Genomic DNA, 44,636 nt, shown 5'->3' with positions numbered 1-44,636 from the left:
GTCACATCATCATGATATAGCCGAATGGCACTGATGGGGTTCATCTCAAGACCGCGCTACATCCGTACCAACGTGGCATAGTACCCATTCGGTAGGGTAGGGTGGGCAAATAATGATAGTTTGGCAATTAGATCAGTTATCATGTCCGTTTGCCCACCCTACAAAAGCGATCGCATTCTACCAAAGTGGCATAGTACCCATTCAGTAGGGTAGGGTGGGCAAATTATGATATTTTGGCAATTAGATCAGTTATCATGTCCGTTTGCCCACCCTACAAAAGCTTCGCACCCTACAATAGCTCCTTCCTACTATTTGGGAGATGTCTACTGGCTTTTAAATCACCTGCTCTAAGCACAACTGTAGAGTTATAAATGATTAGTGCATGTCGTACATAACATGGCCTGTATATTAGCTAAATTGTTAGATTAAGTCCTACTTTCTAGGCTTATAGAATCGACCGTCATCTTCTTTTTTGATATAGTCAACTCCTTCCGCTCTTACTGCTATTATAGCATCCTCAGGAATACTACCGGCAACCACTACCTCCCTTGTTCGCATTGCATCTCTTGCTGCACTGTTTCTTTCTACCTCATCGCTGTTCTCTATAAACTTCATTTTCGGGTCTGGATCTGGGATGCTATGAATTGATTCCATTGCTTTAGATGTATGGGTATCAAAGATCCGCGATTTCGATATCTTGGCTAAATCAACTGTTGCTACACCTGTCTTCTTATCTTCAAAAAGCTTGGCACTAGAGCCAAAAATAGGATGATCTGTTGTAGTGAAGGATATAAACGGACTTCCACCCTGAGCTTCTTTGGCTCGTTGATGATTCCGAATCTCCTGATATTTATCCTCCTTAGACATAGATGGAATATCTTCCCCTATCTCTTTCCATAATTTTTTAGTGTCTTTTTTAGTACGAGGGTCGGCTTTTATGGCTATACCCTCTTCTTCAGAAGGGTTATCATATTTATTCAATGCTCTTTTTACATATCGTTTTACAGGCACATCGAAGGCATCTTTGACATATTCTCGCCCTGATTCTCTGTGAGAGTATACTTCACGGGTTTCCTGGCCTCCTGAATGATTTTTGATGACAACATCTTTCATCAGTGCTTTTTCAAATCTCTGATCGTTAAAGTATATGGTTGCTATGTGAGCCTCTTGATCAATATCATTCTCTGGATTTACTATAATTTTTCCAATGTTGTTAGATGTAACCACATAAAGATTATATTGATGCTTTAAGGCTATTTGATTCCATTCTGTTATGAGGTTCTTCCTCTTCATTGCAGAATCTTTATACTTAAGCTCATATCCTTGAACGATTGGATCTGAGACCAGGTGACGACCGTATTGAGTTGCATAATTGTTTACTACAGTAGGATATTCCTTGGGGTCTTTCGCTCTCGTATCTTTTTGTATAGCGGTTATGACTTGGTCTAAATTTTTTTCAGCTATGGGAAACATATTTTCCTTAAATCCATATTTTTTATCAAGCTTTTCTAGGTCTTTCTTATTCTTCTTAGCTTTCTTTTGATCTTCATCATATTTAGTATAATATAGATACTTTATGGCATAAATAATGTAATCTTGTTTTGCTTTGATATTCGTTTCCTCAAGGAAATCTTCATCCAATTTATTTCTAGTTTCTTTTTTTTGTAATTTGTGTTTTTGGTAAATATTTTCTATTTCAGTTCGGAGTTTTTTAATTTCTTCTCCCATCTTAGATACGTCTTCATATGTCACAGCCATCTTATCTCCAATACATTGAATTGCCTGTCTCCTTAAAATAGTAGGGCTTTTTAAATGGGATTTTCTTTGAAGAGGTTGGGTAGCTTTTTCTCCCATCACATCAGCTTCCCTCTCCAACCCCACATCATCATTAATCTCTAGTCCCTTCATCTGCATTGTCGGTTTTACCCTTCCCTGCATCTGTTGGACAACGTGCCATGCTTCATGGGGTAAATGTTTCTCCTGACCCGAAGCCACATGAATATCCGTCCCTTGGGTGTAAGCTAATGCCTGTAATTGGGCAGGTTTTGGCGAATTATAATGAACTCTGACATCATCCAGTGAATATCCTGACAGGTTTTCCACTCCTGCTTTGAGCTTATCTGGCAATCCGGTTTTATTCGGGATAGGTGCGTTAATCCGGTCTAAATCTTCCGATGCTACTCGGTCGGCTTCAAGCTCATACTTATCCCCAGCTTCACCAATAGTCAGCTTCGCCTGCACTAAATTCCCCTCGGACCAATTGCCTCTTAACTCATGGGAAAGTCCCCGAAACCTTGGCATTCGCTGGATTGGCTGCCCACGAATAGGGGAGACACTACTCAACAGAGGCTCTTGGGAACGATGAACTTCTCCATATTGGTGTGGCTGGGATTTAATTAGATGACCTAGTGCTCGGTTACCAATTATCCCTTGCAGTTCGTCCATGGGGTGGATAGTCGGCTTCTTACTTCCCGATACAAGAGACTGATCACGAGTTAGAGTCTTTCTGGTTTGGCTTTGTCGTAGATTACCCATGAGCTTGGTTAAATTAAGAGTCGGCAAACGTCACATCATCATGATATAGCCGAATGGCACTGATGGGGTTCATCTCAAGACCGCGCTACATCCGTACCAACGTGGCATAGTACCCATTCGGTAGGGTAGGGTGGGCAAATAATGATAGTTTGGCAATTAGATCAGTTATCATGTCCGTTTGCCCACCCTACAAAAGCGATCGCATTCTACCAAAGTGGCATAGTACCCATTCGGTAGGGTAGGGTGGGCAAATAATGATAGTTTGGCAATTAGATCAGTTATCATGTCCGTTTGCCCACCCTACAAAAGCGATCGCACTGTAGGCTTGGGTGGGCAAATTATGTATGATATTTTGGCAATTTAATTAGGAATCATGTCCATTTGCCCACCCTACAAGAGCTTCCAGGGTTATATTCCCCCTGCCCAAAGAAGATATCTTTACCTGTGGTAAAAGCACGAGCCTGAATTGATTGATTCAACCGGTCAGATTGGCATCACCGTGCCGAAACGGGAAAATTGTAATCTAAGGCTGAAACCCTTACCCAAACTCAGCTTAGATTGTATTAGATTACAAATCTGCTACTCTACTCTCACATCGCTCTTTGAGCGCCTGATTATAATTGAGATAACCTTGATAACTGATACAATAGACACCTCGCCAAGCTAGATAAGGAATGAGCAGCCCGGAGTTCTTATGTACTTGAGTAAATCGGGTTTGATGTTCGTTAATCGATTCAAACATAAATGAGTGACGAACACTGAACAGAAATGGTGTTCCAAAATGCCCTTGCCAAACGAAGGAATTGGGTAAGTCAATAGATAAAAATTGAGCTTTGAGCCAGTGTTGACCAAACTGTTTAAGGTCTTCCTTGAAGCAAATTGTACCTTCAGCCTCGAACTGTGCGTAGGCCTCAAGTACAAAGGGATTCCAATCTGAGTATGCTTCAAAGTCGGTGACCTGCTCCCATACAAACTTCTGTGGGGCACAGATTACAATTTCAGTTGTCCATCCTGGCATCAGAGACATCCTTTGTCGAATACCTGGCATCTTTGAAGCCTGAGTTATATTCATCGCTTCGATACTATGAAATTATTGATGTGAATTAAGCTCAATGTAATGCTGTTGTCTAACTATTTACCATACCGAATTTTCCGTTTAGCTAACCTATAGGGAACAAAAAACCAGTGCTACCGAAAAATGAGTGGCTAAGATGCTTATTGGGCAAGGATTTCGGCCAAACCGCGTCCAATCTTACCGTTTTGGCACGGTGATGCCAGATTGGGTATCACTGTGAACCCTCACTCCACTAAAATCTGCTCCAAACGACTGTTCCATTGGTTTCCGGATACTTTGTGTTAGAGGGAAGAGACACCATTAAAATAGTCTCTATCCGGGTTTTCAGGTTTTCCTATGTAGTTTATTCCTCAAGAGTGAAAACAGAGATTTACGCGCTCCTCCTTTGCCTGTCTTTTTGTCACTATACTTCTTCTGTCCAGGAACCTGGTTACACTTATACGCTGTTAGTTCATCGACGTGGGTGCATCTCAGTTTTGCCTAATTGCAAAACTGAGATGCACCTGTGTATATGCAGCTGCCTGCAACTTGGCAGGCTTAGCTGAACTATAGTGGACCCTCACATCATCCATCAAGTAGCCAGAAAGGTTTTCAATACCTGTTTTGAGGCGATCGGGTAAGCCTGTTTGGTTGGGGCGCTGCTCCAGTGATGGATGTTGGCGATTCCCTATCATGTCGCCCTTAGGTTGGATTGCGCGAGGCTGAGGCGATCGCTGCAGGTCATAAATACTCGGTTTCGGCTGAAGTTCCTCGTCTGGTTCTTCCTGACGCTGTACCAAATTCCCATCGGACCAATTGCCCCTTAACTCATGGGAAAGTCCCCTAAACATTGGCATTCGCTGGATTGGCTGCCCACTAACAGGGGAGACACCACTCAGGAGAGGATCTTGGGAACGATGAACTTGTCCAGATTTGTTTTGCTGGGATTTAATTAGATTACCCAGTGCTCGGTTGCCAATTATCCCTTGCAGTTCCTCGATCGGGTGGTATGTTGGCTTCCTACTTCCTGATACTATTGACTGATCAGGAGTTAGAGTATTTCTGGTTTGGCTTAGTCGTAGATTACCCATGAGCTTGACTAAATCTTTAACAGTCACATCATCATGATATAGCCGAATGGCACTGATGGGGTTCACCCCACTCGCTTTTGGCTACAAGATCTGTATCATCAAACCAAGGCAATTCCGCTATCAACCACAGGCCAAGGCTGACTGCTGACTGCTGACTGCTGAATTTAACCCATAAAACTATTTTGGCAAGGGGTCTACTATCAGCGATCGCCCTGGAATGTAAATTGTTCTATGATTGTAAATAAACTAGAAAAAAATAACAATGGCAGCCAAAGATAAATTTCATGCTGCGGTTAGAATCGCCCTAGAAAAGGAGCAGTGGAAAATTACTGATGATCCGTTGCGACTGGAAGTAGGCGGAACCAAGTTTGAAATTGATTTAGGTGCGGAGCAACTGTTAGCAGCAGAGCGAGGCGAAGAAAAAATTGCAGTAGAGATTAAAACCTTCTTGAGTGAGTCGCCACTGACAGCTTACCATGCTGCGTTAGGACAGTTTTTGAATTATCGCCTTGCCTTAGAAATCAATGATCCAACTCGGATTCTATATTTGGCAGTGCCTGTGATTGCTTATGAAGCTTTTTTAAAGCGAGAATTTGCACAAATTTCCTTAGAAAGATATCAGATTAAACAAATCATTTATGACCCGAGTCAAGAGGTAATTGTACAATGGAAATCCTAGAGTATTATCGCCAGAGCATTCAGTCGTTGTTGACCGATTATGCTGCCATTCCCATCGCTAATGGCGTGATTGATTGCTACACGGTTTTTGATACCAAACAAGACCACTACATGGTAATGACTGTGGGATGGGATGGCTATCGGCGGGTCTATGGTTGTGTTTTACATATGGATATTAAGAAGGGAAAGATTTGGATTGAACAAAATATGACGGAAATGAAAATAGCCCAAAAACTTGTGGAGAAAGGGGTAGCGAAGGACGATATTGTGCTGGGGTTTCAAGGTCCAGAATTTCGGCAATATACGGACTATGGAGTTGGTTAATTTGTAAGTATTCAGCCGTCAGCTGTCAGCTATCAGCTATCAGCTGTCAGTGGGGTAGGGTGGGCAAATATTGAAAGTTTGGCAATTTAATTAGGAATCATGTTTATTTGCCCACCCTACAAAAGCGTACTATGGAGTTGGATAATTTGTAAGCAGTCAGCCGTCAGCCGTCAGCTATCAGTAGGGTAGGGTGGGCAAATATTGAAAGTTTGGCAATTTAATTAGGAATCATCGACCTTTGCCCACCTGACAAGAGCCAATGCGCTACGCGCACGCTACGCGAACAGCTATCAGCAGGGTAGGGTGGGCAAATATTGAAAGTTTGGCAATTTAATTAGGAATCATGTCCATTTGCCCACCCTACAAAAGCGTACGCATTTTATGTCGAATTTTCAACAGTCCAATCTTCGTGCAATAATCCTGGTACCTTATCAAAATCTTGATGATTACGAGTTAACAAAACCAAGTCACGAAATAGTGCAATGGCAGCAATTCGCGCATCCATCTTTGCCAGTTGAATTCGTTGGGATTGTAATTGATTAAATCTCAAAGCTGCACCGGCATCAAACGAGACGAGGGGTAATACCTTGAAATCGCTGACGAGTCGTACCATCATTTCATAACCTTTTACTACATCATTGGTGTTACGAGCCCGATTAATATAAGCGTGACAGCCTAGCATCTGCTCATGAAATGTTACTGTTGATACTGCAAAATCCGACAGTGGATAGCGACTCATACGTCTCAAAAGGTTATCGTAATCCTTTCCTGTTCTCCGCTGAATAATGCTTAGATGATCCGTATCCAACAAATATTTCATGGTTCGTCTTGCGCTTCGAGGATAGATTCATCGCCTTGGCGTATGGCTCGTCCATAAGCCAGCACCTCCTCAAATGCCGGTTCATCTTTAAAAGTTCCTGTAATTTGTTGTAGCCAATTCATCGGCTGGGGGGTCGAAACTTGCTTCTGTAACTGCGCGATCGCAGCCTCTATGGCTGTTAGCCTTTCTTCTAGAGAAGTGTTGATTGTCATTTGAGTTTTTCGTTAATCAGTTTCTTATTATGTTATAATATAATTCAATATAACATAATAAGAAACTGATTTGTTGGGTTTTATTCCCTCAAGCCAATTTACAACATCGGCGTCAACACTTGTTTTTTTATGCCATTCATTGTATTCTTAAATCGTTGATTTTGAGTACTGAAAATAGATGGTGCATTACATTTCATGCTATAGATGTTGCGTTACATTTTTTGCTATAGACGGTGCGTTACATTTCATTAACGCACCCTACAAGAGCTACAAGAGCTGCTAAAATCCCTACGTGTGTGCCACTACCAACTCCTGAATTTATCAACATCTAAACTATGCTTTCACAAAACCTGAGAATTGTTACTCTGCTCCCCAGTGCCACGGAAATTGTGGCCGCTTTAGGATTAGCTGATGCCATTGTGGGGCGATCCCACGAATGCGACTATCCTGCAACCATCAAAAATCGACCTGTCTGCACCGAGGCACAAATCAACAGCAATAAACCTAGTGCCGAGATTGATGATGATATAAACAATCTGGTAAAACGTGCTTTGAGTATTTACCAAGTAAAAACTGATGTTTTAGAACAACTGCAACCAACCCACATTGTTACTCAAGATCAATGTGATGTTTGTGCTGTCAACTTCGATGTGGTCGAGAAAGCAGTTGCCAACCTTACTAATAGCCAGCCTCAGATAATTTCCTTGCAGCCAAACTTGCTAACAGAAGTTTGGGCAGATATTGAGCGAGTTGCTACCATCCTGGGAGTAGAGTCACAATCTGTACTGAAGCAATTACAGTCTCGCGTCGAAACCTGTAGGCAAAAGACACAGGAAATGTCGGAAAATGACCGCCCTACTGTTGCTTGCATCGAGTGGACTGATCCTCTGATGGCTGCTGGTAACTGGATTCCTGAATTAGTGACAATTGCAGGTGGTAATCCTCTGTTTGGGGCTTTAGGGAAACATTCCCCTTATCTGGAATGGGATGCTTTAGTAAAAGCTGATCCAGAGGTCATTATTGTAATGCCTTGCGGCTTTGATTTGGAACGCACAAAACAAGAAACCCAACAGATGGCTCACCATTCGCAGTGGTCAAGTTTGCAAGCGGTACGCCAGGGGAAGGTTTTTGTTACTGATGGTAATGCGTATTTCAATCGTCCAGGACCAAGACTAGTCGATTCAGTAGAAATGATAGCAGAAATTTTGCATCCAGACCTGTTCACCTTTGGTTATCAAGGCACTGGCTGGGAACGGTTTGAGGTAGGAAATGCTTAAGAAACTTATTTTGAAAAATTGGAAAAGCTTCCGTTATGCAGAACTCCCGATTGATCCCCTGACTGTGTTAATCGGAACGAATGCTAGTGGAAAATCTAATCTAATTGATGCTTTGGAATTTTTAAAACGAATAGTGTTTGGAAAGGAGATTCGATCCGCTTTGGCAGGGGATGCTGCGTTTCCTGGGATTCGAGGTGGAGTAGAGTGGGCGTCACTCAAGCCAGAATCTCACTTTACCTTGAAAGTTGTGGTTGAGGGAGAGGATGATGAAACCGATTACCTTTATAGTATTACAGTAGAAACCAAACCACTTGTTCATTTATCTGATGAATCTCTAATTCGCCAGGTCTATTCACCAGATAGTAATCAAATCCTTACTCAAACTAGTTTGTTCCAAGTATCTTATCCTAGAACTCAAGATAAAGGTATTCAGATTAAATTGCTAGAGCAAGAACAAATTTTTTTGATAAATTTCTGGAAAGGTTCTAATTCTATTTTGAGTATACTTAGGGGAATAAACTCTAATGCCGATATTAAAAATATAATTGGAAAGGTTTGTACAATTATAGAAAATATTTTTATTTTTAATCCTATTCCTGGCAGAATGCGGAACTATTCACCGCTTTCTGATCGGATTGAGAGTGATGCCTCTAATATTGCTGGAGTGCTAGCCGCATTACCTAAAGAGCAAAAAGAGGAGTTTGACTCAACGGTGTCTGCTTACTTGAAATATCTGCCAGAACGAGATATACAGGAAGTTTGGGCGGAACCAGTAGGAAAGTTTGGTACAGATGCTATGCTCTACTGTAAGGAAGAATGGAAACCTGGTCAAACTACAGAAATTGATGCGCGAGGAATGTCGGATGGAACCCTGCATTTCTTAGCAATTATTACCGCACTTATCACACGACCAGAAGGGAGTCAATTAGTAATTGAAGATGTAGACAATGGATTGCATCCATCTCGGTTACATCTGCTGATAACCATGCTCAAAGAAATTGGAGAAAAAAGAAAAATCGACATATTAGTCACTACTCACAATCCGGCTTTGCTAGATGCTTTAGGACCAGAAATGATTCCCTTCGTAGTTGTAGCACACCGGGATTCAGAAACTGGAGAAAGCACACTCACGCTTCTAGAAACTATGGATAATTTACCTAAATTGATGGCATCTGGTTCCTTGGGAAACCTAGTGACTAAAGGAGCTATTGAAAGGAATATTTCTGATCCTAAGCCACTATAGACATGAGGAAGGTTCTGATTATCGATACATCGATTCTCTGCGTTTACCTAGAAGTTCCTGGAAAAGAGACTTGTGGGTCTGGTAATAATAAATGGAATAAGCAGCGAGTTGTTGAGCTTTTGGAAAAAGAAGAAAAAGCATCGACAACGTTTGTATTACCCTTGGCTGCTATTATTGAAACTGGTAATCATATTGCTCAAGTCAATCGCATTTTGTAGGGTGGGCATTGCTTGTTTCCCACTCCTCTAACTGCCCGAATTTACCTGAGCAATGCCCACCAACCGCAGATACTGTTTTCCACTCCTACCTGTCCTGGTCACCCTAGGATTAATCTTATTAATTTCTAGTTTTTTATAGTTAATTGTCTGTCGGTGGGCAGTGCCTAGTTAACCTATCTAAAGGTTGACAATTGCTCATAGCCACTGCCCACCCTACGATTACTTATTTATGATTACTTTTTTATAGTTAATTTTCTGTCGGTGGGCAGTGCCTAGTTAACCTATCCAAAGGTTGACAATTGCTCATAGCCACTGCCCACCCTACGATTACTTATTTATGATTACTTTTTTATAGTTAATTTTCTGTCGGTGGGCAGTGCCTAGTATTTTGTAGGGTGGGCATTGCTTATTTCCCACTCCCCTACCTGTCCGAATTTACCTGAGCAATGCCCACCAAAAAGCCAAACTACCCACAGTTAATCTAAATCAGGCAGAACAAGGGAAAACCTGCAACTCATAGGTTAATTTAAACTGGTCTATTTCAGAAATAATACTAGGCTCCAGCATCTCTTCATTTAAGATTAATTTATCTCCCAAGCGCTGCAATACAACCGTTTCATAATTAAATAGCAAAACAGCTTCTCCGACAGTCTGCTGTAGCAAAGTTATGGTTGCTCGGATCAGAGTACGCAAGCCCCCTTCATAATCTTGATTGGGATTAATCCGAAAACCAACAACTAAAGTAGGTCGAAAACCAAAGTTTTCCTCAGTAACATCTTGTTCCCATCGATCTTCTACATCAGCATTAATAAGTATTCCTGATGCTTTTAAGTTGTCTTGTTGCCACTCTAAAGCTAACTTTGTAGCTAAGATGTTTAAGGCTTGTTGAGGCTTAAGCTCAGTTACCATCTCTAGGTCAAAATCTAAAGCCATGCTAATCTCTCCTGTCTGTACAATGGCTAGGGGAAAAATGGGATAACCTTACCATTTATTATCATAATAATCTCCTTAAGATTGTCGATTGGTTTTCTGGCCAGGATATCCTGTAATTCATCAGGATTTACATTGGTGTCATCAAGATTAAGTACAATTCTCTCTGCTTGTCTTCTCTTGACCTTTCTACTTATACCTTTACGAATTTGGTCTGGGTTGGAAGTGGGTGGGGTGTAATGGTCGAATATTTGCCCCTCAATTTTGTAGTCAGGGTTTTTGCCATTGGGAAGAGTGGGTGGATTCTGTTCTACATCATATCCCATTAAGGCAAGGATTGTGGCAGATTCATTTTCTCGTCTTAGCTGACGTTGCATCTCTCCGCTAGCACGAGAGCTAACCTCAGTTTTCTTACCCCTAGGAGTTGCTCCAGGCAATCCTGATGGGATGGTGCGATTTGGCGCTTCAGTCATTTATTTTTGTTTAAGAAGGTGAACAAAATTAATTACACATTTCCCAAAACTCACAGTACGATCGCGAAGCGTGACCTTCGGTCAATCGCATTTTGTAGGGTGGGCATTGCCTGTTTTTCACTCCCCTACCTGCCCTGGTCACCCTACAATTCATCTTATTAATTTCTAGTTGTTTATAGTTAAGTCCCTGTCGGTGGGCAGTGCCTAGTCAACCTATTTTAAGCTTTACAATTGGTCTTATGCACTGCCCACCCTACGATTAATTATGATTACTTTTTTATAGTTAAGTCTCTGTCGGTGGGCAGTGCCTAGTCAACCTATCCAAAGGTTGACAATTTGTCTTATGCACTGCCCACCCTAGGATTAATTATATCAAAAATGTATAAAAATAAAAACTATTTATTATTCCTTATTACCCTTCCCACCACACTTCCCACACTTCCCAAATTATCTGCATATTTCGTAATAAAAAAAATTCCTAAACCCCTTGACAAATGATTAATATATTAATATATTAATATTATACACAGTTTAAAGGTATAGTTTCCAATGAGCAAAAACATTAATCCGAACTCTGAAAACCCAAGTCGCAAATCTAAGAAAGTCAAGCACATATTGGTCGGTTCTCCTGAGGAGGTTAAGAAAACAATTTATGCCATTTATTCCCTTAAATACGCCTATCCCGACGAGTGGAGCACTCCGGAGCCTACCGGAAAGCCTGGTGAGGTTATGACCTTTTTGATTCGCTATTTTTACGTAGACTAGGATAGGATTTTGCCAGGGTTTTACGCCCTGGCGACAATGAATAGTGAAGGTTGTTTTGTGGTCAGCTGATAGCTGATAGCTGATAGCTGACTAACTCGACCAGAATGTACTAATTGATCAGGAGTTATCTAGATTTGAGTGCAGCTCAGCTGTACTTTTGGAAGCTAATACCATAGAATTCGGTCAAGCATTGGAGTTAACCAGAGCTTGACCGATTTTTTTTTCCTAAGGTATATCGCAAAGGGAATAGGGAACAGGGAACAGGCAATAGGCATGCTAGCAAAAGGTAAGAGTGATTAATCGTAGGGTGGGCAGTGCCTATCAAGGGGATGGCAAGCAAAGGAATCTGTCCAAAGCACTGCCCACCGTAGTTGCACGACATGAACTGAGTGCTACTCGTTTGATTAATCCTAGGGTGGGCAGTGGCTACTAAGAGGATATCTCCCAAGTTTTTTGATACTGAATTTTGCCCCCCTAGCCCCCCAAGCGAGCAATCCCTCGCTTGGGGGGAAGAGTCAATTGGCTTCTAAAAGTCCCCCAAGCGAGCAATCCCTCGCTTGGGGGACCAACGGGGGCTTGGATGTAGCAAATAATACTTCTCAGACAACCTCTAAGGCGATGGCAAGCTTCGTCAATCTCTCAAAAGTACTGCCCACCCTACATGAACCTAAATGAATTGAGATAATTTTGATGCGATATTCCCTACTCCCTACTCCCTACTCCCTACTCCCTACTCCCTACTCCCTGTTCCCTTTGCTATATATTTAGCGTCTTTAATAAAAATTCATCAAAAATTTTTAGCTCTGTCAGGATTTTATGAAAAACTCAGGAAAGTTTTAGTACTCATTCATCCGGGATTACACGGAACACTCATTGATCAACCTTACTGCTTATAAATGAGTCATAATTAAATGGTTAATTATCTAGTAACGATAGAAAATTATAAATGGGTAATTTGCATCCATTGTCTCTTTTTGGCACCGGTTAATTTCCTATACAAACCCTTAATCTGAGAGCTGGCACCATTGTGATTAATCTACGATTGATCCTAGGGTGGGCAGTGCCTAGGCTGTGTATTTTGGGCATTTTTCGGTTCTAATTGTTCATGCCGGGATCGTGAGCAACGCTCTGAGCCTACAATCGATATATCGCAAGCGACCCACGGTCTCGTTACCTTACAGAAAAAGTGCATAAACTTTTTCCTCGGGCCCTAGGACAAAGTGAACAGCCTAGGCAGTGCCTACCAAGGCTATGGCAAGCAAAGGAATCTTTATCAAGCACTGCCCACCCTACATGAACTACCAAACCTATGGCAAGCAAAGGAATCTATCGAAAGCACTGCCCACCCTACATGAACTTTTGCATGCATGCATGCATGGCTCTTGCCTTGGGCGTAGCGCTATACCTCCAAGCCATTCAATGACATAGGCATAAAAATACATTCAGTCATTCAAATCAAAGGTTGGGAGTAAACAAAGCTAATTTTAAACTATACTCTTCCAGACTTATGTTGCCATTTACTAACGTTTTAGGTCACAGGGACTCTAATTGGTTTTCCTACGTCGCTTATGGGTTAGGGATTCGCTCAGTGCTACCGATTCCGGAGTTTGTGCCCGCAGAGGATAAGAGCGATGTCACTATCACTATCGATCAGGTGGGTTCTGTGTTTGACTATGTACCCCAGGAGGTAATCGAGCAGCCCTTAGCACTTCAAGTAGAAAGGAAGGAAGCGGTCGTCTATGTCAAGGAGGCAGGTGTGTTTTTGGTGCAAGGGGGATGCAAGATTGTCGTCATTCCAGCACCGGATGTGGATGAGTTAAAGCTGCGACTGGCGTTGGTGGGTACCGTAATGGCGATTTTGCTGCAACAGCGGAGCCCGTTAGTACTTCATGCTAGTGCCGTAGAAATCGATGGGAAGGCTGTTTTATTCTTGGGCAACTCTGGTGAGGGAAAGTCAACCATTGCTGCAGCATTGCAGGCCCAGGGATATGCAGTGGTTGCCGATGATATAGCTCCAGTGAGCTGGGAGGAGGGAAAGCCTATGCTTGCCCCTGGATTTCCTCAAATTAAGATCAGTCGGGAGGTAGCAGAAGTACTGGGTTATGATTGGGAGTCCCTGTGGCAGTTGCATCCAAAGTTAGAAAAGCGGGGTTTGCGGTTAAGACGAAATTTTCCGCAAAGATCCTTACCGATTAGTCGGATTTATTTATTGGCTTCTGGCTCCGAGGTCAAGTGCGAGCCGATGAAAAAGCAAGCAAAACTAATAGCTTTGATGCAGCATTCGGAGTTGATGAAGTTATTTAGTTCTGGGGAGGTGATGCAGTTTGAAAGCTGTGCTAGTCTTGCTCAATCTTGCGAAGTTATTTGTTTACGGCGGCCTCGCAACTTGAGCTTGTTATCAAAGTTGATAAAGGTCGTGGAAGAAGATGTTCGCGGTTCTTTACTGCTGACAAATAAGGGTTATTTTGCTTGTTGAATTATTCAAAAAAAAGGAGTTAATGAGATGAAACAGGAATGGAATACACCAAAGTTAGAAACCTATGGTTCAGTTGAAGAGATGACGCAAGTGGGTGTTAAGGATATCGCGAATGGCGTAGTCGGAGCTGTAAAGATCGGTAAGTTTCTTTTGCCTAAGGGATTTGGTCTATTTGCGAGTCTTCATATTTGACACTGGATTTTGATTATAGCAATTATCTATGCCATGAAGTACAAAGGGATCCCCCGTTGGTCCCCCTTATCAAGGGGGACTTTGAGGTTAAAAACCATACCTCATAAATCCTATAAAAGCTATATTTATAATAAAAATTATCTCAATGGCTCATACTAAATGCGTCATTGAGATAAATAAATTAAATGTAAAATTGAGTACGTCATTTAGCAATATATAATTATAAAATAATTGATTTTAAGAATATATTTTTTTTGAATTTATGCCTAAAATACAATCTCGGTAAAACTACCCCAATGATATGAAAGCGGCTCGATTTTCCCTGGTTAAACAATTAAACATTCCTGCGTTATTGCTCTTAGCAATAGGAGCAGGCTTGATTGCCATTCACCTAACTCTCAATCTCAGAGCCGAAAAATCCTCTCACCTTGCTCTTAGCATTGTCTTTTGGCTGGCAGCCTGTTCCACTCTTTGGGACAAACGCTACCAAATTAAACTCGGCAGCGGCATTGTCCCTTTTTTATTTGGTGCATTGCTGATTGCAGGGATTCTTATCAAGAGTGCTGGTCACCCTAGCGAAAAATTCCTTGGCTTTTCACCCTTTATTTCCGTCTTCGGTCTCGTCCTGCTTGCCTCTGGCTTTCGGGGCTTAAAACAATATTGGCAAGAACTCCTCATCCTCTTCACCCTAGGTGTTCCCAAACTTCTGCTGCCCTATCTGCCTAATATCACTCCGATTACCGCCAAATTCTCGGCTTTCCTGCTGTGGTACTCTGGAGCAAATGTCGTGTTGCAAGATTCTTACATTATCCTTCCCAAGGGTAGCGTTGAAGTCGTCCCGTCATGTTCTGGTCTCAACTTAATCATCTACATGCTCGGATTAGCTGTGATTGTGCTGGTAATGTTCCCCACCTCTGGCAGCCAAAAAATTATTGTGCCCATCGTTGCCGCTACCCTGGGTTTTATCGTCAATGGGATTAGGATAGCGATACTGGCACACCTCGCAGCCCCCTCCAGTCAAGCAGCCTTTGACTATTGGCACAGTCAGGAAGGTGCTCTGATCTTTGTGATGATTTCAGTGATCCTGTTTGGGACTTACTGCTTGTTTATGCTGCAACAGTCTGAATCGTAAAGCCAAGCTGACTTTTTTTGACATTTCCCCTCTTTGAAAAAAGGGGATTCTAAGATTAATCTTCCGATGGGCAGTGCTTAAAGGCGATTGACCGTAGGTCACGCTACGCGATCGCAAGCAACGGAATCGCCTTAGTAAGCACTGCCCACCCTACATAAACTATGGCAAGCAACGGAATCGCCTCAAAAGCACTGCCGACCCTACATGAACTACTTTGCTTCTCTTAGGACTGAAATAGGGTGGGCAGTCTCTAGCAACCTGATGACAAGCAAAAGAATCGCGTCAATAGCACTGCCGATCCTACATGAACTACATGAACCTGAGTGCTATTCGCTGGCACCATCTAAATCATCCCTCTCAAGATAGATGTGGCAATTGACCTCAGGTATATTTAGCGTCTTCAAGAAAAATTCATCAAAAATTTTTAGCTCTGTCAGGATTTTATGAAAAACTCATGAAAGTTATAGTAGTCATTCATCCAGGATTACACGGAACACTAATTGACCAAGGTTACTGCTTACAAATGAGTAATACTAAATGATTACTTATCTAGTAACGAGAGAAAATTATAAATAGGGAATTTGCATCAATTTTATCTTTTTATCACAGGTTAATTTCCTGTACAAACCCTTAATCTGAGATCTGGCACTATTGTGATTAATCCTAGTGATTAATCCTAGGGTGGGCAGTGCCTCTCAACGCGCTTTGCAAGCTTCGGAATCTGTCGAAAGCACTGCCCACCCTAGATTACAGAGTGCAAATGTAAATAAAAATAACAATATTATCGTCTCAGCTTTAAACTGCAGAATGTTGAGTATACTTAGATAAATAGCCTGTTCATTTTACTTGGATAAAGGTATGTTTTCAGGGCAATAAAACATACCTAACGGGAAAGGGTTTTTCTATATATGTTCAATCTTTTCAGGGCAATATCTACAATAAATTAGCTTCGCTAAATGGTGTTTTTTTTAGGATAAAACCTAGGAAATATGAAATTAATAACGAAGTCTCGTTATTAGAGGATGTTTTAAGGTTTTCTAGACTAGTTAAAAGCCATTCCATGACCTTGGAATAATAAGGCATTCAGCCATTAAAATCAAGGCTTGGAAGTAAACCAAGGTACTTTTAAAATATCCTCGCAGTCTGTTTGACGCTGCTATTTAAAAGTAAATTTTAATAGTTTGATCCTTCTCAATCTCATCAGGTGTAATTGGTATAATTCGTCATCCTCTGTCTTTGTGTAAGAGTCAGATAATTTTTTTTGATACTAATTATCTGTAAATTTGCACTTAATCCTTGGTCACAAATTACCAAGGATACCCGGTTTATTATGGCTAGATACATTCAGTTTCAGGAGTTTTATAGAGCATGGTAAAAGCTGATTCAACGGTAGTAGCAATTAAGGAACAGTTATCTTCCGATTTTACTGGAGAAACGATTATTCTCAACTTCAAGTCTGGAGTGTACTTTGGTCTCAATGCTGTAGGTACCAGTATTTGGAATCTGATTCAGGAACCAAAGACTGTTAATGAAATTCGGGATGCCATTTTAGCAAAGTACCACGTGGAGCCTGAGCAATGCGAAAATGACATTTTGGGATTACTCCAGGAACTGGATACTGAAGGACTAATTGAGGTAGGGGATGAAACAGCTACGTAAGTTCTTAAGCCTTACCCATACAGAGCGCCAACTTTTCATCAAAGCCTTTGTATTGCTGGCATTAGTCAGATTGGGGATGTGGTCGTTGCCATTTAAGACCTTACGACGACTTTTAGCAATTATCAGTCAAGCAAATCCTGTCGGGTTACGACGATATTCCCCTACCACAGACCAAATTGTTGAGGCGGTGAATCGTAGCAGCCGTTATCTCCCTGGTAATGCTAAATGTTTAGCTAGAGCTTTAACGACGGAAACTCTGATGAGTCAGTGTCGTTACTCAGCTGAACTGCGAATTGGGGTTGCTAAGGGAGAGCAAGGACAATTTGAGGCTCATGCTTGGGTAGAAAGTCAGGGACAAATCGTGATTGGTGATCTGACTGACCTTTCTCGATTCACTCCCATGTCATCCTTTGAAAGAAATAGATTATGAAAAAGCGTACTCTCCTTAAACTTCACCGCACACTAGCTCCAATTCTTTTTTTGCCTTTATTCCTCACTACGATTACGGGTATCGTTTACCGTATCGGCAATACTTGGTTTGGTATGCCCAGGAAATATGCACAAATTATGATGGCGATTCACGAAGGTAGATTCTTGGGGAAAGAGCTTGTGCCTATCTATGTCTTGTGGAATGGCCTGGGAATGATTGGGCTGTTGGCGACAGGAATTGTGCTCAGTGGTGTATTTCGTAATCAACGTAGTCAAACATCAAATAGCCATAGAGGGGTGATCAATGATGGGAATTAGTAAATCACAAAACTTGAAATCGAATGATGATAATCTTAGGAAACAGGCCATCCTCTCATATTTGGCTTTGGTGTCATTGTGGATATTAGCCAACGTTGTCAGTGAGGGGATAGAAGAGTTCTCCTTCTTTTTCGAGACAGTGTTTGCACTCACCCAGTGGCTTGTGTTGCGGCGATACATTCGCAATTTGGGTTGGTGGATACTTACCAGTATTTGGGGTTGGACGATCTACTCGATTCTGATTCAATTATTTGGCGTTAGGAATTGGATTGCAACCATGCTTCCTGAAGGAGACATGGAAATAGGAGGAGTACCGATCGGGGTGCAGGTATTTTGGGCTAGTGTTCTACTCAGACTCCTAGAATGGACTATCATTGGAATTTTTCAATGGCTCCAGTTGCGGCGCTTCATACAACATGCAAATTGGTGGATACCTGCAAGCGCTTTAGGGGGAGCAGTCAAAGGAGGATTAGAATTCAGCATCAGAACCGTAATCGACGGTGTACCTGGTGCTCTTGTAGGTGCATGTGGATATGGCGCTGTGACTAGTATTGTGCTGGTATTGCTATTGAAAAATCGCATTCACAAGCGCCTTAAGCGTCGTCAAACATTTTGGAGTTCAGTTTAGCAGGCTGTAGCAAAGGGAACAGGGAACAGGGAGCAGGGAGCAGGGAGCAGGGAGCAGGGAGTAGGGAGTAGGGAGTAGGGAGTAGGGAGTAGGGAGTAGGGAGTAGGGAGTAGGGAGTACGGAATAGGGAACAAAAATTATCACAATTCCTACACCGATCCCTATATCAAAAAGGGTATATAGCACTACCCATTAAGCTTAGGAGATTGATACAAGCTGAAAAGCTATTATAGTCAACTTTTGCCTTTTGCCTTTTGCCTTTTGCCTTGCGCGTAGCGCTATAAGTAGCTGTACTCTAATCAAGGAGTTAGATTATGAGTGGAATTGTAGGTATTTACAATCTTGATAGTCGCCCCGTGGAGCGCGAAAAGCTCGGGCGCATGGTGGATGTGTTGGCGCACCGGGGACCAGATGGTGCTGAGGTTTGGTGCGATGAGCGCTCTGTGGGTTTAGGACATCGGATGTTATGGACGACACCTGAATCTTTATTAGAGCAATTACCTTTAAAAGACCGCACTGGTAATTTAATACTGACAGCGGATGCTCGCATTGATAACCGAGATGAGCTTATCTCTGCATTGAGTTTAAGTGACCGCCCAGCCGAAAAAATTACTGATAGCGATTTAATCTTGGCTGCTTACGAGAAATGGGGGCGAGACTGTCCTGGTAAGCTAATTGGTGATTTTGCTTTTGCTATCTGGGATAAGCGTAAGCAGCTATTGTTTTGTGCCAGAGATTATATGGGGGTTAAGCCATTTTATTATCACTATCAACCCGGTAAATTGTTTGTCTTTGCTTCGGAAATAAAAGGACTATTCTGTTTAGATGCAGTACCCCGTAACGTCAATGAAGCCAAAGTTGGTATTTATCTTTGTCAGTTAAGTGGGTTTGCCAAATTAAAGCCCGATACTTTCTATCAAGATATTCTGCGTCTGCTTCCCGCCCACTGGATGGAAGTGAGCCAGAAAGGGATAGAATCCCAGTCTTTTTGGGATTTAGATGCCGAAGCAAAGAAGATACAGCAGACGTTAAAGACTGATGCTGACTATGTGGAGGAATTCCGCAAGCGATTTACCGAAGCGATAGGGTGTCGTCTGCGGAGTGCTTACCCAGTAGCGTCTACTCTCAGTGGTGGTGTCGATTCTTCTTCCGTTAGTTGTGTGGCGCGGAATTTGTTGCGGGAGAAAGATAGTGATGCAGAATTGTTAACGATTTATTCTGATTGTGATACGCCTTCGGCTGATGAGACGGCTTATGTAGATACCGTATTGGCCCAGGGTGGTTTTAACCATCATGTTGCGAAAGTAGGTAATCCCATTAGTGCTGCTCAAACCGTTACCCCTTGGTTAGACCAACCAGTACAAATGCCTACCCCAGCCATGTTACTGGCGATTGTTCAGGAGGTCAAACAACAAGGTGCAAGGGTGGTTTTAACGGGACATGATGGGGATACTATTGTTTCCCACGGTACGGATTATCCTCATGAGTTACTGGAATTAGGGGAATGGGAAACGGTTAGAAAAATAGTAGAAAGTCGTTATCAAAATAAGTCTGATAGTGCTAAGGAAATTGAGGCAGATTTATATCAATATATTGTGCCTTATGCTACAGAATTAATTAAAAATGTTGAATGGCATAACTATATTAGTATCTTTTATAAATCCGCTAACTATTGGCAGTTTAATCCGCCCAGAAATATTAAGTTATTTTTACGAAGCATCTATAACAATTTTCGTATGCTAAACTGGAATTACTACAATGCAATTATTGCAAAAAACCTGGCAAAGTCTATTAAATTAGGTAAATTACTCCGAGATGAGTTCAATTATCAATTTGGCTACTTACCTACTGAATATTTAAACCATTACCGAGGCATAACTTCCGGTAATATGCAGGAAGGTAGCGAACAAATTGATGGGATTAGTGCAGCAGTTAGCATCGAACCTCGTCATCCTTTTTTAGATAAAAGAGTTATTGAGTTGTGTTTAGCAGCACCCGCTCATTTGAAATACTGTAATGGTTTTGGGCGCGGTGTAATGCGAAGGGCAATGAAGGATATATTGCCTGAAGAGGTTCGTCGGCGCAGAAGCAAGGTGGATTTTTATGGATTTATTATCAACAGGATGGAAACTGCTGAAAGCAGTGTAATTGAAAATTTATTGTTAGAGCAAAAATCAAATTTATTCCATTACATAAATACGAATGCTGTACAAGAAGACTATCAAAAATTTTCAAACTCTGCGGCTAAATGGCAGCAGAGAAGGCGAGAAGCCAGGATGATTAATTGTGCGATTTACTTATCACTTTGGTTAAAGTGAATCGAATAATTGTACTTAACTATTTTCCGGCAATCGCCTTAACAAATCAAACTACTCAACGAGTAAACCAATGAGCATTGACACCGAAAACATGGAAAACACGATGAATAGTCTCGTTTATGAACAACCAACTCTCAAAAATTATGGAACAATGAAGAGCCTTACCCTTGGAGCCGCAGGAAGTCCCAGTGATGCCATGGGGCTGAGCGACGGCGGGAACTCGCCGCTTATTGATAATGCCACGAATGATTTTGGTGGTTCTAACTCATCTGATTTCCCATCTGATGCCCATAACGGAACTGGATTTCAAAGTGATCCTGATTCTTGATAACAAGATGGCGATCTCTAACTAATGCGATCGCTTGATCCTAGGGTGGGTTAGGGGGCGATAATCATTCAAACTCAACCATAACTTATCAATCCAACCTAATCCACCAATCAACAACTCAATAAATCGTAAGGTGGGCAATGCCCACCTTACCTATGGCATTTCTACTGAAAAAGGCTTGATTTAAAATTTATTGTTAGATCAAAACTCAAATTTATTCCATTACCTAAATACCAATGCTGTACAATAAGACTATCAAAAGTTTTCAAACTCTGCGGCTAAATGGCAGCAGAGAAGGCGAGAAGCCAGGATGATAAATTCGGCGATTTACTTATCACTTTGGTTAAAGTTAATCGACTAATTATACTTAACTATTTTCCGGCAATCGCCTTAACAAATAAAACTACTCAAGGAGTAAACCAATGAGCATTGACATCGAAAACATGGAAAACAAGATGAATAGTCTCGTTTATGAACAACCAACTCTCAAAAATTATGGAACAATGAAGAGCCTTACCCTTGGAACCGGAGGAAGTCCCAGTGATGCCCTGGGCACAAGCGATGCAGCCGTCAACGACTTCAATAATTCAAATCCTGTTGATAGTTTTGCACCTGGTGTTCCTGATGTTGTTCATGATGGATTTGGCGGCACCGTTAATGCCAACGATCCCGATAATTAAAAACCTAATTAAATCTTCATCCTGTACTTGGTATTTGATGAAATTTAATTAATTACGCCTTATGTGAGTTAACTGCTAAAAGGACGTAACTATGTTCACATTACTATTGTTTATGGTTTTGGGACAGCCTGAGAGCCTTGATATGCAATATTTTTTTTAACTCACATAATACGTGACCTAGTAGAGTGGACAATGTCCACTCTACTGTGGATACTTAAATCCTAGAAATGATTAGTCAATTAAATCTTTAGAATTGCAAAACTCTATCAACAAATGTTTCACTACCAAGCTTATGGATTAACTATTCAGTCAGTATTCTTACTTAACGAACTAACAAAAAGTAAAAATACAGCCGATATTTACATCGAAAAAGGTAAAGTTAAACTACCACAATTAGAACCAACTTCCATTAACCGTCAAGGCAAAGAAGCTCACTTTGGTGGCAACACTCAAGAAGCCTATTTGCGATGGCATGGCATAGCAACCTTACTCGCAAAAAACGGTGATACTATCATCGTCGATCCTGACTCAGATGATATCGATCCGCAACGATTAAGCCTCTATATCTTAAGCGAAGCATTAGGCTTAATTCTTTATCAAAGAGGCTTGTTTCTCCTGCATGCCAGTGCGGTAAAAATTGGCGAACAGGTAGTGATATTTGCTGGTTGTCCAGGTGCGGGTAAATCTACCACTGCTGCTGCTTTTGCCAAACTCGGTTACACAGTTGTATCTGACGACATGGTTGCTATCGACTTGAATTCAGGGGATAAACCAATGGTATATCCCGCTTTCCCCCAGATCAAAATCTGGCCACCAACAGTAGAAGGACTTGGTTACGATATATCCACGTTACCAACTCTCTATCCTGGTTCCCGCAAACGAGTAATTAGGAAACCAGAAAATTTTCCCACTCAACCCTTTCCTCTGGCTCATATCTTCTTCTTAGAAGATGGTAGGGATTTTAAGGTTACTCCCATGGCAGGAAACGATGCTTTTTTAACTTTGGCGCGTTTCTTTCCTTTACCCAGTCAACTATTGGCAGGGAAAACCCTTGAGCATTATTTTCAACAGTGTCTACAATTAATTAATCAAGTCGAGCTATGGAAAATAGAAAAACCGAAAGACTTTAGGATACTCAACAAGCTAATTACTTGGGTTGAGCAAAAAATAGAAACAAGTCATCAGTCGGCTCAAGATGTTTACTTATTACAGCAGTAATTGGGTGAGGTACAAATTCTTGGGTTTTAGGGAGCAGGGAGCAGGGAGCAGGGAGCAGGGAGCAGGGAGTAGGGAGCAGGGAGCAGGGAGCAGGGAGCAGGGAGCAGGGAGCAGGTAAGAGGTAAGAAGGAAAAAATACTGTGTACCTGATAGCTATGAAAAACGCTGTAAATTAGAACAAGGACATAACCATGAAAACCGAAATCAAAACTATAGCCAATAAACTAGTCAGTCTCTCTTATGAGAAACTGACTACATATTCCAAATTTGAAAACTTAATTCACCCATTTACCTCAGAAGAATTCTTCCAACACTACTACGAAAAAAACTACCTTCACATTGCCAGAAATAATCCAACCTATTACGATGCCATCCTCAATACTGACGATATCGATTTATTCTTCCAAAATAAATCTTTACAATCAAACTGCCTCAGAGTAGTTGAAAAAGGAGACGAATTGCCAGCCTACAAATGGACCCATCGCAATTCATCAATTGCCAATAATGATACCTTATTTGTTCTCTTCAATCAGGGTAAAACCCTAATTATTAATTCTGGGAATAGCTCAATTATAAAATTAGTTAACTACTGTAGCGACTTAGAAAAAGAATTAAAATTTCGCTTACAGTTTAATATCTACATAACTCCCCACAATTCCCAAGGATTTTCTCCTCATTACGATGACCACGATGTCTTCATCATGCAAACTACGGGAACAAAAGTATGGCGTTTATATAACACGCCCATTGAATTACCGTCTCGCAAACAACCCCACTGCAAAATAAAAGACAAATATGAATTAGGGGAGCCTACTTTTGAAGTGGAATTAACACCAGGAGATTTATTATATATTCCCAGAGGTTTAATTCACGATGCCGTAACTACCGATACCGCTTCGGTTCATATCACCTTGGGTTTCCATCCTAACTATTGGTTTGAAATCCTGCAAGAAATCGCTGAATTAGCGGAAGAGAAAGCCGAATTTAGAAAAGCTGTTCCCAACGGCATAACTGCGGAAAGTTATCAGAGTCAGTTCAAGCAAGACTTTTTGAGTCTTACTCAATCTTTAATTAATAATCTAGACCTAGACGAGATTCTAGAACGAAAATTTGACCAGTATATCGATAGCAAACGCTCCGAAGATCAAAATCGGTTTAAAGATTCGATTCAAGTCAACCAACTCACCTTAAATTCCGTTTTAGCTAAACGACCAAATATCTTTTATAAACTAGAGCGAGATGACGAAAATGTATACGTAAAATTCTACGGAAAGAAACTCGATTTTCCACGCTTTACTGAACCTTCAATTAATACCCTATTACAATCCCAATCTTTTGCTGTTAAAGATATTGGCGGACTAGTTACTGACGAAGGAAAAATTGATTTAGCGACTAAATTTATTCAAGAAGGCTTTTTAACTATAGAACAACTCTAGCGTTTCTCATAGCTATGAGGTACACCTTATTTTTTACCTCTTGCCCGCCTCCCTTACTAAGGGCTAGGGGGGATTCCTTTTGCATCTTGCCTATTAACTGCTCCCTGCTCCCTGCTCCCTGCTCCCTAAAACCCAGAGATTTGTACCTCATGAGTATAATAAGTGCTAGAAATGCCTAGAATTAAACGCGCACTTCTGTTTGTCTGGCATAGTGCGCCTACTTTAACCACTATCAAAGTCATTCTAATTATTGTCCAAGGGTTACTACCCCTAGCCTTGCTCTATCTGACCAAGTTAGTTGTAGATACAGTTGCTACCAGCCTCACCCTATCGGATAAACAAGCCGCCTTCAGTCAGATAATGTTTCTGCTTGCTGTTGCTGGGGGAGTAACCTTAGTAACTAGCGTTTCCCAGTCTCTATCTCAACTTGTTAGTATTCTCCAGTCTCAAAAAGTTACCGACTACATGGAAGGGATGCTTCATGACAAGTCGATGGCAGTAGACTTAGAGTACTATGAAAATGCCGAATACTACGATATGTTGCAACGGGCACAACGAGATGCTCCGGAACTCCCGAACCAAATTCTCCATCGTCTGGCAGAAATTGGTCAAAATAGCGTTTCTTTATTAGCAATAGTCGGCTTGTTACTTTCTTTTCATTGGGGAATTGCAGGAGTTTTATTTGTTGTCGGCATTCCTACTATGTTAGTGCGTCTTAAATATGCCAAAATTATGTATCATTGGCAGCGAGAACGAACGCCTATTAGAAGACGAGCTAACTATTATGGCGGTTTGCTAACTAGAGATAGACCAGCTAAAGAAATTCGCCTGTTTGATTTGGGTAGTGTTTTTAGTCAGCGCTTTCATCAGTTGCGATGGCAACTATACCGAGAAAGCTTTACTATTGCCAAAAGCCGTTCTATGGCAAACCTGGGGGCACAGGCTTTTAGTGGCATCATCATGCTTGCTGCCTATGGTTTTATTATTTATCAAACCGTTCAAGGTCTCCTTACTCTAGGAGATTTAGCCCTCTATCATCAAGCATTTAAACGGGGACAAAGTGCTTTTAGTAGTGTTTTAGGTGGCTTATCTGAGTTTTATAAGGATAGTTTATTTCTCAATAATCTCTACGAGTTTCTCGATCTCCAACCCAAAATTACCGAACTACCTCATCCCAAATTAGTACCGCAACCGATACAGAAGGGAATTGTCTTTAATAATGTTAGTTTTCAATATGCTAATACGACTCGTCAGGCCCTCAAAACTATTAACCTGACGCTACAACCAGGAGAAACTATTGCCTTAGTAGGAGAAAACGGTTCGGGAAAAACCACCCTAATCAAACTATTATGCCGTTTATACGAACCCACTTCTGGCAGTATTACTATTGATGGCATCGATTTACGCCAATTTCAACTCGACCATCTACGCCAGCAAATCAGTGTTATTTTCCAAGACTATATGAAATATCATCTCACTGCCCAGGAAAATATCTGGTTGGGTAATGTTGCTCTTTCTCCCACTGATAACCAAATAAGTAAAGCAGCTTTTCGTTCTGGTGCAGATCGAGTCATCAATACCTTACCCAATGGTTATGACACCATGCTAGGTAAGCTATTTGACCAAGGGGAACAACTCAGTATCGGGCAATGGCAGAAAATCGCTTTGGCAAGAGCATTTCTACGAGACTCCCAGGTAATAGTTTTAGATGAACCTACTTCTGCTATGGACCCCAAGGCAGAATATGAGGTCTTTCAGAAGTTCCGTCAACTGATAAAAGACCAAGCTGCTATCCTAATCAGTCATCGCCTATCCACTGTAAAAATGGCCGATCGCATTTATGTAATGGATAAAGGTTCTATTACCGAAAGCGGTACTCATGAGGAATTGATGCAGCTAGATGGAACTTACGCCTATTTATTTGAAACCCAAGCTCAAAATTACCGATAAACGCTTTATGACTACCTTAGTTCAACCAGAAATTAAAACACCATTAGGAGTCACTAACCCCGAAGTAGTCCTAAATAAGTAAGGATGAGTTCTAATGATGAATGAAGGGAGCATGTCACTTATGCAGAACATTTATACTAAAGCTATAGCCCCCGTCAGGTTTTAGCTTGCTCTGATAGTATATATAGCAATTCTACTACTTGTGAGGTACAAATTTCTGGTTTTTAGGGAGCAGGGAGCAGGGAGCAGGGAGCAGGGAAGAGGGAAGAGGGAAGAGGTCAAAACTAATGTGTACCTCATGAGTCCTAGAAACGCTATAGTTCATCTGTTCTGCAACTTTGACCTGCTCCCTTTAGTTTTCTTCGGCAAGCTGTTCCTTGCTAATCCCGATTTACCCAAACGGTTTGAACTAGATGCCCAATTAAATACACCCAATCCTAAGACATTTTACGGTCGAGGGGACAAGGATATAGAAAAGGGGTATACAGACTATCGATTCCTATAAAAAGAAACGTAAGCATTCAGCAGTCAGCTGAATGCTTACAAAAGTAAAAAGTAAAAATAAACAAGTAACAATAGGGCTCCTAAATCAATTGTGATAATTTTTGTTCCCTACTCCCTACTCCCTACCTCATAAGGGTAGGTTTTTTACAAAGACGTCAGGTGTGGGGTGTGGGGTGTGGGGTGTGGGGTGTGGGGGATAAGAAAATATACCATTATTGTCGTTGTCTTGATGCAATAGCGAGTGGGGGAAACCCCCAAGACCGCGCTGCATCGCTAAAAATCATCATTGTCTTGATCCAATAGCGAGTGGGGGAAACCCCCGCAGGTCGGCGCTGCATCGCTTGTTCGTTGTTTTCCTTTTCCTCTCCCTCTGGGTCGTCCCATGTTTTACCCAAATGTAAAAAACCTACCCCTGTGAGCTACTCCCTACTCCCTACTCCCTACTCCCTTTGGAAAATTAACAATTAACAAACTGTCATCAGCACATCCTGATGCATCCTTGCCCGGTCTACTAATGACTGAATTTGATCTTTAGTCAATGCTTCACCATTAGCATAGTGTTCTAGCCAGGTTTTACTAATCACATTGGGGTCATCTGGTAAACTAGCAACATCCCATCCAGGTAAATCCAGTTGCTCCATCAGGTAGTTAACTTTGGGGTCATAACTGAGGGCAAAACATCGACATTCTTCCGCTGCTGCCATAATCAAACTGTGGTAGCGCATGCCAATCGCCATTTCCACCCCCCGAAATAATCCTTTCAATTCTCTAGGGTCTTCTATAGAAAAGATCTGATGGGGACCGGTTAACTCAGACGCAATAGATTGGGCAATGGCCAAATCTCGGGAAGCTTGGAAAGGAACTAATAAAATACAGGTTTGTGTGGCTTTCTGAAAATCCACTAAGGCATGGGTCAGATTCTTCAGGCGTTTGGGAGTTAGGGTAGAATGCGATCGCAAAGTAACTGCTACTCTTGGTGCTGGTAAATCCCACAATCCTGGTACAGGTTTGGAGTCTAATGCCCAAACTGGATCGGGAGCCATAATAAAGGGAATTTCCCAATCCGCTAACAGTGTCGCTGAGCCATAATCCCTGACACTGACTGCTGTACATCCGGTAAAGGACCGCTGGGCTAGCGAACCAATCAGCCGACGCTTAATTGGACCAACCCCCTGGGCCCAAGCAATTGTTTTCAGACCCATCCTTTGAGCTAATCCCATTAAACCACAGTAGTAGAGAGGGCTAGCGGCACTAGTCACATCTTGGATTAAACTACCACCCCCCCAGATGAATAGTTCGGAAAGGCGCATGGCCTTGAGCACTGGTAGGGTGGACATGCGATCGCAACTTTCCACTCCATAGCGCTGACGAGTTTGAGTGGGGTTGCCGGAAAGGACTATCGGCTTCACTGACTTTGGTAGCATTTGCAGCAGTGACGCTAACAATGCTTCATCGCCACCGTTGCCCTTGCCGTAATATCCACATAAAACTGCTTTGACTTGCTTCATGCCTTCAACTCGTCTTGCCTACTATAGCACTACGCATTAAGGTGTTTGACATTGATACAAGCTGAAAGGCTGTTATAGTAAACTTTTGCCTTTTGCCTTTTGCCTTTTGCCCTTGCGGGTAGCGCTATACTCCCTATATTCCCATCTGTTCATCCATCCGTTGCCCCTGATTGCATCTTATTGCATGCGATCAATAGTACGATATTGAATGGCTTCAGCAACATGTTCGGTTTTAAGGTCATCATCACCACTCAGGTCGGCAATGGTACGGGCAACTTTGAGAATACGGTCGGTGCCTCTAGCAGAAAGACCAAGTTTGCGAATAGCTGCTTCTAATACATTACGGGAAGTCTCATCTAATTGACAGAATCGACGTAGATGATGGCTTTGCATCTGAGCATTGCAATGAAGAGTGGGTTCAGTTTGGAAGCGGTCACGAGTGCGATCGCGTGCGACTTGGACTCGTTCTCGCACCGGTGCTGATTCTTCTCCTGTAGACTGTCTAGTGATTTCTTCAGGTTTAAGCCGATTGACCGCTACTTGTAAATCAATGCGATCCATTAATGGTCCTGATAGCTTCGACCAATATTGTTCCCGTTGGCGAGGGGAACAGCTGCAGGGTTGGATCGGGTCACCAAAGTATCCACAGGGACAGGGATTGGTACTAGCCACTAAGGTAAACTGAGCAGGAAACTGTACCGATTGGCGGGTGCGGGAAATAGTGACTTGTCCGTCTTCCAAAGGTTGGCGTAAGAACTCTAGGACATTGCGCTTGAATTCTGTCAACTCGTCTAAAAATAAAACTCCCCGGTGGGCTAAGGAAATTTCTCCCGGTTTCGGAAAACTACCACCACCCACAAGAGATGGACCAGAGGCGGAATGATGGGGACTGCGAAAAGGGCGATCGCAAATCAGTTTGCCGCGATTTTTCAATAAGCCAGCAACAGAATAAATTTGAGTGACTTCCAAAGCTTCAGCAAAACTCAACGGTGGCAAAATTCCCGGTAATCGTCGCGCCAACATGGTTTTACCACTGCCAGGAGGACCGACAAAGATTAAATTATGGCCCCCAGCCGCAGCAATTTCTAAAGCTCGACGCCCATGAGCCTGACCTTTAACATCCGTTAAATCCGGTGCAGTAGACTGATAAACTTGCAACTCCCCCACACTATCAATCTCTACCGGTGAATAGCGCTTTGGCTGGTCAAGGAAATCAGCAACATCTGATAGGTGCTCAAATCCATACACAGTGATGCCATTCACCACTGCAGCTTCTGTAGCATTGTCAGCAGGAACCACTAACCCAGTAATTCCCATTTGCTTTGCTGCCGCAGCAATTGGAAGTACACCAGCCACAGGTCGCAAACTGCCATCAAGGGACACTTCTCCGAGAAATAGGTGGTCTCCCAATAACTGAGGATTTAACTGTTCCGATGCCGCTAAAATACCAACACTGATCGGTAAATCAAAACTAGGACCTTCTTTCCGTAAGTCAGCCGGAGCCAGATTAATCACAATCTTGCGTATCGGAAAGGCAAAACCAGCATTTTTCAGTGCTGCTTTCACCCGTTCTCGGGACTCTTGGACAGCGGTATCTGGTAAACCAACGACTACAATTCCCGGTAAGCCACCGGACACATCTACTTCAACCCCTACTTTTACAGCATCAATGCCGATAATTGAACCACTCCAAACCCTAGCCAGCATAGTGTTAGCCTGATACGTGTTTTGGGACAAGGAAAATCAAATAAGGGGAGAGTAGGAAAACTCCCCATCTCCCCATTACCAGTCTCACCTTTTCCTTCGTTTCTCTTTTTCACTTAAAGGCAAGTATAGTGCTTATCCCCTGGAGAGTTTAACCGGAAAATTACATAAATACTGATATCCTTTCCATAAAAGGGATGTAACCTAGTATTTTCGGGGAATCGGGAATCGGGAATCGGGAATCGGGAATCGGGAATCGGGAATCGGGAATCGATAATTGCTAATGGGTAATCTTACGAGCATTAGCCATTAGCAATTACCTATTACCAAAAATCCAGGCACTAATTGGGAAGACATTAATCGAACTTGAGGTTACAGATAGTTTTACCAAAAAATTTGGGTAATCGCGCCCCGTCCTTACAGGACGGCTTTTTTTTGTTCGCAACTGAAGGCTCCAAAGGAGCATCTATGTATTGACAGTTTTATCGCACCGTGTTAAGATAAAATAATAACAAAAAAATAACTAATGTTCTAGATAAACATGATCACAGAATAAGTAGACAGTGTAAAAAACATGTTTTGAGATAATCATGTTGCACAATCAAGTCTAACGATTTGGACGTCTATGAAAGTCTAAGATCAAAAAAATGTTCATCTAAATTTGTTATGTAAATTTGTTATCTATTTTAGGTACGGTGGGGCACACCGAAACCTAGGTCATAGACCAAATACGCTTGTGGAGAGGAGACCTCTATTTTTCCTGGCTCCGGCAAGGGATAACAAGTCACCCCGTGGAAGCAAGAATCCCCGTCCTTCCAGGGCAGGGAGTGTCAAACTAACGCAACAATTATAGTAGACCTCTTACAAAAGTATTGTTCTGATAGTGTTTGTCTCAATTCTTGTTCTGATGATCCGCTGCTCCGAAGTTCTCTGTTCCCTACAACTGCCGCCAAGTCTAGTATACTGAGGTTGGGTTCATAGGAATTACCCATGGAGTCGTTTGAACCAGGTTTTATTGAGCGCCAGCTGATTCCTCAAAATCTACTGCGTACTATCCGGCTGATTGGTGAGTACAAAGGCAAGCAAGAACTGTTCAAAGAACAGTCACCCCAAGTTTTGCAAACACTACTTCAGGCGGCGATTATTCAGAGTACTGAGTCCTCCAACCGCATAGAAGGCATTACAGTGCCCCTGGAACGCATCAAGGAACTGGTAGCGGAAAAAACTACGCCCCGCGATCGCTCCGAACAAGAAATTGCTGGCTATCGAGATGTACTTAGTACGATCCACAGCAGCTATGCTAACATCCCTTTCACTCCAGGGGTGGTGTTACAGCTGCATCGTGACCTTTACCAGTTTTCTGTTGGTGAGGGTGGGCGCTGGAAGTCGGTAGATAATGAAATCAGCCAAACTTATCCAGATGGTACAAAGGTTGTGAGGTTTCAACCACTTGCGGCTTATGCTACACCATCCGCGATGGAACGCTTGCACGAACAGTTCAATCGCCTCTGGCAGTCTGAGGAATTCGAACCTTTATTGCTCATCCCCACCTACGTCTTGGATTTTCTGTGCATCCACCCTTTTAGTGATGGAAATGGACGGATGGCTAGGCTGCTGACACTACTGTTACTATACAAAGCTGGTTACGAGGTGGGGCGGTTTATTAGTTTAGAACGCATTGTAGAACGCACAAAGGAAAGCTACTACGATACACTTTACCAGTCCTCCCAAAGCTGGCATCAGGGACAGCATAGTTTGTTACCTTGGTGGGAGTATTTTCTGGGAGTGTTGGTGCTATCGGCGTACCGGGATTTTGAGAAACGGGTTGGGTTAGTAACCTCAACCAAAGGCGCTAAAACAGCGATGGTGGTAGCTTCCATTAACAATATAGTTGGAGATTTTTCGATCAAGCATTTACAGGAACAATGTCCTACTGTAGGAATTGATATGATTCGCCGTATCTTGCGCCAGGAAAGGAAGGCTGGGCGGCTCGAATGCCTTGGGCGAGGGCGAGATGCCCGTTGGCGGAAGAAATAGGTACTGTACCTATTAAATAGGTACTGACAAGCTAGTTAGTACCTATTTAATAGGAATTTCCGTTGGAGAAGCTGTGTGCTCAGGCTTGTATCCGCACCTTCAAAGCCCCGTGGCAACCACAACCGTTGCTCATCTGACTCCCCATCTCCCCATCTCACCACCCATACCCTGCATTACATACATTACACACCTCCCTCTCTTTCCCTATTCCCTGTTCCCTATTCCCTGTTCCCTATTCCCTAAAACCAGAAACTCTGTACCTCACCAAATTAAAAACCGCTATATTACAAATATTGTTCCACTAAGGCAAGAATCTTATCTTCTTGAAACCCTTGGGCTAACTCTTTGAGGTTGTTAGCAAAAGCCATATATTTGTGATCCAGTTCTTCGAGGTAGATAGCTCGCTCCCGAATTTTTTTCATACTGCCCAACATCGCCAACTCATAGAGCACTTCCATCTCTTCTAGTGGCGGAATCACTAGTTCAGTTGGCTCTACTGAACCGTTTTCAGAGTTCATATTTGAAACCTGATCATTCTGTTCGTAAACCCACTCCAGATGTAAATACTTTCCTAACAAGGTCAATAACTTTGGTTCATCTACGGGTTTAGACAAAAAGGCATCACAACCGGCAATTTTACTCTTTTTCTGATCCATATCCAGTACACTAGCAGAGATAGCAATAATTGGCACTTCTCTAATCTCTGGAATTTGACGAATTTCCTTAATGGCTTCAAACCCACTTTTAAGCGGCATAACTAAATCGCTCAAAATCATATCCGGTTGAATTTGCTGAGCCAATTCCACTTCCTGCTGACCATCTTCACCAGTGACAACCTCAAATCCCAAGGGTGCCAGCATATTCTCAAGAACTAAGCGGTTTTCGAGTTTGTCATCTACCACCAATAGCCTACGTTTTTTACCTCGATATCCTATAATTTTATCGGGGATTTCAGCTTGAGTTTCCCCACTGATAGCTGCCAGAGTAAAACTAACTTCAAACCAGAACCTTGACCCTTTACCCAATTCACTGGCGACCTTGAGTTCACCACCCATTAATTCCACCAGTTGCTTGGTAATAGCTAATCCTAAACCTGTGCCCTCAGACCGACGTTGAGTATCACCCACTTGTTCAAAAGGTAGGAATATTTTCTCTAACTGCTGGGGAGTCATACCCACCCCAGTGTCAATAATCTCAAAACAAATAGTTGAAGTAGTAACGTGAGACTCTGTAACCCTCACCCCCAACGTAACTTGACCTTGTTCGGTAAATTTAATGGCGTTTCCTAACAAGTTTAGTAAGACTTGTCGAAGTCGTTTTTCATCAGCTATAATTCCAATAGGTAAGTTAGACTCAGGTTGGTATTTGAACAAAATATCTTTCTCTAACGCTCGCATTTTTATCACTCCCACAACACTGTCGAGGAAGTTATTAAAATGGATATCATCGGGGTAGAGTTCCATTTTACGGGCTTCGATTTTGGATAAGTCTAATATGTCGTTGATTAGGGTCAACAAATGAATCCCGCTTTTGTGGATAATTTCTAAACCATCGGTTTGGCGGGAACTGAGATTATGTTCTCGCTTAAGAATTTGAGCATAGCCAAGAATGCCATTGAGGGGGGTGCGCAATTCGTGACTCATATTCGATAGAAATTCGCTTTTAGCCTGGTTGGCAACTTCTGCTTTGTCTTTCGCATCTGCTAGTTCCGCCGTACGTGCTTCCACCCGTTGCTCTAAGGTTTCAAAGGATTCTTTCAGTTGCACTGCCATTTGGTTAAAGGATTCACTCAATTCCCCCACTTCATCAGAGCGCTTAATAGTTACAGTTTTATGCCATTTCCCTTTAGCAATGTCTTTAGCAGCCCTATTGAGATGTAAAATCGGTTTTATTACCCACCGTGCCGTAAAAATGCCGATGATTGTTGCTACAATTAGAGCGGAAATACACAGCAGTATGGAGAGCCTGGTATTGGCGTTAATTTCCGCCATAAAATCTGACTCTGGTATGACGATTACCACTAGCCAATCCAAACCGCGCTGGTTATTCAGAGGAGTAACTTGGACAAATTGACGTTCTCCATCAAGCTTAACGTTAAACTGCTGTGCTGCTTCAATTTTGGAAAGATTGTCAATGTTTTCAAGCAAATATTGTGCTGTAATTTTGGTTAATGGGTTTTGACTGTTTGTGGCCTTAAGTCGTTGAGCTTGATTGTCTTGATTGCTGAGCACAAAGGGTTGTTCAGATGTTGAACTAGCAATTAACTCTCCTGACGGTTCTAAAAGAAAAACTTGACCAGAAGGACTGATGGTGAGTCCGCGCAGGAAATCACTAATCAGGCTAAGAATAAGATCAACAGCTATAACACCATGAAAATTTCCTGCCTGGTCTTGAACAGGGGCAGAGAAACTGATTCCGAGTTTGCCATCGGAAAAGTTGTAAATTTCGCCCCATGTGGGTTTAGCTGCCTCTACCGCACTGATATACCAGGGTCTTTGGCGCGGATAGAAGGCTTTTGAGACCAACAACTCAGTGCGCTGACCTTGGTCGTCTAAAGCATAGGTATTGCGAATTGGGAAATCGACGAAGTCCCTAACAACGAAGGTTCCATCTGGTTCCCGTCTGGCAAAGGCATATTCTAGCTGTTCTGGATTGCCTGCAATATAAATAGAACGAACAGACTCAAATAGTTTGACTTGTTTCCAGAGGTGACGTTCTAAGACAGCAAGATTGTTAAAACTTAATTGTTGGAGCTGCCAAGCATTGATATTACTTTGAGCAATAATATAAGGGTACTCTAAGTAATTCTTCAGATGCTCTTGAACGCGGTTAGTAATTTCGCTCTGTAACTGGAGTGCAAGTTTATTAACCGCTTTCTCGCCATTTCTAAAGGAAAGATATCCCACTAATCCAACCGCTGTGAAGATCTGCAATACAAAAGGGACAATTAGGACAGTTCCTAGGGAAACCTTGGAGACCAAACGGTTGAGGGGTTTGATGGTCATCGTCATGACTTTGAAAAAACAATTGCTGTTCAACCTTGAGATAGATTCCAGCCAAACTGAAATCATGGTATTGCTAGCAATCGGCTGTTGACGATGAGATCGTGATCAGGATTGCTCTGATCTTAGTTTTCCCCAAAAAAAGAACGAAATACCAGCTTTTTTTACCGGCGTTGCTAAATCACGGTATGATTTCACTCACTGGCAATGTTCCAAAAGAACCGTTTCCCGAACGCTTTTTGAACAATCCATCACATCAATCACAGTTTAATTCTAAAGGCCGGTTTCCGCCTATTGAGAAAACCCCGTTTGGGGAGTTGCGAGTTGGGGAATTATGGGCGTTCGCGTAGCGTGCGCCAGTGCGCAATCGCGTAGAGGATTAGATTCACCAAAAATAGGGGGCTCGAGGGATGAGAAGCCCTTGCCTAATGGCATAGGGAGGGATAATCCCCCGTAGCCAACCGTTCGCGGAGCGTGACCAAAGGTCAAGGGTTCAATACCCTTGTTCGCGTAGCGTCGGGCAAAGCCCGAGGTTGGCTAATAAATCTTCCGGAATAGTCAGAATCTTGTTGTAGAATAAAAATAGACTGAAATAGGCAGGGCACTCTTCTTCTTCGGAGAAACGGCTAAGCCAGTAGGTTAGTATCGGCGAGTGATACGTAAAACGAAGTATTGGGGCTGTCCGAGAATTGACTCGGTTGTAGAAGCTACGAATGCGAGCAATCCCTCGCATTCGTAGAGTAAGCCAGCCTGGAGGTTCGGCGCTTAACCCTTAAATTCAATCAATTTCGAGTTTAGGCGCGTTAAGTCTGCTAGGGCTACTGAAACCAACACGCTCTGGGATCCGGGAAAGCCCCCGGCTTCCAGCCGTGGGGAAGCTTACTCAACCTCCCGCCATCGGGAGGTTGTAGGCATAGTCTCACACTCGTGGGATCAAGGGTTGCTTTCATCTCCGAGTTTGTCGCCTTCTTACTTCATCTGATTTCTGGAGGAAGCGATTGCCAATCATCTTGTTCGATGCGAGCCACTAACTCAAACCACCCTTTCCCATCCGGTCGAAATACTACTGCTTCTCCCTGAGCGACCTTTAAACCTGTTAGAGCCTTAATGTTTGTACTGTGGGCAGATAAAACCGTATTCGTCCCTACCCTGGGGACTGTCTGTAGCATCTCATGAAGATTTTTCCAAAGCCCTACTGGATCATAACTGGGTGTGTCTGGAATAGCGTTTAGGCTTTTGACAACTTCGATCTCCGCCACATCCTCATTGAAAGCATACCAAAGTGTTTCGATGCAGCGACAAGCCGGACTTGCCAGGACTCTACCTACAGGGATGTTGAGCTGTTTAAAATGCTCTCCAACATTCTGCATATCGACCAAACCATCCGCACTTAAGGGTCGTCCAGGATCTAAACACTCTTGAAACTGGTCAGGCAATTGGTCAATCGCATCTGGTCGCACATCTCTGACCGCATTTCCGTGTCTAAAATAAATGACATGACCCCCTTTTTGCAAAGCACTCAATAGTTCTGCGCCAGTAGAGTCACCCTCAATCGTAAGTGCTTTTGCTTCTGGGGACGAGCTTTGCAATCCCACAAGAGCAAGGCTTAAGGCGACAACAGCAGAACTAATAAAACTAAACCCTTTGATGCTGTTCCTTTTTTTCATAAGTCAGTAATTAGTCCAGGGCAAACGCATCTAAATTTTATTGACATGTGTCATTTGTCATTAGTCATTGGTCATTAAGTTGTTGTTGTTTTGACTTCATGGTGTTGCTGATTATGGCTATGATTGTGCTCCCCTAGCCCCTTAATTTTGATACCGCTGGCGAAACAATTAACACGCTGAAAGCCCTAACCAACCGGGGCTTTACCAAAATCAAATGATCGCGCATTCACACTTCAATTCAGCAACACCTGCCACAGATTGTGATTGAGCTAGCGCAACTTTTTACACCTAGACCTGAGTGCGCTATTGCCGCACCCAGGACAGGATGTTGGGTTTAGTTATTTGGATAAGATTCAGCAGGTCTTTGGGAATCTTCATCTGTGAGGGTTTTGTACGGCAGGCCGTCAAATTTTTCACTTTTACTCACTCGATAGTAGGCGCTCACAAAGGTCAATACAAAGATGATCCAGATACCAACACCCCAAATTACATACTTATGTAGTTCCTGGATCGATACTGTTCTTTTGGTGAGCGTAACTTTTGTTGTTGTTTGTTGCATAATACCTCTTTTGTCAAATCTGTAATCTTGTCACATATGTGCCGTGTGTAAGCATTCAGCTTATGCGCTACGCGAACAGCTTATGCGCTATGCGCACGCTACGCGAACAGTATTCAGCTTTCAGCCAAAGACCTGTGGCCAGGCTACTAGATCGGTACTTTTGAATAAAATAAGCTGACGGCTGAGCGCTGACGGCTGAGCACTAAGGCTTGAATCCTTACTGCGGTGTTAGATATGTCAGTGCTACTTAGGCATGAGCGGTAAATAGGGAAAAATCGGATGCCAGTTCATAATTGTGGCAGCGGCGATGAACGTAAATAGCCAAAATATCAGGGTCTTTGCCTGGACTTGGCGATTCTGCCAAAGTTGAGCCAAGATGAACCAACTGAGAAGCCATCCTACTAGCATTACCGTTTCTTTGCCAGAGTAGCTGCCGATCTCGCCATAAATTGGATCTGGATTCCGACTGCCTGGAATCCAACCCCCTAGATCCCAAACAATTTTGTTCCAAACTTTGTAAATGGATGTTAGGTGTTGGTTAACCATCAACAGGAAACAACTAAATGCAGCGCTAATCAATGCTGCTGCTGCTGGTCCAGAGAGCGTTGGGGGAGATTTAGAGCCAGAGGCTAAACCCTTTGGAAATTGTTTAAGCTGTGTCCAAAATTTGCTGTATAGAGGTTGACTAGAAAAGTCTTGAGAGGAGTGTTGAGACATTTTTCTTGAGCAATATTCTACAGAGAAAGAATTTTAAAAACAAAAAACAGCTATAGACCATGGGTTTTAGCGACATTGAGTCCGCTAATAAAACCACCCAGGGCGAAAAACATCATCGCCATCAAGGCAATACTGGTAGCTGCTAGTACAGGACGGTTTTTCTTTTCTAAAATTGAGTCGCCATATTTCCAGAGAACCCAGGTGCAGGCAACTCCTAGGGGCAGAGTAAACAGGACTGTAAATTCGTGATACTCCATGAATAGGTAATGGACCAGCGGAGTATTTTCTCTGATCCAGGCGCGCGCACCCCCCAGAGGAGCACGGTAGCGCATATAGGCCCAATTACCAGAAACGATTGCCAAAAAAGCTAAGCAAGATGACCAAAAGGTCAATGTGCGGACTTGGGGCAAGATCTTAGCAGACCCTCTTAACAAAGGAAAAGCCAGATGTCCTGCATAGGCAATAACCAGCACTGCTAACATCGCAGCAGACCCATGGATAGCTCCCATTGTCCGTTGCCAGGGGCTAGGGCTTAACAAACTAACAACAGGTAAAAACAGGAATAGACCAGCAGATAGAATGCCAATGCCGTAGACGCACACAGTGGCAATGTCAATCGATCTGGGAAAAGTTGAGGTATGTGATTCAATGGATGGTTGCACCATGATTAAGCAAGCAATTTAGAGCTTGATCAGTAGCAGGGTAAGCGTAAGAATGAATACTTATAGGTATTATCCTTAACAATATTGATAATAAAGTGCAATAATCAAGATCTTCACAAGTTAATATTTTCTTAATCCTTAGTTGACCGTTATGATAGCAATTTACATACCTCTTGCTATTAATTAGTTAATAAAACTGACTGCCTGATACATCTTGATGTATCAGGCAGTCATACTTCGGATTGATCTAAAGAGGGAGCAGGCAGCAGCAGGAAAGAGCTTGGAGGATTTTTCGATGTTATGAAAAAGCGATGCAGCGCGGTCTTGGGGAGGCAGAGGTGCGACCCGTGGCGAATTTAATTACGGGTCAAGCGCACCTAAGCGCGGGGGTTTCCCCCATGAGCGACTGCCGTTCCACGGGGCTTTCAAGGTGCGGACGCAGGTGACCCACGCAGCCCCTCCCCATGAGCCACTGCATCAAGAATCAGCAAGATTGTTCATGACCTATTTATAAATGCTATATAGGGCAAGGATTAAGACAATATTAAGCCTTGAGCATCATCATTATTGCATTTTTTTTTCAATATTTTTTATAAAAATTATGCCTTATTGATTCTTGCCCTTACCCTGGCGTTTATAGCGTTTTCAAATCAGATGTGAAACTAGGATTGATGGTATAGCGCTGCGCTATACCTTGTTCAGAGCTTGGTCAAAGGTCATCAACAGGGATTCCAGGGAAAAAGTAGACTTAGCATGGATATAACCCCGCTCGGCTAGGCTATCTGCAGCGCTTGGATCACTTAGCAATTTACCAATGACCTTAGCTAGTGCTACTGGATCTCCTGGCGTTACCAAGTGACCAGTGTCGCCATCCTGAATCAACTCCACTGCACCACCAGCAGCAGCAGCAACGACGGGTCGTTTTGCCAACTGACCCTCGACAATCACCCGACCAAAGGGTTCCGGTTCAGTAGAGGTATGGAGTACAATATTGCAAGCAGACATCAATGCTGGCACGTCATTGCGAAATCCCAGCATGTGAACACGACCAGCAAGTTCTGGTGCCGCAGCCATAGCTTCGAGCCGTGAGGCGTATTCTGCTTCACCAAATAGGGCTTTACCAACCAACAGCGCGTGTACATTGGGGAGTTCCTGTAAGGCTTCTAGTAAAATATGCTGACCTTTCCAGTAAGATAGCCGACTGAATAAACCAACAAGTGGAGCATCACCAATGCCTAGCTGGTCACGGATTTGAGCGGATTGATCCGATACCAGCTTATCGAAGGGGTCTGAAGCAATACCGCCGTAAACCAGTGTTACTAGGTCTTCACGTCCCCCAGCAGTGATAAAGGCTTGACCAGTAGCACGAGAATTGACCAATATTTGAGATGCTAGACGATTAGCTAGGAAAACGGCTATGGCACGATTGAGGGAGCTAAAGTGTGGTGCGGTCACAATATCTCGCAGGTGCCAAACCACGGGAGGACCGCCCATCAAGGTTGCGATCGCAGCAGCAATGAAAGCTTTTTGGGAGTTGGCGTGTACTAGCTCAAACTCACGTCCAACTGCTGCTATTCGACAAGCCATCCACCACAGGGGAGGTAATGCCTTGAGAGCGGCGCTGAGTCCCCCTGAACTCCTTACGGATAAGATGGCTTGGGGTGCAGGTATAACCTTGACCTTCACCTGTGCAGCTTCGAGCCGTTCCCGGAACGGGCCATCGGCAAACAGTAGTACTTCGCTGGTGTCCCGGTAGGCAGTTGCGAGATCCAGCAGGCTTAACTCAGCTCCGCCCAAAACGGCGGCATGATCGACAAAAAGGACTCGACGGCGCTTCATAAGAGTGGGTAGTTCAAAAAGAGTGTTTCAAACGTGCAAAAGCTCACAGACTAATCTGATCACTGATCTCGGCACTATGATTTACTAGTCTAATGAGGCACTTTAATTTTTATTCTTGCTCTGAAGCTCCATGCTCTGAAGCTGCATTATCCCTAAAAGCAATAATAAACGTACCTCACCTAATTAAAAATTGCTATAAATGTTGATTAATTTATAGCAGCTTGATAGACCGATTTAATTCGTTGAGCAATCACTGGCCAAGTGTAATGCTCATGAACATAAGCTTGACAAGCCTCAGAGCTAGGTAGTTGACGCTGACCAGAAAATACCTCGATCATGCCCTGAGCAAGTTGATCAACAGAAGTCCCTTCAAACAATAAGTCTTCCGAAAAAGGCTGTAAAATCTCTGGAATACTATCTACAGGTGTTCCTAGAACTGGCGTTCCATTCACTAAGGACTCAATAACAATCAGACCAAAGCCTTCCCATGCCACGGTTGGCACAACTGAGAAACTGGCAGCACGGTAAGCTAGGGCTAAATCTTGGTCTGACACAAAACCCAACAACCGGACATGGTCAGTCAGTCCTAATGCTTCAATCTGTGCTTGCAAGGTTGGCATCAGTGTGCCTTTACCCGCTATCAGTAACAGGACGTCTGGATAGCGCTTACGCACCTGGTCCACTGCTGCAATTAAATTTTCTAAGCCCATGCGTTTAGCTAACCGTCGCACAGCTAAGATAATTGGTCGATCTTGAGGCCAGCCTAGTTTTGACCGTGCCTCCTGGGGTGTAATGGTGGTGTCGAAACGCTCGGTATCAACCCCCGGAGGAATGATGTGAATGCGCTCTAGTGGGATATGATACTCTCGGTGCAAGGTGTTACGGAAAGCCTCAGAAAGTACGATAAACTGGGCTATCCGTCTGTAAGTCACCCGCTCTAGCATCCATTTTAACCGAGTCGCAACGGTATTGCTGCCTTCTACATGCCCTTCTAATGCCCAAGGTCCTTGGAAGTGCATCACCATTGGGCGACTGTCTAATTGATCGAGGATTGGAAAGGTATATAAAGCAAAGTGGGACACTACTAGGGGGTAGTCTTCCTCCTTCAGCACTCGATGCATCGTCTGTCGGATACCGCTCCAGCGTTGCCAGAGAGGAGATTCATGGCTAGCAAAGGCTTGGACTTGACCACCGGAGTTTTCAGATACAGCGGTTGAGCCTGCCACTAAGCCACGCATCTCTACACCAGCTTGGGGTAAGTAACGAGTGCAATCGTAATAAACTCGGTTGAGTCCTCCTGCTTGTTCAGGGAACCAACCCATACCAATTTGAAGTGTTTTCACAGTACTATAGCCTCGATAGTTTTTGTTATAGCAAAGGGAGTAGGGAGTAGGGAGTAGGGAGTAGGGAGTAGGGAGTAGAGTGTGGGGAGAGGGGGAAGTGTGGGGAGAGGGGGGAGGGAAGAAGTAGTTTTCGAGCAGACTTGATATTAGGGGTCCATCTTTATGCGGTACATTAAAGCTTTAGCGTAAAAATCCTCTTCAGCAAATAGCAAGTATTCTCCATTTTTTCTTCGCACTACTCTTAAGGCCATCGGGACATCTAGCCAACCTGTGGTTGATTTGACTTCTGGGCCGGGATTTATTTTGCCAATCTCTTGACCTGTGCGAAAATCATAAACTCGCACTTTAGGGTATCGATTAGGATATTTTTCAAAACTATTATCGACATAGCCGACAAATAAATAGTCTCCCGAAATAGCCATACTTTTCGGTAAATCTGGTCTGACTCCTTCGGAGGTTTGATTGTAAGAAATGACTATTTCACCGGCTTTTTGTGGCGCTTGACTCCAATTTATATATTTAACAGCTCTGTTACCAATCAATCCCCAATCACCCCTGGTATTAAACGTTGGGGAATATCCAGCAATGTACATGGTATCGGTTTTCGGATGATACTCAAGTCGTTGAATAATTTGAAATTCCTTTGGCATTTCAAAGGATTGTTGCTGGTTAATATCGTAAATCGGGCTGCCGTAGGCATCAAACCGTTTAAGGGATAGTTTTTTAATCCCGTTTCTTGATGTACCTATCCAGATATTACCGTCATCATCAGGCCAAAATGCCCAAGCCCGATAATTTTGTCCTTGATTATATTCACCTTGTTCAGCCTGTTCCTCTTGTCCATTACCGTTTTTATCTTGCCAATAGCGATAATCTAATTGACTTCCCCAAAATGAGGCAGTGGGAATAGCGACTTCCCCATCAGTTGCCGGATTAAACCGATAAACATGGATACCAGCTGACTCGGTATACATACTATTAGTAAACATCAGCTTCCGACCCTTAACCCGGCGAATCATAGCACCAGCATTATGCTTGATAGTCTTCTTAATCCGATTATCATTAGGATACTTAAAGGGATTAACGGTATGGGCGACATGAGTCCATTCCTGACCTGATGATTTACTGTAATCTAGTTTAAACTGTTGATTTTTCGTATGAACAACAGTTTCATCCGCTGGATCAATATCAGGAATGTCAATAAATAAGAGACCTTGCAATTTCCAATTGAGAGTGCCATCCAGTTTGTAGCTATCCACGGTTAATCCACCGGCTTGCCAAGCGTAAATCCGACTGGGATCACTGGCGACATAAATATTATTATCCTGATCGACTCCAATCCCGGTAATGGAATTGAAATGTAAGGGTCTAATTTTTCCAATTTCCTGAGGACTTCCGGCGTAGATTCCCCCTTTAACACCAAAGGTTCCATCAGGAGTTGGATTTCCACTGCTGTCTAGATTTTTAAAGATTTTAATCTGGTTATCAGGTCCACCATCTCCTACTAATAGGCGATTTTGATTATCCACAACAATAGCTGTAGGGATGCGAACCGAATCAATTTTACCTTGAACTTTGCCCGTTTCTATATTTAACTTAAGGATCTTATTGGTCTTGTTCTGGATAACCCACAAGGAGCCAGTTTTATCTAAGGCTAACTTACCCGGTTGATTTACTGACCATTCTTTAACCGGTTTCATGGTTTGGGCATCATAAACTTTGATTTTATTGTTAGGGGTATCACTAACATATAAGCGACTATTATCTGCTGCAATTCCCCGAATCAAACCTTGATTAGTATTGATAATCAACATACTCTTATCATAGCCATTACCCCCCTTAAATTTTGCTCCTTTATAATTACTTCTGTTATAGCGACGAACACAATACCATTTATCATCAGAATTGGGATATCCTACGCCATAGCGACCCGTTTGTCTCATCGCCATGTAAATATAGTTATCATTCACTGCGATCGCAGTTCCCCCCGATCGTCCCCAGCCATGGGTAGCATCCAGTTGACCAAGAACATCACCATTTTTATAAACCCCCCCTTCTCTACCAGCTTCATCCCAGGGAGCATTAGCATAAACCGTACCATCGGGACTTACAGCCATCGCTAAAATCGATAGCTGGACATGTTTATCCTTGCCGGGAAGCTCACCTCCGGGACCATAGGTATTACCGATCCAAGAGGTAGTGTAAGTCAAGCGTTGGCTTGGGTTGGATTCAGCGGTTATAGTGTCATTGTTGCTAATCACAGAATGGGCAATTATTACCAAAACAGCGATCACAGGAACAATCGCAGCATATTGCCATTCGGAGATACGTATTGACATAGTTTTTTCCCTGAACTCGAAACTATTTAAAAGGCTGAAGACGGAAGACTTAAGGTTGAAGGTTAGATGGTTGAAGGTTGAAGGTTGAAGGTTGAAGGTTATTAGGTTGTTCGCCTTTGGCGTTCGGTGTAGGGTAGGTTGAAGGTTGAAGGTTATTAGGTTGAAGGTTGAAGACTGTAATATGATGTCGGGATAATTACCCTGTCTTGATGCAATAGCGAGTGGGGGAAACCACGGCAGTCGCTCATGGGGGGAACCCCCAAGACCGCGCTGCCTTCCCAAGACCGCGCTGCATCGCTTAATAAAAATCTCCCCATCTCCCCATCTCCCCATCTCCCCATCTCCCCATCTCCCCATCTCCCCACCCTCCA

General features: G+C 42.9%; 46 protein-coding genes and 2 pseudogenes. 25 read left to right on the top strand and 23 right to left on the bottom strand.

The genetic code is table 11. From position 1 onward, the window contains the following. Positions 1 to 432: 432 nt before the first annotated feature. The 5 genes and pseudogenes from F6J99_RS09785 to F6J99_RS09775 form a co-directional block, all read right to left on the bottom strand. The gene (locus F6J99_RS09785) at positions 433 to 2,445 is read right to left on the bottom strand and encodes a DUF4157 domain-containing protein (protein WP_293112761.1); all 2,013 of its coding nucleotides are present in this window, start codon (positions 2,443 to 2,445) and stop codon (positions 433 to 435) included. A 461-nt stretch (positions 2,446 to 2,906) separates the two neighbouring features. After that, positions 2,907 to 3,014, bottom strand: coding sequence for a DUF4157 domain-containing protein (locus F6J99_RS45515; protein WP_365972994.1), 108 nt, complete (start codon positions 3,012 to 3,014; stop codon positions 2,907 to 2,909). Positions 3,015 to 3,103: 89 nt separating this feature from the next. Beyond that, complete coding sequence (locus tag F6J99_RS09780) at positions 3,104 to 3,607, bottom strand: SRPBCC domain-containing protein (RefSeq protein ID WP_293112760.1); 504 nt, start codon at positions 3,605 to 3,607, stop codon at positions 3,104 to 3,106. Positions 3,608 to 3,787: 180 nt separating this feature from the next. Beyond that, positions 3,788 to 3,886, bottom strand: a pseudogene (locus F6J99_RS45510) (DUF4157 domain-containing protein); the annotation flags it as partial. Positions 3,887 to 4,080: 194 nt separating this feature from the next. Next, positions 4,081 to 4,746 (bottom strand): hypothetical protein, encoded by a 666-nt coding sequence (locus F6J99_RS09775; protein ID WP_293112759.1) that lies wholly within the window; start codon positions 4,744 to 4,746, stop codon positions 4,081 to 4,083. Between the two features lie 196 nt (positions 4,747 to 4,942). Between F6J99_RS09775 and F6J99_RS09770 the strand changes: the two genes are divergently transcribed. After that, positions 4,943 to 5,359: a XisH family protein gene (locus F6J99_RS09770; RefSeq protein ID WP_293112758.1), complete on the top strand. Its 417-nt coding sequence runs from the start codon at positions 4,943 to 4,945 to the stop codon at positions 5,357 to 5,359. Further along, on the top strand, positions 5,347 to 5,682 hold the full coding sequence (locus F6J99_RS09765; RefSeq protein ID WP_293112757.1) for a XisI protein: 336 nt from the start codon (positions 5,347 to 5,349) through the stop codon (positions 5,680 to 5,682). Before F6J99_RS09770 ends, F6J99_RS09765 begins: the two co-directional genes overlap by 13 nt. Positions 5,683 to 6,061: 379 nt before the next feature. Here the strand turns inward: F6J99_RS09765 and F6J99_RS09760 are convergent, their stop codons facing one another. Together F6J99_RS09760 and F6J99_RS09755 are read right to left on the bottom strand one after the other, a co-directional pair. Next, entirely contained in the window at positions 6,062 to 6,490 is a 429-nt protein-coding gene (locus F6J99_RS09760; protein WP_293112756.1) for a type II toxin-antitoxin system VapC family toxin, read from the bottom strand. A gap of 8 nt (positions 6,491 to 6,498) precedes the next feature. Beyond that, on the bottom strand, positions 6,499 to 6,714 hold the full coding sequence (locus tag F6J99_RS09755; protein WP_293112755.1) for a hypothetical protein: 216 nt from the start codon (positions 6,712 to 6,714) through the stop codon (positions 6,499 to 6,501). Positions 6,715 to 7,049: 335 nt separating this feature from the next. Here F6J99_RS09755 and F6J99_RS09750 point away from each other — a divergent pair, with 335 nt between their 5' ends. From F6J99_RS09750 to F6J99_RS09740, 3 genes are read left to right on the top strand one after another with little or no spacing between them, the layout of a single operon-like run. Further along, positions 7,050 to 7,991 carry a cobalamin-binding protein gene (locus tag F6J99_RS09750; protein ID WP_293112754.1) on the top strand — a complete coding sequence of 314 codons (942 nt, stop codon included), beginning with the start codon at positions 7,050 to 7,052 and terminating at the stop codon, positions 7,989 to 7,991. Beyond that, a complete protein-coding gene (locus tag F6J99_RS09745; RefSeq protein WP_293112753.1) occupies positions 7,984 to 9,234 on the top strand; it encodes an AAA family ATPase in 1,251 nt (416 codons plus the stop codon). The genes F6J99_RS09750 and F6J99_RS09745 overlap by 8 nt, the downstream gene beginning before the upstream one ends. Before the next feature lie 2 nt (positions 9,235 to 9,236). Continuing rightward, the gene (locus F6J99_RS09740) at positions 9,237 to 9,452 is read left to right on the top strand and encodes a hypothetical protein (RefSeq protein ID WP_293112752.1); all 216 of its coding nucleotides are present in this window, start codon (positions 9,237 to 9,239) and stop codon (positions 9,450 to 9,452) included. A 486-nt stretch (positions 9,453 to 9,938) separates the two neighbouring features. On the opposite strand, the gene F6J99_RS09735 is transcribed toward F6J99_RS09740, so the two are convergent. Both F6J99_RS09735 and F6J99_RS09730 read right to left on the bottom strand, forming a co-directional pair. Beyond that, the gene (locus tag F6J99_RS09735) at positions 9,939 to 10,385 is read right to left on the bottom strand and encodes a SitI3 family protein (protein ID WP_293112751.1); all 447 of its coding nucleotides are present in this window, start codon (positions 10,383 to 10,385) and stop codon (positions 9,939 to 9,941) included. A gap of 26 nt (positions 10,386 to 10,411) precedes the next feature. Beyond that, positions 10,412 to 10,855, bottom strand: coding sequence for a hypothetical protein (locus F6J99_RS09730; protein ID WP_293112750.1), 444 nt, complete (start codon positions 10,853 to 10,855; stop codon positions 10,412 to 10,414). A gap of 549 nt (positions 10,856 to 11,404) precedes the next feature. On the opposite strand from F6J99_RS09730, the gene F6J99_RS09725 reads away from it, so the two are divergent. The 10 genes from F6J99_RS09725 to F6J99_RS09680 all read left to right on the top strand — a co-directional run bounded on the left by F6J99_RS09725 (position 11,405) and on the right by F6J99_RS09680 (position 18,454). Beyond that, complete coding sequence (locus F6J99_RS09725; RefSeq protein ID WP_070394525.1) at positions 11,405 to 11,620, top strand: hypothetical protein; 216 nt, start codon at positions 11,405 to 11,407, stop codon at positions 11,618 to 11,620. A gap of 292 nt (positions 11,621 to 11,912) precedes the next feature. Beyond that, positions 11,913 to 12,053, top strand: coding sequence for a hypothetical protein (locus F6J99_RS09720; protein WP_293058569.1), 141 nt, complete (start codon positions 11,913 to 11,915; stop codon positions 12,051 to 12,053). Positions 12,054 to 12,840: 787 nt separating this feature from the next. Beyond that, a complete protein-coding gene (locus tag F6J99_RS09715; protein WP_293112749.1) occupies positions 12,841 to 12,975 on the top strand; it encodes a hypothetical protein in 135 nt (44 codons plus the stop codon). 152 nt (positions 12,976 to 13,127) lie between these two features. Next, positions 13,128 to 14,096, top strand: coding sequence for a hypothetical protein (locus F6J99_RS09710; protein WP_293112748.1), 969 nt, complete (start codon positions 13,128 to 13,130; stop codon positions 14,094 to 14,096). Between the two features lie 27 nt (positions 14,097 to 14,123). Next, positions 14,124 to 14,288, top strand: coding sequence for a lasso peptide (locus F6J99_RS09705; protein ID WP_293058561.1), 165 nt, complete (start codon positions 14,124 to 14,126; stop codon positions 14,286 to 14,288). Between the two features lie 301 nt (positions 14,289 to 14,589). Continuing rightward, on the top strand, positions 14,590 to 15,420 hold the full coding sequence (gene crtA / locus F6J99_RS09700; RefSeq protein ID WP_293112747.1) for a cyanoexosortase A: 831 nt from the start codon (positions 14,590 to 14,592) through the stop codon (positions 15,418 to 15,420). 1,368 nt (positions 15,421 to 16,788) lie between these two features. Next, the gene (locus F6J99_RS09695; protein WP_293112746.1) at positions 16,789 to 17,079 is read left to right on the top strand and encodes a PqqD family peptide modification chaperone; all 291 of its coding nucleotides are present in this window, start codon (positions 16,789 to 16,791) and stop codon (positions 17,077 to 17,079) included. Continuing rightward, the gene (locus tag F6J99_RS09690) at positions 17,063 to 17,509 is read left to right on the top strand and encodes a lasso peptide biosynthesis B2 protein (RefSeq protein WP_293112745.1); all 447 of its coding nucleotides are present in this window, start codon (positions 17,063 to 17,065) and stop codon (positions 17,507 to 17,509) included. The genes F6J99_RS09695 and F6J99_RS09690 overlap by 17 nt, the downstream gene beginning before the upstream one ends. Then, positions 17,506 to 17,826 carry a hypothetical protein gene (locus F6J99_RS09685; protein ID WP_070394530.1) on the top strand — a complete coding sequence of 107 codons (321 nt, stop codon included), beginning with the start codon at positions 17,506 to 17,508 and terminating at the stop codon, positions 17,824 to 17,826. Before F6J99_RS09690 ends, F6J99_RS09685 begins: the two co-directional genes overlap by 4 nt. Beyond that, positions 17,813 to 18,454: a hypothetical protein gene (locus tag F6J99_RS09680; protein ID WP_293112744.1), complete on the top strand. Its 642-nt coding sequence runs from the start codon at positions 17,813 to 17,815 to the stop codon at positions 18,452 to 18,454. Before F6J99_RS09685 ends, F6J99_RS09680 begins: the two co-directional genes overlap by 14 nt. On the opposite strand, the gene F6J99_RS09675 is transcribed toward F6J99_RS09680, so the two are convergent. After that, positions 18,446 to 18,598: a hypothetical protein gene (locus tag F6J99_RS09675; RefSeq protein ID WP_293112743.1), complete on the bottom strand. Its 153-nt coding sequence runs from the start codon at positions 18,596 to 18,598 to the stop codon at positions 18,446 to 18,448. The genes F6J99_RS09680 and F6J99_RS09675 overlap by 9 nt on opposite strands. Before the next feature lie 170 nt (positions 18,599 to 18,768). Here F6J99_RS09675 and F6J99_RS09670 point away from each other — a divergent pair, with 170 nt between their 5' ends. The 7 genes from F6J99_RS09670 to F6J99_RS09640 all read left to right on the top strand — a co-directional run bounded on the left by F6J99_RS09670 (position 18,769) and on the right by F6J99_RS09640 (position 26,384). Continuing rightward, a complete protein-coding gene (locus F6J99_RS09670; RefSeq protein WP_293112742.1) occupies positions 18,769 to 20,772 on the top strand; it encodes a lasso peptide isopeptide bond-forming cyclase in 2,004 nt (667 codons plus the stop codon). A 70-nt stretch (positions 20,773 to 20,842) separates the two neighbouring features. Further along, positions 20,843 to 21,100 (top strand): hypothetical protein, encoded by a 258-nt coding sequence (locus F6J99_RS09665; RefSeq protein WP_293112741.1) that lies wholly within the window; start codon positions 20,843 to 20,845, stop codon positions 21,098 to 21,100. A gap of 422 nt (positions 21,101 to 21,522) precedes the next feature. After that, positions 21,523 to 21,780 carry a hypothetical protein gene (locus tag F6J99_RS09660; protein WP_293112740.1) on the top strand — a complete coding sequence of 86 codons (258 nt, stop codon included), beginning with the start codon at positions 21,523 to 21,525 and terminating at the stop codon, positions 21,778 to 21,780. 273 nt (positions 21,781 to 22,053) lie between these two features. Beyond that, positions 22,054 to 22,998, top strand: a complete 945-nt coding sequence (locus F6J99_RS09655) for a hypothetical protein (protein WP_293112739.1) — start codon at positions 22,054 to 22,056, stop codon at positions 22,996 to 22,998. Positions 22,999 to 23,189: 191 nt separating this feature from the next. Continuing rightward, complete coding sequence (locus tag F6J99_RS09650; RefSeq protein WP_293112738.1) at positions 23,190 to 24,434, top strand: cupin domain-containing protein; 1,245 nt, start codon at positions 23,190 to 23,192, stop codon at positions 24,432 to 24,434. A gap of 14 nt (positions 24,435 to 24,448) precedes the next feature. Next, positions 24,449 to 24,613, top strand: coding sequence for a hypothetical protein (locus F6J99_RS09645; protein ID WP_293112737.1), 165 nt, complete (start codon positions 24,449 to 24,451; stop codon positions 24,611 to 24,613). Beyond that, entirely contained in the window at positions 24,606 to 26,384 is a 1,779-nt protein-coding gene (locus tag F6J99_RS09640; protein ID WP_293112736.1) for an ABC transporter ATP-binding protein, read from the top strand. Before F6J99_RS09645 ends, F6J99_RS09640 begins: the two co-directional genes overlap by 8 nt. Positions 26,385 to 26,546: 162 nt before the next feature. On the opposite strand, the gene F6J99_RS09635 is transcribed toward F6J99_RS09640, so the two are convergent. Continuing rightward, positions 26,547 to 26,684, bottom strand: a complete 138-nt coding sequence (locus tag F6J99_RS09635) for a hypothetical protein (RefSeq protein ID WP_293112735.1) — start codon at positions 26,682 to 26,684, stop codon at positions 26,547 to 26,549. On the opposite strand from F6J99_RS09635, the gene F6J99_RS09630 reads away from it, so the two are divergent. Together F6J99_RS09630 and F6J99_RS09625 are read left to right on the top strand one after the other, a co-directional pair. Then, the gene (locus F6J99_RS09630; protein WP_293112734.1) at positions 26,683 to 26,889 is read left to right on the top strand and encodes a hypothetical protein; all 207 of its coding nucleotides are present in this window, start codon (positions 26,683 to 26,685) and stop codon (positions 26,887 to 26,889) included. The genes F6J99_RS09635 and F6J99_RS09630 overlap by 2 nt on opposite strands. A 305-nt stretch (positions 26,890 to 27,194) precedes the next feature. Continuing rightward, entirely contained in the window at positions 27,195 to 27,356 is a 162-nt protein-coding gene (locus F6J99_RS09625) for a hypothetical protein (protein ID WP_293112733.1), read from the top strand. Here F6J99_RS09625 and csaB read toward each other — a convergent pair. Then, positions 27,353 to 28,396, bottom strand: a complete 1,044-nt coding sequence (gene csaB / locus F6J99_RS09620) for a polysaccharide pyruvyl transferase CsaB (protein ID WP_293112732.1) — start codon at positions 28,394 to 28,396, stop codon at positions 27,353 to 27,355. The genes F6J99_RS09625 and csaB overlap by 4 nt on opposite strands. A 177-nt stretch (positions 28,397 to 28,573) precedes the next feature. After that, positions 28,574 to 30,103 (bottom strand): YifB family Mg chelatase-like AAA ATPase, encoded by a 1,530-nt coding sequence (locus F6J99_RS09615; RefSeq protein WP_293112731.1) that lies wholly within the window; start codon positions 30,101 to 30,103, stop codon positions 28,574 to 28,576. 987 nt (positions 30,104 to 31,090) lie between these two features. Between F6J99_RS09615 and F6J99_RS09610 the strand changes: the two genes are divergently transcribed. Further along, on the top strand, positions 31,091 to 32,137 hold the full coding sequence (locus tag F6J99_RS09610) for a Fic family protein (RefSeq protein WP_293112730.1): 1,047 nt from the start codon (positions 31,091 to 31,093) through the stop codon (positions 32,135 to 32,137). Between the two features lie 35 nt (positions 32,138 to 32,172). On the opposite strand, the gene F6J99_RS09605 is transcribed toward F6J99_RS09610, so the two are convergent. The 10 genes and pseudogenes from F6J99_RS09605 to F6J99_RS09560 form a co-directional block, all read right to left on the bottom strand. Beyond that, the gene (locus F6J99_RS09605) at positions 32,173 to 32,298 is read right to left on the bottom strand and encodes a hypothetical protein (protein WP_293112729.1); all 126 of its coding nucleotides are present in this window, start codon (positions 32,296 to 32,298) and stop codon (positions 32,173 to 32,175) included. A 123-nt stretch (positions 32,299 to 32,421) separates the two neighbouring features. Next, positions 32,422 to 35,148: a hybrid sensor histidine kinase/response regulator gene (locus F6J99_RS09600; RefSeq protein WP_293112728.1), complete on the bottom strand. Its 2,727-nt coding sequence runs from the start codon at positions 35,146 to 35,148 to the stop codon at positions 32,422 to 32,424. A 484-nt stretch (positions 35,149 to 35,632) separates the two neighbouring features. Further along, complete coding sequence (locus F6J99_RS09595; protein WP_293112727.1) at positions 35,633 to 35,872, bottom strand: hypothetical protein; 240 nt, start codon at positions 35,870 to 35,872, stop codon at positions 35,633 to 35,635. 241 nt (positions 35,873 to 36,113) lie between these two features. Beyond that, positions 36,114 to 36,806, bottom strand: a complete 693-nt coding sequence (locus F6J99_RS09590) for a hypothetical protein (RefSeq protein WP_293112726.1) — start codon at positions 36,804 to 36,806, stop codon at positions 36,114 to 36,116. A 334-nt stretch (positions 36,807 to 37,140) separates the two neighbouring features. After that, on the bottom strand, positions 37,141 to 37,365 hold the full coding sequence (locus F6J99_RS09585) for a hypothetical protein (protein ID WP_293112725.1): 225 nt from the start codon (positions 37,363 to 37,365) through the stop codon (positions 37,141 to 37,143). Positions 37,366 to 37,608: 243 nt separating this feature from the next. Then, positions 37,609 to 38,082, bottom strand: coding sequence for a hypothetical protein (locus F6J99_RS09580; RefSeq protein WP_293112724.1), 474 nt, complete (start codon positions 38,080 to 38,082; stop codon positions 37,609 to 37,611). A 50-nt stretch (positions 38,083 to 38,132) separates the two neighbouring features. After that, entirely contained in the window at positions 38,133 to 38,747 is a 615-nt protein-coding gene (locus F6J99_RS09575; protein WP_293112723.1) for a hypothetical protein, read from the bottom strand. Between the two features lie 684 nt (positions 38,748 to 39,431). Further along, on the bottom strand, positions 39,432 to 40,583 hold the full coding sequence (locus F6J99_RS09570) for a glycosyltransferase family 4 protein (RefSeq protein WP_293112722.1): 1,152 nt from the start codon (positions 40,581 to 40,583) through the stop codon (positions 39,432 to 39,434). 206 nt (positions 40,584 to 40,789) lie between these two features. Further along, entirely contained in the window at positions 40,790 to 41,926 is a 1,137-nt protein-coding gene (locus F6J99_RS09565) for a glycosyltransferase family 4 protein (protein ID WP_293112721.1), read from the bottom strand. Between the two features lie 146 nt (positions 41,927 to 42,072). After that, positions 42,073 to 44,636: pseudogene (locus F6J99_RS09560) on the bottom strand (hypothetical protein); the annotation flags it as partial.

This window comes from Moorena sp. SIO4G3, assembly GCF_010692305.1.
GTDB classification, from domain to species: domain Bacteria; phylum Cyanobacteriota; class Cyanobacteriia; order Cyanobacteriales; family Coleofasciculaceae; genus Moorena; species Moorena producens_A.
The sequence above is the reverse complement of the archived record's forward strand: the minus strand, read 5'-3'. Positions and strand labels throughout refer to the sequence as shown.

Coding starts and splice junctions, on each gene's coding strand:
- F6J99_RS09680 (WP_293112744.1), top strand. CDS start 17,813: ATGATGGGAATTAGTAAATCACAAAACTTGAAATCGAATGATGATAAT.
- F6J99_RS09780 (WP_293112760.1), bottom strand. CDS start 3,607: ATGAATATAACTCAGGCTTCAAAGATGCCAGGTATTCGACAAAGGATG.
- F6J99_RS09725 (WP_070394525.1), top strand. CDS start 11,405: ATGAGCAAAAACATTAATCCGAACTCTGAAAACCCAAGTCGCAAATCT.
- F6J99_RS09575 (WP_293112723.1), bottom strand. CDS start 38,747: ATGGTGCAACCATCCATTGAATCACATACCTCAACTTTTCCCAGATCG.
- F6J99_RS09730 (WP_293112750.1), bottom strand. CDS start 10,855: ATGACTGAAGCGCCAAATCGCACCATCCCATCAGGATTGCCTGGAGCA.
- F6J99_RS09740 (WP_293112752.1), top strand. CDS start 9,237: ATGAGGAAGGTTCTGATTATCGATACATCGATTCTCTGCGTTTACCTA.
- csaB (WP_293112732.1), bottom strand. CDS start 28,396: ATGAAGCAAGTCAAAGCAGTTTTATGTGGATATTACGGCAAGGGCAAC.
- F6J99_RS09615 (WP_293112731.1), bottom strand. CDS start 30,103: ATGCTGGCTAGGGTTTGGAGTGGTTCAATTATCGGCATTGATGCTGTA.
- F6J99_RS09570 (WP_293112722.1), bottom strand. CDS start 40,583: ATGAAGCGCCGTCGAGTCCTTTTTGTCGATCATGCCGCCGTTTTGGGC.
- F6J99_RS09655 (WP_293112739.1), top strand. CDS start 22,054: ATGTTTCACTACCAAGCTTATGGATTAACTATTCAGTCAGTATTCTTA.
- F6J99_RS09645 (WP_293112737.1), top strand. CDS start 24,449: ATGAGGTACACCTTATTTTTTACCTCTTGCCCGCCTCCCTTACTAAGG.
- F6J99_RS09690 (WP_293112745.1), top strand. CDS start 17,063: ATGAAACAGCTACGTAAGTTCTTAAGCCTTACCCATACAGAGCGCCAA.
- F6J99_RS09735 (WP_293112751.1), bottom strand. CDS start 10,385: ATGGCTTTAGATTTTGACCTAGAGATGGTAACTGAGCTTAAGCCTCAA.
- F6J99_RS09585 (WP_293112725.1), bottom strand. CDS start 37,365: ATGCAACAAACAACAACAAAAGTTACGCTCACCAAAAGAACAGTATCG.
- F6J99_RS09640 (WP_293112736.1), top strand. CDS start 24,606: ATGCCTAGAATTAAACGCGCACTTCTGTTTGTCTGGCATAGTGCGCCT.
- F6J99_RS09745 (WP_293112753.1), top strand. CDS start 7,984: ATGCTTAAGAAACTTATTTTGAAAAATTGGAAAAGCTTCCGTTATGCA.
- F6J99_RS09630 (WP_293112734.1), top strand. CDS start 26,683: ATGAGTCCTAGAAACGCTATAGTTCATCTGTTCTGCAACTTTGACCTG.
- F6J99_RS09590 (WP_293112726.1), bottom strand. CDS start 36,806: ATGAAAAAAAGGAACAGCATCAAAGGGTTTAGTTTTATTAGTTCTGCT.
- F6J99_RS09660 (WP_293112740.1), top strand. CDS start 21,523: ATGAGCATTGACATCGAAAACATGGAAAACAAGATGAATAGTCTCGTT.
- F6J99_RS09670 (WP_293112742.1), top strand. CDS start 18,769: ATGAGTGGAATTGTAGGTATTTACAATCTTGATAGTCGCCCCGTGGAG.
- crtA (WP_293112747.1), top strand. CDS start 14,590: ATGAAAGCGGCTCGATTTTCCCTGGTTAAACAATTAAACATTCCTGCG.
- F6J99_RS09750 (WP_293112754.1), top strand. CDS start 7,050: ATGCTTTCACAAAACCTGAGAATTGTTACTCTGCTCCCCAGTGCCACG.
- F6J99_RS09705 (WP_293058561.1), top strand. CDS start 14,124: ATGAAACAGGAATGGAATACACCAAAGTTAGAAACCTATGGTTCAGTT.
- F6J99_RS09635 (WP_293112735.1), bottom strand. CDS start 26,684: ATGAGGTACACATTAGTTTTGACCTCTTCCCTCTTCCCTCTTCCCTGC.
- F6J99_RS09650 (WP_293112738.1), top strand. CDS start 23,190: ATGAAAACCGAAATCAAAACTATAGCCAATAAACTAGTCAGTCTCTCT.
- F6J99_RS09755 (WP_293112755.1), bottom strand. CDS start 6,714: ATGACAATCAACACTTCTCTAGAAGAAAGGCTAACAGCCATAGAGGCT.
- F6J99_RS09765 (WP_293112757.1), top strand. CDS start 5,347: ATGGAAATCCTAGAGTATTATCGCCAGAGCATTCAGTCGTTGTTGACC.
- F6J99_RS09600 (WP_293112728.1), bottom strand. CDS start 35,148: ATGACGATGACCATCAAACCCCTCAACCGTTTGGTCTCCAAGGTTTCC.
- F6J99_RS09685 (WP_070394530.1), top strand. CDS start 17,506: ATGAAAAAGCGTACTCTCCTTAAACTTCACCGCACACTAGCTCCAATT.
- F6J99_RS09595 (WP_293112727.1), bottom strand. CDS start 35,872: ATGCGAGGGATTGCTCGCATTCGTAGCTTCTACAACCGAGTCAATTCT.
- F6J99_RS09580 (WP_293112724.1), bottom strand. CDS start 38,082: ATGTCTCAACACTCCTCTCAAGACTTTTCTAGTCAACCTCTATACAGC.
- F6J99_RS09770 (WP_293112758.1), top strand. CDS start 4,943: ATGGCAGCCAAAGATAAATTTCATGCTGCGGTTAGAATCGCCCTAGAA.
- F6J99_RS09695 (WP_293112746.1), top strand. CDS start 16,789: ATGGTAAAAGCTGATTCAACGGTAGTAGCAATTAAGGAACAGTTATCT.
- F6J99_RS09710 (WP_293112748.1), top strand. CDS start 13,128: ATGTTGCCATTTACTAACGTTTTAGGTCACAGGGACTCTAATTGGTTT.
- F6J99_RS09665 (WP_293112741.1), top strand. CDS start 20,843: ATGAGCATTGACACCGAAAACATGGAAAACACGATGAATAGTCTCGTT.
- F6J99_RS09610 (WP_293112730.1), top strand. CDS start 31,091: ATGGAGTCGTTTGAACCAGGTTTTATTGAGCGCCAGCTGATTCCTCAA.
- F6J99_RS09785 (WP_293112761.1), bottom strand. CDS start 2,445: ATGGACGAACTGCAAGGGATAATTGGTAACCGAGCACTAGGTCATCTA.